At 61.6% G+C, this 56,022-nt stretch carries 54 protein-coding genes and 2 riboswitches (1 of these 56 only partly in view); of the genes, 18 read left to right on the top strand and 36 right to left on the bottom strand.

The features are described 5' to 3' along the window. The 6 genes from ACFOTD_RS10825 to rpiB all read right to left on the bottom strand — a co-directional run. Positions 1-195, bottom strand: partial view of a DUF350 domain-containing protein gene (locus tag ACFOTD_RS10825; RefSeq protein WP_378118514.1) — the start only. Its footprint begins 210 nt before the window's first position; 195 of the gene's 405 nt are visible here — the first part of the coding sequence; the start codon lies at positions 193-195; its stop codon lies beyond the left edge, outside the window. 168 nt (positions 196-363) lie between these two features. Further along, complete coding sequence (locus ACFOTD_RS10820) at positions 364-1,032, bottom strand: PspA/IM30 family protein (RefSeq protein WP_378118512.1); 669 nt, start codon at positions 1,030-1,032, stop codon at positions 364-366. Between the two features lie 172 nt (positions 1,033-1,204). Beyond that, the gene (locus tag ACFOTD_RS10815) at positions 1,205-2,278 is read right to left on the bottom strand and encodes a KamA family radical SAM protein (RefSeq protein WP_378118813.1); all 1,074 of its coding nucleotides are present in this window, start codon (positions 2,276-2,278) and stop codon (positions 1,205-1,207) included. 163 nt (positions 2,279-2,441) lie between these two features. Further along, positions 2,442-2,587: riboswitch (cyclic di-AMP (ydaO/yuaA leader) on the bottom strand. 107 nt (positions 2,588-2,694) lie between these two features. Beyond that, the gene (locus ACFOTD_RS10810; RefSeq protein WP_378118510.1) at positions 2,695-3,945 is read right to left on the bottom strand and encodes a serine hydroxymethyltransferase; all 1,251 of its coding nucleotides are present in this window, start codon (positions 3,943-3,945) and stop codon (positions 2,695-2,697) included. 398 nt (positions 3,946-4,343) lie between these two features. Then, a complete protein-coding gene (locus ACFOTD_RS10805; RefSeq protein WP_378118509.1) occupies positions 4,344-4,937 on the bottom strand; it encodes a TIGR01440 family protein in 594 nt (197 codons plus the stop codon). Positions 4,938-4,960: 23 nt separating this feature from the next. Then, positions 4,961-5,419: a ribose 5-phosphate isomerase B gene (gene rpiB, locus ACFOTD_RS10800; protein WP_378118507.1), complete on the bottom strand. Its 459-nt coding sequence runs from the start codon at positions 5,417-5,419 to the stop codon at positions 4,961-4,963. Positions 5,420-5,508: 89 nt separating this feature from the next. After that, a riboswitch (ZMP/ZTP riboswitch) is annotated at positions 5,509-5,590 on the bottom strand. A 102-nt stretch (positions 5,591-5,692) separates the two neighbouring features. Between rpiB and ACFOTD_RS10795 the strand changes: the two genes are divergently transcribed. Together ACFOTD_RS10795 and ACFOTD_RS10790 are read left to right on the top strand one after the other, a co-directional pair. Next, on the top strand, positions 5,693-6,307 hold the full coding sequence (locus tag ACFOTD_RS10795) for an SLOG family protein (protein ID WP_378118505.1): 615 nt from the start codon (positions 5,693-5,695) through the stop codon (positions 6,305-6,307). A 69-nt stretch (positions 6,308-6,376) separates the two neighbouring features. Beyond that, positions 6,377-6,580: a hypothetical protein gene (locus ACFOTD_RS10790; protein ID WP_378118503.1), complete on the top strand. Its 204-nt coding sequence runs from the start codon at positions 6,377-6,379 to the stop codon at positions 6,578-6,580. A gap of 89 nt (positions 6,581-6,669) precedes the next feature. On the opposite strand, the gene ACFOTD_RS10785 is transcribed toward ACFOTD_RS10790, so the two are convergent. From ACFOTD_RS10785 to ACFOTD_RS10760, 6 genes are all read right to left on the bottom strand, one after another. Further along, positions 6,670-7,251, bottom strand: a complete 582-nt coding sequence (locus ACFOTD_RS10785) for a low molecular weight protein arginine phosphatase (protein ID WP_378118501.1) — start codon at positions 7,249-7,251, stop codon at positions 6,670-6,672. Positions 7,252-7,307: 56 nt separating this feature from the next. Continuing rightward, on the bottom strand, positions 7,308-7,865 hold the full coding sequence (locus tag ACFOTD_RS10780) for a manganese efflux pump MntP (RefSeq protein ID WP_378118499.1): 558 nt from the start codon (positions 7,863-7,865) through the stop codon (positions 7,308-7,310). Positions 7,866-8,099: 234 nt separating this feature from the next. Beyond that, positions 8,100-9,242, bottom strand: coding sequence for an L-threonylcarbamoyladenylate synthase (locus tag ACFOTD_RS10775; RefSeq protein ID WP_378118497.1), 1,143 nt, complete (start codon positions 9,240-9,242; stop codon positions 8,100-8,102). 67 nt (positions 9,243-9,309) lie between these two features. After that, a complete protein-coding gene (locus ACFOTD_RS10770) occupies positions 9,310-10,038 on the bottom strand; it encodes a stage II sporulation protein R (protein ID WP_378118495.1) in 729 nt (242 codons plus the stop codon). A 114-nt stretch (positions 10,039-10,152) separates the two neighbouring features. After that, on the bottom strand, positions 10,153-11,097 hold the full coding sequence (prmC, locus tag ACFOTD_RS10765; RefSeq protein ID WP_378118493.1) for a peptide chain release factor N(5)-glutamine methyltransferase: 945 nt from the start codon (positions 11,095-11,097) through the stop codon (positions 10,153-10,155). Between the two features lie 400 nt (positions 11,098-11,497). Continuing rightward, on the bottom strand, positions 11,498-12,886 hold the full coding sequence (locus ACFOTD_RS10760; RefSeq protein WP_378118491.1) for an MFS transporter: 1,389 nt from the start codon (positions 12,884-12,886) through the stop codon (positions 11,498-11,500). A 153-nt stretch (positions 12,887-13,039) separates the two neighbouring features. On the opposite strand from ACFOTD_RS10760, the gene ACFOTD_RS10755 reads away from it, so the two are divergent. Further along, positions 13,040-13,909: a helix-turn-helix transcriptional regulator gene (locus tag ACFOTD_RS10755; protein ID WP_378118489.1), complete on the top strand. Its 870-nt coding sequence runs from the start codon at positions 13,040-13,042 to the stop codon at positions 13,907-13,909. A gap of 78 nt (positions 13,910-13,987) precedes the next feature. Here ACFOTD_RS10755 and ACFOTD_RS10750 read toward each other — a convergent pair whose 3' ends face one another. The 3 genes from ACFOTD_RS10750 to ACFOTD_RS10740 form a co-directional block, all read right to left on the bottom strand. Further along, complete coding sequence (locus ACFOTD_RS10750; RefSeq protein ID WP_378118487.1) at positions 13,988-14,452, bottom strand: hypothetical protein; 465 nt, start codon at positions 14,450-14,452, stop codon at positions 13,988-13,990. 217 nt (positions 14,453-14,669) lie between these two features. Beyond that, positions 14,670-15,752 carry a peptide chain release factor 1 gene (prfA, locus tag ACFOTD_RS10745; RefSeq protein WP_378118485.1) on the bottom strand — a complete coding sequence of 361 codons (1,083 nt, stop codon included), beginning with the start codon at positions 15,750-15,752 and terminating at the stop codon, positions 14,670-14,672. Between the two features lie 78 nt (positions 15,753-15,830). After that, entirely contained in the window at positions 15,831-16,715 is an 885-nt protein-coding gene (locus ACFOTD_RS10740) for a DMT family transporter (protein ID WP_378118483.1), read from the bottom strand. A 126-nt stretch (positions 16,716-16,841) separates the two neighbouring features. Between ACFOTD_RS10740 and ACFOTD_RS10735 the strand changes: the two genes are divergently transcribed. The 3 genes from ACFOTD_RS10735 to ACFOTD_RS10725 all read left to right on the top strand — a co-directional run bounded on the left by ACFOTD_RS10735 (position 16,842) and on the right by ACFOTD_RS10725 (position 19,378). Beyond that, positions 16,842-17,816, top strand: coding sequence for a LysR family transcriptional regulator (locus tag ACFOTD_RS10735; protein ID WP_378118481.1), 975 nt, complete (start codon positions 16,842-16,844; stop codon positions 17,814-17,816). After that, positions 17,813-18,796: a helix-turn-helix transcriptional regulator gene (locus ACFOTD_RS10730; RefSeq protein ID WP_378118479.1), complete on the top strand. Its 984-nt coding sequence runs from the start codon at positions 17,813-17,815 to the stop codon at positions 18,794-18,796. The genes ACFOTD_RS10735 and ACFOTD_RS10730 overlap by 4 nt, the downstream gene beginning before the upstream one ends. Positions 18,797-18,874: 78 nt before the next feature. Then, positions 18,875-19,378 carry a DinB family protein gene (locus ACFOTD_RS10725; protein WP_378118477.1) on the top strand — a complete coding sequence of 168 codons (504 nt, stop codon included), beginning with the start codon at positions 18,875-18,877 and terminating at the stop codon, positions 19,376-19,378. A 113-nt stretch (positions 19,379-19,491) separates the two neighbouring features. Here ACFOTD_RS10725 and ACFOTD_RS10720 read toward each other — a convergent pair whose 3' ends face one another. The 4 genes from ACFOTD_RS10720 to ACFOTD_RS10705 all read right to left on the bottom strand — a co-directional run bounded on the left by ACFOTD_RS10720 (position 19,492) and on the right by ACFOTD_RS10705 (position 24,503). Beyond that, the gene (locus ACFOTD_RS10720; protein ID WP_378118475.1) at positions 19,492-21,282 is read right to left on the bottom strand and encodes an ABC transporter ATP-binding protein; all 1,791 of its coding nucleotides are present in this window, start codon (positions 21,280-21,282) and stop codon (positions 19,492-19,494) included. 446 nt (positions 21,283-21,728) lie between these two features. Next, positions 21,729-22,571 (bottom strand): stalk domain-containing protein, encoded by an 843-nt coding sequence (locus ACFOTD_RS10715; RefSeq protein ID WP_378118473.1) that lies wholly within the window; start codon positions 22,569-22,571, stop codon positions 21,729-21,731. 181 nt (positions 22,572-22,752) lie between these two features. Next, positions 22,753-23,997: an MFS transporter gene (locus ACFOTD_RS10710; protein WP_378118471.1), complete on the bottom strand. Its 1,245-nt coding sequence runs from the start codon at positions 23,995-23,997 to the stop codon at positions 22,753-22,755. Between the two features lie 50 nt (positions 23,998-24,047). After that, positions 24,048-24,503, bottom strand: a complete 456-nt coding sequence (locus ACFOTD_RS10705) for a CBS domain-containing protein (RefSeq protein ID WP_378118469.1) — start codon at positions 24,501-24,503, stop codon at positions 24,048-24,050. A 158-nt stretch (positions 24,504-24,661) separates the two neighbouring features. Here ACFOTD_RS10705 and ACFOTD_RS10700 point away from each other — a divergent pair, with 158 nt between their 5' ends. Next, entirely contained in the window at positions 24,662-25,090 is a 429-nt protein-coding gene (locus tag ACFOTD_RS10700) for a MarR family winged helix-turn-helix transcriptional regulator (RefSeq protein ID WP_378118467.1), read from the top strand. A 646-nt stretch (positions 25,091-25,736) separates the two neighbouring features. Here the strand turns inward: ACFOTD_RS10700 and ychF are convergent. Continuing rightward, positions 25,737-26,837: a redox-regulated ATPase YchF gene (gene ychF, locus ACFOTD_RS10695; protein WP_378118465.1), complete on the bottom strand. Its 1,101-nt coding sequence runs from the start codon at positions 26,835-26,837 to the stop codon at positions 25,737-25,739. A 147-nt stretch (positions 26,838-26,984) separates the two neighbouring features. Beyond that, complete coding sequence (locus tag ACFOTD_RS10690) at positions 26,985-27,974, bottom strand: DUF6612 family protein (protein WP_378118463.1); 990 nt, start codon at positions 27,972-27,974, stop codon at positions 26,985-26,987. A 108-nt stretch (positions 27,975-28,082) separates the two neighbouring features. On the opposite strand from ACFOTD_RS10690, the gene ACFOTD_RS10685 reads away from it, so the two are divergent. The 4 genes from ACFOTD_RS10685 to ACFOTD_RS10670 all read left to right on the top strand — a co-directional run bounded on the left by ACFOTD_RS10685 (position 28,083) and on the right by ACFOTD_RS10670 (position 32,086). Next, a complete protein-coding gene (locus ACFOTD_RS10685) occupies positions 28,083-28,226 on the top strand; it encodes a hypothetical protein (protein ID WP_378118461.1) in 144 nt (47 codons plus the stop codon). Between the two features lie 268 nt (positions 28,227-28,494). Beyond that, positions 28,495-29,127, top strand: a complete 633-nt coding sequence (locus tag ACFOTD_RS10680) for an RNA polymerase sigma factor (RefSeq protein ID WP_378118459.1) — start codon at positions 28,495-28,497, stop codon at positions 29,125-29,127. After that, complete coding sequence (locus ACFOTD_RS10675) at positions 29,124-30,686, top strand: ABC transporter substrate-binding protein (RefSeq protein WP_378118457.1); 1,563 nt, start codon at positions 29,124-29,126, stop codon at positions 30,684-30,686. Before ACFOTD_RS10680 ends, ACFOTD_RS10675 begins: the two co-directional genes overlap by 4 nt. Continuing rightward, positions 30,683-32,086, top strand: coding sequence for an extracellular solute-binding protein (locus ACFOTD_RS10670; protein ID WP_378118456.1), 1,404 nt, complete (start codon positions 30,683-30,685; stop codon positions 32,084-32,086). The genes ACFOTD_RS10675 and ACFOTD_RS10670 overlap by 4 nt, the downstream gene beginning before the upstream one ends. Positions 32,087-32,114: 28 nt before the next feature. On the opposite strand, the gene ACFOTD_RS10665 is transcribed toward ACFOTD_RS10670, so the two are convergent. Further along, positions 32,115-33,386 carry a molybdopterin-dependent oxidoreductase gene (locus ACFOTD_RS10665; RefSeq protein ID WP_378118454.1) on the bottom strand — a complete coding sequence of 424 codons (1,272 nt, stop codon included), beginning with the start codon at positions 33,384-33,386 and terminating at the stop codon, positions 32,115-32,117. Between the two features lie 294 nt (positions 33,387-33,680). Here ACFOTD_RS10665 and ACFOTD_RS10660 point away from each other — a divergent pair, with 294 nt between their 5' ends. Further along, positions 33,681-34,367, top strand: a complete 687-nt coding sequence (locus ACFOTD_RS10660; protein WP_378118452.1) for a hypothetical protein — start codon at positions 33,681-33,683, stop codon at positions 34,365-34,367. Between the two features lie 529 nt (positions 34,368-34,896). Here the strand turns inward: ACFOTD_RS10660 and trxA are convergent. The 3 genes from trxA to ACFOTD_RS10645 form a co-directional block, all read right to left on the bottom strand. Next, positions 34,897-35,208: a thioredoxin gene (gene trxA, locus ACFOTD_RS10655; protein ID WP_090116128.1), complete on the bottom strand. Its 312-nt coding sequence runs from the start codon at positions 35,206-35,208 to the stop codon at positions 34,897-34,899. Between the two features lie 184 nt (positions 35,209-35,392). Next, positions 35,393-35,818 (bottom strand): RrF2 family transcriptional regulator, encoded by a 426-nt coding sequence (locus ACFOTD_RS10650; protein WP_378118450.1) that lies wholly within the window; start codon positions 35,816-35,818, stop codon positions 35,393-35,395. Between the two features lie 131 nt (positions 35,819-35,949). Beyond that, positions 35,950-36,780: an aldo/keto reductase gene (locus ACFOTD_RS10645; RefSeq protein WP_378118448.1), complete on the bottom strand. Its 831-nt coding sequence runs from the start codon at positions 36,778-36,780 to the stop codon at positions 35,950-35,952. A gap of 152 nt (positions 36,781-36,932) precedes the next feature. Between ACFOTD_RS10645 and ACFOTD_RS10640 the strand changes: the two genes are divergently transcribed. Continuing rightward, positions 36,933-37,574 carry a DsbA family oxidoreductase gene (locus ACFOTD_RS10640; protein WP_378118446.1) on the top strand — a complete coding sequence of 214 codons (642 nt, stop codon included), beginning with the start codon at positions 36,933-36,935 and terminating at the stop codon, positions 37,572-37,574. A gap of 85 nt (positions 37,575-37,659) precedes the next feature. On the opposite strand, the gene ACFOTD_RS10635 is transcribed toward ACFOTD_RS10640, so the two are convergent. Then, positions 37,660-38,583 carry a LysR family transcriptional regulator gene (locus tag ACFOTD_RS10635; RefSeq protein ID WP_378118444.1) on the bottom strand — a complete coding sequence of 308 codons (924 nt, stop codon included), beginning with the start codon at positions 38,581-38,583 and terminating at the stop codon, positions 37,660-37,662. Positions 38,584-38,716: 133 nt separating this feature from the next. Between ACFOTD_RS10635 and ACFOTD_RS10630 the strand changes: the two genes are divergently transcribed. After that, positions 38,717-39,793 carry a YeiH family protein gene (locus ACFOTD_RS10630; protein WP_378118442.1) on the top strand — a complete coding sequence of 359 codons (1,077 nt, stop codon included), beginning with the start codon at positions 38,717-38,719 and terminating at the stop codon, positions 39,791-39,793. An 18-nt stretch (positions 39,794-39,811) separates the two neighbouring features. Here ACFOTD_RS10630 and ACFOTD_RS10625 read toward each other — a convergent pair whose 3' ends face one another. From ACFOTD_RS10625 to ACFOTD_RS10595, 7 genes are all read right to left on the bottom strand, one after another. Beyond that, positions 39,812-40,939, bottom strand: coding sequence for a GerAB/ArcD/ProY family transporter (locus ACFOTD_RS10625; RefSeq protein WP_378118440.1), 1,128 nt, complete (start codon positions 40,937-40,939; stop codon positions 39,812-39,814). 18 nt (positions 40,940-40,957) lie between these two features. Next, the gene (locus tag ACFOTD_RS10620) at positions 40,958-41,200 is read right to left on the bottom strand and encodes a hypothetical protein (protein WP_378118438.1); all 243 of its coding nucleotides are present in this window, start codon (positions 41,198-41,200) and stop codon (positions 40,958-40,960) included. 7 nt (positions 41,201-41,207) lie between these two features. Continuing rightward, complete coding sequence (locus tag ACFOTD_RS10615) at positions 41,208-42,395, bottom strand: Ger(x)C family spore germination protein (protein WP_378118436.1); 1,188 nt, start codon at positions 42,393-42,395, stop codon at positions 41,208-41,210. 32 nt (positions 42,396-42,427) lie between these two features. Further along, positions 42,428-43,957: a spore germination protein gene (locus ACFOTD_RS10610; RefSeq protein ID WP_378118435.1), complete on the bottom strand. Its 1,530-nt coding sequence runs from the start codon at positions 43,955-43,957 to the stop codon at positions 42,428-42,430. Between the two features lie 302 nt (positions 43,958-44,259). Continuing rightward, positions 44,260-45,126, bottom strand: coding sequence for a transglutaminase family protein (locus ACFOTD_RS10605; protein ID WP_378118433.1), 867 nt, complete (start codon positions 45,124-45,126; stop codon positions 44,260-44,262). Further along, positions 45,123-46,076 (bottom strand): alpha-E domain-containing protein, encoded by a 954-nt coding sequence (locus ACFOTD_RS10600; RefSeq protein WP_378118431.1) that lies wholly within the window; start codon positions 46,074-46,076, stop codon positions 45,123-45,125. Before ACFOTD_RS10600 ends, ACFOTD_RS10605 begins: the two co-directional genes overlap by 4 nt. A gap of 21 nt (positions 46,077-46,097) precedes the next feature. Further along, on the bottom strand, positions 46,098-47,552 hold the full coding sequence (locus ACFOTD_RS10595; protein ID WP_378118429.1) for a circularly permuted type 2 ATP-grasp protein: 1,455 nt from the start codon (positions 47,550-47,552) through the stop codon (positions 46,098-46,100). A 442-nt stretch (positions 47,553-47,994) separates the two neighbouring features. On the opposite strand from ACFOTD_RS10595, the gene ACFOTD_RS10590 reads away from it, so the two are divergent. Continuing rightward, positions 47,995-49,857, top strand: a complete 1,863-nt coding sequence (locus ACFOTD_RS10590; RefSeq protein WP_378118427.1) for an ADP-ribosylglycohydrolase family protein — start codon at positions 47,995-47,997, stop codon at positions 49,855-49,857. A 21-nt stretch (positions 49,858-49,878) separates the two neighbouring features. Here ACFOTD_RS10590 and ACFOTD_RS10585 read toward each other — a convergent pair whose 3' ends face one another. Next, the gene (locus ACFOTD_RS10585; protein WP_378118425.1) at positions 49,879-50,781 is read right to left on the bottom strand and encodes a helix-turn-helix transcriptional regulator; all 903 of its coding nucleotides are present in this window, start codon (positions 50,779-50,781) and stop codon (positions 49,879-49,881) included. A 116-nt stretch (positions 50,782-50,897) separates the two neighbouring features. Continuing rightward, entirely contained in the window at positions 50,898-51,614 is a 717-nt protein-coding gene (locus ACFOTD_RS10580; RefSeq protein ID WP_378118423.1) for a DUF1861 family protein, read from the bottom strand. Here ACFOTD_RS10580 and ACFOTD_RS10575 point away from each other — a divergent pair. The 3 genes from ACFOTD_RS10575 to ACFOTD_RS10565 all read left to right on the top strand — a co-directional run bounded on the left by ACFOTD_RS10575 (position 51,546) and on the right by ACFOTD_RS10565 (position 54,912). After that, a complete protein-coding gene (locus tag ACFOTD_RS10575; RefSeq protein ID WP_378118421.1) occupies positions 51,546-52,799 on the top strand; it encodes a helix-turn-helix transcriptional regulator in 1,254 nt (417 codons plus the stop codon). The two genes, ACFOTD_RS10580 and ACFOTD_RS10575, sit on opposite strands and share 69 nt — an antisense overlap. 46 nt (positions 52,800-52,845) lie before the next feature. Beyond that, on the top strand, positions 52,846-53,844 hold the full coding sequence (locus ACFOTD_RS10570; protein WP_378118419.1) for a glycoside hydrolase family 130 protein: 999 nt from the start codon (positions 52,846-52,848) through the stop codon (positions 53,842-53,844). Between the two features lie 174 nt (positions 53,845-54,018). Continuing rightward, positions 54,019-54,912: a cation diffusion facilitator family transporter gene (locus tag ACFOTD_RS10565; RefSeq protein WP_378118417.1), complete on the top strand. Its 894-nt coding sequence runs from the start codon at positions 54,019-54,021 to the stop codon at positions 54,910-54,912. A 640-nt stretch (positions 54,913-55,552) separates the two neighbouring features. Here ACFOTD_RS10565 and ACFOTD_RS10560 read toward each other — a convergent pair. Next, positions 55,553-56,022: integrase core domain-containing protein (locus ACFOTD_RS10560; protein ID WP_378118415.1), on the bottom strand; the 470-nt coding region annotated here is incomplete at its 5' end.

The raw sequence follows: 56,022 nt of genomic DNA, 5'->3' as shown, positions 1-56,022 counted from the left end.
GATCGAGCGGGACAGAATGTAACCTTGTGCGACGAGCTTCAGCACGAACCGGACGGTGACCGCCGTATTGCCCCGCTTCATCTCTTCCATATCCTTGTACTTGGTGAAATAAGCGTCGATGCCCATGAGAATGAACAGAAGCACCGCGCCCGCCGCCGTCCACAGCAGCGTGCCGACCACGTTTTCAATCGTCAATGTTAACGTCTCTCCTCCCGCGGATAAAACCGGGCGATTCCGCATGAGCCTGCGGGAATGGGCCGCCCGAAGCGCCCCTTTTCGGACGCGCCATGAAATGCTTTCCTTATTTTAGCTTAGATGGGCGTTTGAAAAAAGGACCCCGCGGGGGAGTCCTCTTGGATCGCCTTAGCTCTCGTACTTTTTCATCAGGGCCGCCAGTTCGTCCTCGACGGCTTTGTCCTTGCCGAGCGTCGCGAACTCGTCGTCCAGCGACCTGCCTTTGGACTGGCTGAGCTCCTCGGTCGCCTCGGCGTGCGCTTCCATCTGCCGGACCTTCTCTTCCATCCGGCTAAGACCGGACATCGCGGTATCGGTGCCGAAGCCGGCCATCGCCTTGTTGATGCCGGCTTGCGCCTTGGCCGCGTTGGCACGGGCGACCAGCGTCTCGCGCCGGTTCTTGAGGTCGGTGAATTGCTTGCGCATCTCGTCGAGCTTCAGACGCAGATTGTCGGCGGCCTGCTTGTTCTGATCGTAGCTGGCTTTGTACTCGGCAACCTTCGTCTCTGCCGCTTTCTTCTCCTCGAGCGCGCGCCGCGCGAGGTCGATATTCTTCGCCTGCGCGGCGATGTTCGCCTGCTCTTCGCGCTTGGCGACGAGCGCCGACTGCTCCTCGTACAGCTGCTTGAATCGCTTTTCGATCGCGATCTGGGCGGCGACCGCCTTTTCCGCGTCCTCGAGATCCTCTGCCATGTCGCGCAGGTATTGATCGGTCATCTTGACCGGGTCTTCCGCCTTCTCAATTAAGGCATATACGTTAGACAGCGTGAGATCGCGCAATCGTTTGAAAATAGACATTTACACGAATCCTCCTCTTGTCCGCTTGTTCGCGGCTATGTATTGTAGTACGCGGATGCAGGCCGACCGTTTCAACATTTCCCCGTAGACGCCCAACTATCCGTCAAAATAAATATACATCCGGCCTGCCTCGAAAGGCAAAGCCGGATGTATGTCGAATAAGCGCGACAGATCAGTCTCCGATCTGATACGGCCGCTTGACGTAAGAAGTGCGGAGACCGTAATCCTCGGAGTCCGTATAGTCGATCGTCAGCGACCCGATCCTCGATTCGCTGCCCGGCAGCTCGGTCAGCCACATCGCGTCGTCGGGGCAGTCCGCCGTGATGAACTTGCCCGCGTCGTCGTCGGGCGAAGCGTGAAACTTCAGATAGGCCTTGCCGCCCTCGACGGCCAGCACTTCGACGAAGCCCGAGTCGTGGTTGACCGCAAGACGCGCCCGCCGCCCGAGTCCCGCCGTCGTCAGCTTGGCTTCTTCGACCAGACGGTACGCTCTGGATAGCGGTACCGAGAATTCCCCGTTCGCCTCGCTCGGACGGTCGACGAAAAAGTAATACGGCGTCACGCCGGCCAGCTCGAGGCGCTCCAGCAGCTCGCCCAGCAGCTCCGGCGCGTCGTTGATCCCGCCAAGGATCGGCGTCCGGTTCACGATGACGGCCCCGGCGTCGCGGAGCGAGCGGAACGCGCGAATCGCTTGGTCCGTCATCTCCCGCGGATGATGAATGTGCGCCATCAGATAAAGCGGCTTGGAAGGCGTTGAAAATTCGCGGATTAGGCGCAGCAAACCCAGGTCGTCCGAAATGCGCATCGGTTCCATGATCGGCATGCGCGTGCTGAGCCTGATAATTCCGACGTGCGGGATGGCCCGCAGGCTCTGGAGTAGATTCCGCAGCTTGAGCGTGGGAAGGCCGAAGCAGTCGCCGCCCGCCAGTATCACCTGGCGGATCTCAGGATGGGCCGCCACGTATGCGAGCGCCGGCGACACGCCCTCTTCAGCCTCCGTCTCAGGAAGCATCAGGAAAGCGGACGTCCGGAACTTATGGCGGTAACCTTGGGCCAGATATTCGGCTTCGTCGTCGGAGGCGCCCCAGATCCCTTGGCCGCCGGACGCCGGCAAAGATGGAGACAGCAGCTTGCGGAGCGGATCGTTAGCGTCGCCCCAGTCGATGAGGCTATGATAATACGTATTCGTGTTCATGCAGAAAGGAGCGGCAGCGTCTTGGTCCATGTTTCTGGCGAATTCCGGCATGGCCAACGTGAATTCCTCCTTCTCCCGGTCTAAAGTCGACACGCCTCGAAGGACAGAAAAGACCCTTCTGCAACAGGCGCGCGCAATACGCTTAGCCAGACAGAGGGGTCTTGTAGAGACGCCAAAAGACCCGGCGAGGGTCATTCAAGCTTCAATAAATTAGATGTGACCCATCCACTGCCTACGAGGTTAGCTGACGGACTCGGGTAAGATGGTACCCTATGAAGCCTGCAATGGCTTCAATTCGCCCCATAAAGACTTGGTTCCCCCGTTTCCCGGCCGATACCGGGAATTAAGCGTACACTTAGTTTATACCGAATGTCCCGAATCGTCAAACAAATGGCGCCCGATTCGGCCTCGAAAGGTCAAAATTGGGCGCCTGTACCTGTTTTTAGGATACGCCGGCGAGCCTGGTCTTAGTATTCAAGACCTTGATACAGCGGATATTGCGAGGAGAGCTCTCGCACCAGCTTGCGCGCTTCTTCAAGCTTGGTCTCGTCCTTGGCGTTCTTCAGCGTGATGGCGATGGCCTGGCCGACCTTCTTCATCGCCGCGGCGTCCATGCCGCGCGAAGTAACGGCCGGCGTGCCGATACGGATGCCGCTCGTGATGAACGGGCTCGTCGGATCGAACGGAATCGCGTTCTTGTTGACGGTGATGCCCACGGAGTCGAGCAGGTGCTCGGCATCCTTGCCCGTGATGTTCAGGCTGCGGGTGTCTACGAGCATCAAGTGGTTGTCCGTGCCGCCGGAGACGAGGTTGATGCCCTCTGCGGTCAGCGTCTCGGCAAGCGCCTTGGCGTTGGTCACGACGTTAGCCGCGTAGTCCTTGAAGGACGGCTGCAATGCTTCGCCGAGCGCAACGGCTTTGGCCGCGATCGTGTGCATGAGCGGGCCGCCCTGCGTGCCGGGGAATACCGCCTTGTCGATCGCCGCGGCCCAAGGCTTGGTGCACAGGATCAAGCCGCCGCGCGGTCCGCGCAGCGTCTTGTGCGTCGTCGTCGTAACGAAGTGCGCGTGCGGCACCGGGCTCGGGTGCTGGCCGCCAGCCACGAGACCGGCGATATGCGCCATGTCGACCATGAACAGCGCGCCCACGTCGCGAGCGATCTGGCCGAGCACTTCGAAGTCGATGATGCGCGGATACGCGCTTGCGCCGGCGACGATCATGCGCGGACGGTGCTTGAACGCGGCTTTGCGGACTTCGTCGTAGTTGATCGTGAACGTCTGCTCGTCGACGCCGTAAGCGACGAAGTTATACAGCAGGCCGGAAGCGTTGACCGGGCTGCCGTGCGTCAGGTGTCCGCCGTGCGCGAGGTTCATGCCGAGCACGGTGTCGCCCGGTTGCAGCGTCGCCAGGTAGACGGCGAGGTTCGCCTGCGCGCCGGAGTGCGGCTGCACGTTGGCATGGTCGGCGCCGAACAGTTCCTTGGCGCGGTTGCGGGCGATCTCTTCGGGAATGTCGACGTACTCGCAGCCGCCGTAGAACCGCTTGCCCGGGTAGCCTTCTGCATATTTGTTGGTCAGAACGGTGCCCATCGCTTCAAGGACGGCTTCGCTAACGATGTTTTCGGATGCGATCAGCTCGAGGTTGTCGCGTTGGCGGCCGAGCTCGAGGTTAAGGGCTTTGACGATCTCGGGATCTTGCTTGCGCAGATTGGCGGTCATGGGTGGTCCTCCTCAAGGTTATGGAAAGTTGATTTAAAAGCGACGACGAGAATAACTGCAATTTTGCAGTTCATTTCATTTATGTTCGCCGACGACGAGGGGATAGCTGCCTAAACGCAGGTATTTCTCAGCCTTCGGTTGTTTTGTTTACGGCTGAAGCGATTTAACTGTACATTTGCAGCTATCCGGCTTATCTGGCCGTCATCCCGCTACATAAGCTGCATATTTGCAGTTATTTCCGATCGGGCGGGACGAATCGGCGTCTTGCGCGCCTGATAGCTGCTTAGCTCAGGGTTAATAGAGGTTAATTGGGATTAATCGAGCGATTCCCGTCTTCCGCATGTCCGACGGCCGAGCGGTCCGGCTGCCGAGGCTGTCGCCGGCCGAGCGGCGGCTGCTCAGTCGCACGTGCCGGAAGGCGGCGCCTCCCGGCTTGTCTTTGCGTATACCGCGCGCTCGCCGCCGATCAGCTTGGGCCGCGCGTATGCCATCGTCACCCGCGCTTCCCCGATCCAGCGGCCGGATGGCCTTACCGGCACGGCAACCGGGCGCAGGTGCATGCCGATCAGCGTTTCCCCGATATCCAGGCCCGCATCGACGGCTACCGCCTCGACGAGGCATGGATCCGCCAACTGACTGAAAGCGTAAGCGGCCATGGAGCCGCCGGCCTTGGGCACGGGCACGGCCGATACGATCGTCCAGCCCCGGGCCAGGGCCAAGCTTCGCTCGGTCACGAGCGCGCGGTTCAGGTGCTCGCAGCATTGCCATACCGTCTCGAACCCCTGCCGCTCGCGGACGCGCCGCACCCCTTCGTAGATCTCCCGGGCGACGGCCGGCGCTCCGGACGTGCCGATGCGGCGTCCTTGCACCTCGCTCGTGCTGACGCCCAGCACGACGATCTGTCCGGCGCCCAGCGCAGCCGCTTCGGCCAGTTCAGCCAACGCTTGCTCGACTTGCCCCGAGACGGGCAAAGCTTGGTTACGGTCAGTCATTCGCTATGCGCCTCCGCTTCCGTTCAAGGGTGGAGTGCCTGCTGCTCTTCAAGGGCCTTGACCTTGTTCAGGCGTCCGACATGGCGAGGCCCTTCGGAGAAGGGCGTGTCCAGCCAGACGCGCACGATCTCCTCGGCTACGCCCGGTCCGACGACGCGCTCGCCCATCGCCAGTACATTGGTGTCGTTGTGCTCGCGCGTGGCCTTGGCCGAGAACAAATCGTGCACGAGCGCGCAGCGGATACCCGGCGTCTTGTTCGCCGCGATCGACATGCCGATCCCGGTGCCGCAGATCAGAATGCCTCTGTCCGCTTCCCCGCTGACGACCTTGCCGCATACGGGCACGGCATAATCCGGATAATCCACCGAATCCCCGCAATGGCATCCGAGATCGATAATCTGGTGACCCTGCGCTTCCAGGAACGGGACGATGACGTCCTTGAGACGATAGCCCGCGTGGTCGGCGCCGATGGCGATGATCATGACTGTACCTACCTCCCTTGATTGTCAGTTGTATTATACCGAATTTGCCGAAAAAAGACGAAAAAGAGCACGCATGCTTAAAGCACGCTGCTCTCTGCCCAGGCGACCGGCCGACATTCCGGTGCTCCACTGTGGTTAATCCCACTTGTGTCGCCAGTTACACCGGAACTGCAACTTGTAGCTACATCATAGCGAAGGAAAATGCCGAAGTCAATCGAAAATAGACTATAATCAACGTTATCAATGCTTATGACGGTTCAGTAAGGAGCTCGCATGAACAATCTGTTGATTACCGGATACCGGGCGCACGAGCTCGGCATTTTCGGACAAAAACACAAGGGCATTCCTTTTATACGCAAGGCAATCGAATCCAAGCTAATCCCGTTAGTCGAAGAGGGTCTCGAATGGGTCATCACGCCCGGCCAATACGGCGTCGATCTGTGGGCTTGCGAATCGGTCATCGCGCTGAAAAAGGAGTATCCGCAGCTGCGGCTGTCGATCCTGACGGCCTTCGAGGGCCAGGAGGAAAAGTGGAGCGAGGACAAGCAGGAATATTACCGCGGCATCCTGAAGGATGTAGACTTTTACGGTGCCGTGAGCAAGCAGCCTTACAATGGACCGTGGCAGTTCGCCGCGCGCGACGATTTGCTCCTCCGCAAAACGGAAGGCATCATTCTCGTTTACGATGAGGAAGCCGGGGATGCCAGCCCGAAGTTTATGAAGGAAAAGGCGCTGCGCAAAAACCGCGAGGACGGTTACCTCTATCTATCCGTCAGCTCGGAGGACATTCAGAGTGCCGCGAACGAGGAGCAGTACGAAATGGCGGACGGGATGGCCGAGGCGGAGAATTACGAGGACAGGGGTCCGGAATGGAACGAAGAGATTTGATGGAAGCCGGGCGTTGCGTCAATATCGCGCGAGCTGCAGGCTCGCAACCCGGAGGAGGCCGAACGCGTAATGGAATTGATGCCTGCATGGAAGCGCTGGGGTTATGAAGAAGGTCTCGTGGAAGGTCTGGAAAAGGGAAAAGAAAAAGGCATAGAAGCCGGCCGCGCCGAGAGCGTGCGCAAGCTGCTGGCCAAAGGCTTTACGCCCGGACAGATCGCCGACCTGCTCGATCTGCCGCAGGAAGAGGTCGCCAAGCTGCGGGATTCGCATTAAAATAGCGCCGCCCGCTCCACAGCCGGAGCAAGCGGCGCTTTGCCGTTCGACAAGGATGTGCAAGCATGCCGCCCTATCCCATCCATCCTTTATTCCGCAGCTTGCCCAGCGCCAAAGGCCCGCTCGATCGCCTCGCGAATCTCCCGCGCGCAAGCCTCGTATACCGCAAGCGGCCCGCCGTACGGATCCGCGATGTCAAGATCGGGCGCGCGCCGCGACAGCTCGGTCAGGCGCCGCCTGTCCTGTTCGGGAAACGGCTTGCCGAGCGCCAGCGCCATCTGAAATTCAGCATGGAGACGGTCCATCTCCTGCAAATCCGGCAGCAGCGCCTCGCTCTGGCGCGCGTATTCCTTCAAAGTATAGGTCTTGGAAGCCGCGTGCGGATACCGTTCCGCGATCGCGCGCTTGTGAGAAGCGGTCATCGTCAGGATGAGCTCCGCCCACTCCACGTCTCCCCGGTCGAGCCTCGTCGAAGAACCGGGCAGCGCGACATGGCTGCGCCTTAGCGTCTCCGCCGCGTTCGCGGAGATCGGCATGCCCGACTGGGCAGCCACCCCTGCGGATCGCACTTCCAGCTCGGTTCCCGTCCGTCTCGCCCAGTCGCGCAGCAGGGCTTCGGCCATCGGACTCCGGCATGTATTCCCGGTGCACACCATCAATATACGCCGCATGATCCTGGCCTCCTCGTTCGGACGGACCGTCACCCCGTCACTTTATAGTGAACTAGTTATATCAGAAACAGCAGGCCGAATGCAAACAAAATCACCCCGCCGAACGCTTCTCCGTAGCCGCCCAGCGACTGGCTTACCCGCGTCCCGAGCAGCAGCCCCAGCACGCTCATGGCGCCGCCCACGAATCCGAACATGAGCACCGTGAACATCATATGCGCCGAGAACATCCCCAGAGAGACGCCGACCGAAAAGGCATCGATGCTCACGCTGAGCGCGAAAACGAGCATTCCCCAAAACGTCCGATGGTTAAACGACGAGACCGAATCTCCGCGGATCGCGCTGTACACCATATGCCCGCCGAGAAGGATCAAAAGCGCGCCCGCCGCCGACGTAGCGACGCCGCCAAGCAGTTCGCTCACATAGTGGCCGGTCAGCATGCCGCCAAGCGGCATCAGTACGTGAAACAAAGCGATCAAGGCGCTCAGCTTGAGCACGTCCAATTTCCGGATTCCCTTCAGCCCGATCCCGATGCCGAGCGAGAAGGCATCCATCCCGAGCGCGACCGCCATAATGCCGATCGTAATCAAATGCCCTGCCGCCGCAGACCATTCCATGCTTTAGCCCCCTTGTCCAGCTAGCCCGATATAGGGAGCATATGCGGACAAGACGGCGAACATGACCCGACGAAGGCAGATGAAACGGTTTGCGCCAGAAGGAGAGCGGAGGCGTGTCGAAACCGAGAGCCCGGTACGAGCATACGCGGGGAGCGGAGCTGCGAGCGGGAGCCGGCAGGCGCGCGTCTAGCGGCGAGCCTGGAAGCCTTTATGGCGCCCGATAGGCAGCGCCTGTCAGACCGGCAGCGCGCGGCCGCCGGCCGCCTTGCGCATGCGGTTCATGAGCGCGGCCCCGATGCCTTCCTCCGGGAAGGCTTCGGCCGCGATAAACCGCAGGCCGCGCGCGTCGCACTCGCGCAGCGCCGCGTACAGCGCCTGCGCGGCCGCCGCCGGCGCCGCGCGCGGGCCCAGCGCGATGACGGCGTCCGCGCTATAAGACCCGGCGTGCTCGTCGCAGCACAGCACGCCGGCAGGCTCGCCCCGCCGCCGCGCCGCGTCGACGGCGGCCTGCACCGCGGCGCGCACGGCCTCCGGCGCGCCGGAGGCGATCGCCATTACGCCCTGCGGGGCGTAATGGGCGTACTTCACGCCGGGCGAGCGCGGCGCGCCCGCCGCATCAACCGCCGCCGCATCGGCTCCGGCGGCTTCAATCGCGCTCGCGGCGCCCGTGGAACCGGCGGCTGCGTCGCCATCGCTCCCGCCCGCCGCAACCTCCGCGCCCGAGACCACGATGCGCGCCGCGCCGCCCGCGGCCTCGCGCAGCTGCTCGGCCGTCACGCCGCCCGGCCGCAGGATATGCACGTCGCCGCCGAGCGCGCGGACGACGGTCGACTCCACGCCGACGCCGGTCGGGCCGCCGTCGAGCACGCCGTCGATGCGCCCGTCGAGATCGTCGCGCACATGGCTCGCGAGGGTCGGGCTCGGCCGTCCCGAGCGGTTCGCGCTGGGCGCCGCGACCGGGCAGCCGGCGGCCGCGATCAGCCGCCGGGCGGTCTCGTGCGCCGGCACGCGCACGGCGACCGTGTCGAGCCCCGCGGTGACGCGGGCCGCTACGGCCCCGGGACGCACGGGCAGTACCAGCGTGAGCGGCCCTGGCCAGAAGGCGGCCATGAGCGTCCGCTCCAGCGGCGACACCTCCGCGGCCAGCGCGTCCGCGTCCGCCGCGTCCGCGAGATGCACGATCAGCGGGTTGTCGGAAGGCCTCCCCTTGGCCGCAAAGATCCGCTCCGCGGCCGCTTCGCTGCGCGCGTCCGCCCCGAGCCCGTACACCGTCTCGGTCGGAAACGCCACGACGCCGCCTGCGGCAAGCGCCGCGGCGGCTTCGTTCAAGCCGGCATCCCCGTCCGCCGGCGTCCAATATTTCGTCTTCGTATGCATGTCCGTCCCTCGCGTTCCTTCAAGTTAGGACGATTATATCACAGCGTTCGGGAGAACAACGATCCGCTCAAGAGAACAACGATGCGATAAAGCTGAACAGCTTCTCGAGCAGCACGATCAGGAAGAACTCGGCCTTCGGCTTCTCCGCAGGCACCGCCGCGGCGATGACGCCGTCCTCTTGCGCTGCGTTCGCGGACGCTTTTTTGATCTTTGCAGCGTTGCTTTGATCGTCCTTTTGCGCAGCTGCCGTCTGCTTGGCAGACTGCTTCTCGCCGGATGCCGCCTGATCGTCCGCCTTGGCCGATGCGGCCAGGCACAGCGGCGGGAACAGCACGCACCACCAGTTGGCGCCGCCGCCCTTGCCGAGCGTAATTCGGAGCGCCTCGTACTGCCCCGCCGGATACGTTTTTCCCTCGAACGTTTTCGCCGGAAAGTCCACGACCGCAAGCTCCGTTTTTTCGCCGTAACCGGCCTTGGAGCCCTTCAGCGACTTGTCGGCCGCCGCTTCGACATCCGACAGCCGCGAACGGATGAGCGCACGCGCTTCTTCGATCGTCCCCGGCATTTCGCCCCAAGATTCAATTAACGCGGAGACGTCGCCCTGCACTTTGCGCTTGATCGCCTGATCGCGATCGCTGTCCGAATTGGCGATGATCCGGATGCGGATCGCCTGGTTCGGTATCGTATCGTCGCCTTCGGCATCCGCCGAGGCGCGGTTCACTGCCAATGTGGAAAAGCCCGACAGACCGATAAGAAGAAGAAAAAGAAAAGGACCATAATGACGAAGACCACGCATCGTTCTCGCTCCTTGTGCGCACCCGTCGGTGCGGCCGATGCGTTCCGGAACGGCTTAGTCCTCATTATGTCCTTCTCTCGAATCTGTAAACCTAGCAATCTATATTTTGTTATTTTAGAAACGAAGCGCGAGCACGTGGCGGTCGATGCCGGCGTAATCACGTACGATGCGGATCTCGTCCCACTCGGCCGTATCGCGGAGTAGCGACGACGCCTGCCCTGCCTGGTGGATGCCGACCTCCCAGGCGACCATCGCCGGCAATTCCGCCAGCCCGCTCAGTTGCTCCGCCATCCGGCGGTAAGGAGCCAGCCCGTCCGGCCCGCCGTCCAGCGCAAGATGCGGCTCGTGCTCCCGCACTTCCGCCTGCAGGCCCGGCAGGTCCGACGAAGGGATGTATGGCGGATTGGATACGAGGATATCGATCCGCTCGCCCGCATGCGCGCCGCCTGCCAGAAACGGCGCCAGCAGATCGCCTTGCACGAAGCGAACGTTCGCGCCGAGCGCGGCCGCGTTGCCCGCCGCCACTTCGAGCGCTTCCGGCGACAGATCGCTGGCCGTCACCTGCCAGCCGGGTTGCTCCAGCTTCAGCGTGACCGCCAGCGCGCCGCTGCCCGTGCCGACGTCCAGCACGCACAGCTCCGTCTCCGGCGCGACGCTTGGCGCTGTCTCCGCCTGCCCTTCGCCTCGCTTCGCCTTGCGCGCCGCCGCGATCTTGGCCGCGCCCTCGAGCACCGCTTCGGCCAGCAGCTCCGTCTCGGGCCTCGGGATCAGCACCGCCGGCGTCACGGCAAATCGCCGCCCGTAAAAATATTGCTCGCCGGTCACGTATTGCGCCGGCTCTCCCGCCGCCCGCCGTGCCAGCATCGTTTCCCAAGCCTCCCGCTTCGCCTCCGGAAACGGCTCCCGCAAATCCCGCAGCAGCTCGCCCTTCCCGATCCCGAGTGTGTGCAGGATCAGCAGCTCGGCACCCGCCTCGGCCTCCGCATCCTCGATGCCGGCCTCCGCCAACCGCCGGGCACCGGCCTTCCACGCTTCGCCGTAAGTTCGTCCTCTATCCATGCCGTCCTCCCTTTGCCGAAAATACCGCGCATTCCGGACTTCGATATACCGCCATGGTACCACATGCCGCTCTATTGGACGAGAACGGCGTCAGTTTGTGCTTATTATGCTTATCCGCAAGAAATTACACGGTTTTTCCGTGCAACTCCGCTACCCGGCGGCGGTTTCTGCGTCAGTTACACGGTTTTTCCGTGCAACTCCGCTTCCCGGCGGCGCTTCCGCGGCAGTTACACGGTTTTTCCGTGCATCTCCGCTTCCCGGCGGCGTTTCCCCGGCAGTTACACGGTTTTTCCGTGCATCTCCGCTTTCCGGTGGACGGGGCAGACAACTTGCCCGCAGCAGCGGCACTGATTGCCGTTATTCGCCCCCCTAACGCCCAAGCGTCGCCCCGCAAGCACGCCTATCGCCGACGCTCCCGCCCGATCCCCGACCAAGCCAGGACCGCACCCGCCGCCAGGACGAGCCCAAGCGCGACAAAGCCTTGTCGGACGCCCGCTTCCGTCGACTCGGCATGCCGCAGGAAGGCGCCCATAAGCACGACGCCGAGCGTGGCACCGAGCTGGCGCGAAGCGTTCAGGGCGCCGGAAGCCGCCCCCGTCCACTCGGGCGGCGAAGCGGCCATCACGGCGGCCATCAGGGACGGTATGGCTAAAGAGGTGCCCATGCCGACCAGCACCAGCCCGGCCAAATAATAGACGTAACCGAGCTCCCTCGCCGCCGACGCCATGATCAATATGCCGGCCGCGCATAAGGCGAAGCCGAAGGTCATGGGCAGTCTCGAGCCGACGCGGCCGACGATTCGCCCCGTCAATATCGGATTGAATGCCAGCGGGATCGTCATCGGCAGCAGCGCCAGGCCCGCCGCGTGCGCCTGATAACCCCGCACCTGCTGGAAATAGAGCGGCAGCACGAACAGCACGCCGGACAAACCGATATTGACGAGCAGACCCGACAGCATGCCTGCCGATACCGTCGGCACCGCGAGCAGGCGAAGCGGCAGGAGCGGCGCCTTGCCCTTGAACTCCGCGATCGCAAAGCCCGCGGACGCGAGCAGAAACAAGCCGAACGCCCCCAGCACGACCGGCGAAGTCCACCCGCGCGTCTGCCCTTCGGTCAGCGCGTAGGCAAGCGAAGCGATCGCCGCGATGCAGGTCGCTTGTCCGGCCGGGTCGAGGCCTCGCCGCCCGCCGCCCGCATCGGCGCCCGCAAGGCGGCCGACCGCGATCAAACTAACGGCGGCGAGCGGCACGTTGATCAGGAAGATGCTTCTCCAGCCCAAGCCGTCAGCGAGCAAGCCTCCGGCGACGGGACCGACCGCCATCGCGGCCCCTGTCGTCGCCGCCCAGATGCCGAGCGCTCTCGCTCTCGCGACCGGCTCCGGGTATGACTTGGCCAGCAGTGCGAGCGAAGCAGGCAGCAAGGCCGCCCCGCCGGCGCCCAGTACGGCACGAGACCCGATAAGCGTACCGAGCGAAGGCGAAGCCGCGCACAACGCCGATGCGGCGAGAAAAATGCCCAGCCCCGCTGCATAGACGCGCTTTGCGCCGAGCCGATCGGCCAGCGCGCCCATGGACATCAGCAAGCCTGCGAAAACAATCGTGTACGCATTGACCACCCACTGCAAGCCAGACAAGCCTCCGCCCAGATCGGCGCGGATCGCCGGCAGCGCGACGCCGAGCGCGGTAGTATCCATCAGCACCATAAAATAGCCAAGCGACAGACCGAGCAGCAGCGCGGCGCGGCCTTGCTTGGTCTCGCGCCAAACCTCCGTTCGTGCGACGGTTTCCATTGTTCGTCCCCTCCCGTTTGTCCGGTGGCTTCAGTCGCCATCCGCATCCCGGTCAGTTTATAATGATGCTGACGAAGGCGTAAGCGGAGGGTTTATCCGGGGAGCGGCGCTCCCCGGATCATGCGCCTCGCGGAAAAGGAAGTGAAGCATGCCATGGAAACTGCCAACGGCCAGCGGCAGCGAGAACTCGCGCTGTTTTTAAAGACTCGGCGAGCCAGACTTACTCCGGAGCAAGTGGGGTTGCCCGGCGGCGGCAGACGGCGCACGCCCGGACTGCGACGCGAGGAAGTGGCGCTGCTGGCCGGCGTCAGCGCGGATTGGTACACCTGGCTGGAGCAGGCGCGCGATATTCAGGCGTCCGCACAGGTGCTGGATAGCATCGCCGCAGCCCTGCGGCTCGACGCGACCGAGCGGAGACACCTATACCTGCTCGCGCTGCGACAGCTGCCGGCCGATCCGCAGCCGGAAGACGGCGCCGTGCCGCGGACGTTGTGGCGTTTTCTCGAGCTGCAGGAGCCCAGTCCGGCTATCGCGACCGATCAACGGATGGACGTCGTCGCCTGGAACCGGCCTGCCTGCCTGATCTACGGTGACTACGAGGCTATGCCGCAGCGGGAACGCAATACCGTCTGGCGGACATTTACCTCGCCATACGTACGCGAGCTTCTTCGCGAAGGCTGGGAGCCGCATGCTCGTCATCGGTTGGCCCAGTTTCGGGCGGGCTACGCCAGATTTGCCGGCGATCCGTGGTGGCTCGCGATGATCGAAGAGCTGACCCGCGCGAGCCCCGAATTCGGAGAGTGGTGGCCGACTCACGACGTGCTCAATGGGCCGGAGGGCACCAAGCGCAATTATCACCCTTCAGCCGGACTGCTTGTTTTCGAGCAAGCCGCCTTCACCGTGTCGAATGCACCTCACTTGACGGTTATCGTCAATATGCCCTCGCCCGAAGGCGACACGGCGTCCAGGCTTGAACGCCTGTCAAACGAATCGCGTCTCCAAAAAGCCGAACTCGCCGATTAAGCAAAAACGCCACAAAAAGGGCTCCTGCGCGGTTAAACGCAAGAGCCCTTTAGGTTCTTCTCCAGCTACTTCGGCAAGCTACAGCTCCGCCCAAGTCAACGTGAGCTCCACGGTGCCGTCTTCGGCCGCCAGCGGACCCCCGATCATCGACCACGCTTCTTTATCGCTTTTACCATTCCCCTGTATGATCAGGTTTTTGTCGTCGATCGTCTGAACGGCATTCTCGCCCAGCTCGCCATTGAAGTATTCCTTGTACAAGGCCGAGATTTCTTCCATGCTCTTCTTGGTTGAAAAGATGAGCAACACCGAGCGTTTGCCGTCCGACGTTTCCTGATGGGACGTGCGAATAACGGCATCGTCGGGCAGCGGGAACTCCCCGGGCAAGTACGACGGACGTTGGGTAGAATCCGACTGGTCCGTCGCCTCGGCCGCGGCGCCGCCAGCCGGCGAATTGACCGCAGCCTCTTCCTTGTCCGCGCACGCGACGAGCAGCGCTCCTCCCAGAAGCAGCACGGCCGCCCCGCGGGCTACACGAATGAACATGCTATCCACTCCTAGCACCTATACTGAATTGACCTTCCCTCCCGACCTCTCCTCAAGAGCGATCCGAGTATCCAAGAGTAGGCATTTCCAATTCCTACCCAATTCCTCTCTGCGAGAAACGGCACTCCAAACGGCGTTATCGGAGCGAATGGCGTACAAGCGAATCCAAAAAAGAAGACATCCGCCCTGGTAAGGGCTAGATGTCTGCTCGTTCATTTCAATGGCTTTGAGCCATGCCTTCCTTCTCCAACAGCTCTGCCTGCTCCGCGATCGACAGCGCGTGCACGATGTCGTTCATCTCGCCGTTCAGCACGGAATCGAGCTTGTGCAGCGTCAGGCCGATGCGATGGTCGGTAACGCGGCTTTGCGGAAAATTGTACGTGCGGATGCGCTCGCTGCGGTCGCCCGTGCCGACCTTCTCGCGACGTTCGCCCGCGTACTTGGCAGTCTCTTCCTGGATCTTGATGTCCATGATCCGGGTACGGAGCACCTGAAGCGCCTTCGCCTTGTTGTCGTTCTGGGACTTGCCGTCCTGACAGGTGGCGATGATGCCGGTCGGGATATGCGTCACGCGCACCGCGGACTTGGTCGTATTGACCGACTGGCCGCCCGCGCCGCTCGAGCAGAACGTGTCCACCCGAATGTCTTTGTCCAGAATTTCGATGTCCAGCTCTTCAGCCTCCGGCATGACGACGACGGTCGAGGTCGACGTATGAATCCGGCCGCCGGACTCGGTCTCGGGCACGCGCTGCACGCGGTGGGCGCCGCTCTCGAACTTCATCTTGCTGTAGGCGCCCTGTCCGTTGATGGTGAAAATGACTTCCTTGAAGCCGCCGAGGTCGCTCACGCTCGCTTCAAGCAGCTCCGTGCGCCAGCCCTGGCTATCGGCGTACTTGGCGTACATCCGGTACAGCTCCGCGGCGAACAAGTTCGCCTCTTCGCCGCCGGCCGCGCCGCGGATCTCGACGATCACATTCTTGTCGTCGTTGGGATCCTTGGGCAGCAGCAGGACGCGCACCAGTTCCTCCAGTTCCTCTTTGCGGGCGGCGAGCTCCTCGATCTCCATTTTGACCATGGATTTCATCTCGTCGTCCAGCTTTTCCTCAAGCATCGCCTTGGCGTCGGTCAGTTGCTCCGACACTTGCTTATATTCCACGTAAGCCTGAAAGGGCTCTTGCAGGTCCGATTGTTCCTTCGCATACGCGCGCAGACGGGCCGAATCGTTCATCACGTCCGGGTCGCACAATAACTCGCTCAGCTTCTCGTATCGGTCCGCCAGTGCCTGCAGACGATCCAGCACTTCAACCAACCTCCGGTAATTGTAATCGTAGTCTCTCCATTATATCATACCGATGCAAGTGCCGACGCGTTTATGGCTTTAAGCCCGCTCGACCGTCGCCGGGACGCTCCGGGACGCCGTGCCGCGCCAGTTGACAAGGAAGATGCCCGCGCAGATCATCGCGCCCCCCGCCGCCACGTAAGCATGGAGCGGCTCGCCGAGCAGCGCCGCCCCGCCGATGACGCCGAAGAACGGCGCGAGGAACAGGAAAGCGTTGGTTTTGGCCGGATCGCCCCGCTGAAGCAGGTAGGACCAACCCGAAAACTGCAGGATTGAATTAACGAGCACGAGCCAGACGAGCGAGAAATAAAAGCCGCTGCCGAACGCAATGCGAGGATGCTCGAATAACGCGCTCATGAGGCCAAGCACGATGCCGCCGAACAGCATCTGGTAGCCGCTCAGCACCCAAGTGTCGAACGCTTGCCCCCATCGCTTGGTCAGCAGCGACGATGCCGCGAAGCAGCAGGCGCCGAACAGCGAGATCAGCGTGCCGGGATTCATCGACAGATGCGCGCCCATCGTGCAGAAGACGCCGGCGAAGCCCAGCGCTACGCCCGCCCACTGCAGGATTCTGTATTTGGTCTTCATAAATAGCGCGCCGAACAAAATGACGAGCAGCGGATTCACGAAGATCAGAATCGCCGATTCGCCCGAGGTGACCCACCGCATGCTGTAATAGCTGCAGCCCATGACGCCTGCGGAGCCCAGCGTGCCGATCAGCGCGATGCGCAGCCAGGAGGAAAAGCCCTTCGGCTTGGGACGGCGCGCGGTGAACGCGGCCATGATCAGGCCCGCGATCACGAATCGTACGCTCATCAGCAGGAACGGCGGCGCGTAGTCCAGGCCGATCCGTCCGACCGGAAATGCAAGTCCCATCGCTAGCGTAGTGACGAGAATCAGCACAGCGTAGGCTTTAGGATTCATCGGGTATTCTCTCCTTCGGGAATTCGTTTGATAAAAATGATTGTATTCTTCGTTCGCATTCAAATAAAATAGAAATAAATCATGGTCGCCATCACAATGAGTGATAGCCAACAGGAGGATGACGGAATGGAGAGCGGAGACTTGCGCGTGTTTCGGGCGGTGGCGCTCGAGGGAACGGTGACGGCCGCCGCGGCCAAGCTCAGGTATGTGCAATCGAACGTGACCGCGCGCATCCGCCAGTTGGAGACCGATCTGGGCAAGCCTTTGTTCCATCGCCACAACCGGGGCATGACGCTGACCGCCGACGGCAAACTGCTGCTGGACTACGCAGGACGAATCGTCGGCCTGTTGGACGAGGCGGCCAAAGCCGTATCTTCGCTGGAAGGACCGCTCGGGCCGCTCGCGATCGCCTCCACGCAGAGCTGCGCGGCCGTGCGGCTTCCGGCGCTGCTCGCAGGCTACCACCGCTTGTATCCTGACGTCGAGCTGTCGCTCTCGACGGGACATTCGGCTTCCGTGCTGGAAAAAGTACTGCGGTATGAAGCGGACGGCGGATTTCTGGCGGGACCGTGGCCGGAGGACGAGATTAGTGCCGTGCCCGCGTACGACGAAGAGATCGTCCTGGTGTCCGCCGCGGACGATACGGAGACGGACGGCCTTGCAGGCGCCCCGATGCTCGTGTTTACGGACGGCTGCTACTACCGGTCCGTGCTGGAGCGCTGGACCAAGGATCGCGCCTGGTCGCAGCCCCGAATCATGGAATTCGGCACGCTGGAGGCGATTATCGGCGGCGTATCCGCCGGGCTCGGCATTTCGCTGCTACCGCTCAGCGTCGTCGCCAAGGCCGCCGCGGAGGGCGCGCTGCGCGTGCACCCGCTGCCGGAGCCGTACAACCGGATACGGACATACTTCGTCATGCGCAGGGATGCTTACGTGAGTCGACCGTTGGCTTTGTTTCTGGAGGAGCTGGCAGACGCGCGGGAAGGCGCCGGGGGTATTCGGACCGTAGATGCCTTGATGCAGGATCTCGGGCAATCGACTGACCCGTGGCAAGCCAAATCTTCCCGCCGCGGAGGGCGCAAAGGAGAGATAATCGCATGAAGCTGGACCGGTTGCTGGCCATCACGATGTTGATGCTGGGAAGACGGCGGATCGGCGCCAAGGAGCTGGCCGATCGGTTCGAAGTATCGCTTCGGACCGTTTACCGCGATATGGAGACGCTCTGTCAGGCGGGCATCCCCATCGTTTCGTACGCGGGCGAAGGCGGCGGCTACGAGATTATGGAGCGATACCGGCTGGAGCGACAGTTTCTAACGCTCGAGGAGCTGCAGGCGATGGTCATCGCGCTGAAGGGCATCAGGCCGACGCTGGAGGAGCGGGAGATCGGCAGGCTGCTGGACAAGGTCGGCGCGATGCTGTCGGGGACGGAGCAAGAGCGCCTGTCGGACGCTTCGGAGCAAATGGTCATCGACATCAATCCCTGGAGCGGCGGCACGCGGGACAAGGCGAAGGTCGCCCTGCTCCGGGAAGCGATCCGCGACCGGCATATCGTGCGGTTCGCCTACACGGATATGGCCGGAGAGCGCTCGGAGCGACGCTGCGAGCCGGTACGCCTGGTGCTCAAGGGCCTGGTCTGGTATGTATACGGTTATTGTCTGGTCCGGGAGGACTTCCGGTTGTTTCGGCTGTCGCGATTAAAAGATCTGGCAAGGACGGACGAGACGTTCGAGCGCCGGGAGGAGCCGGAGACGCAGCCGCTCACATGGAGCAGCATGTCCAACGGGGCATGCGCCCGCGTCAAGGACATCGTCGTTCGGTTTGCGCCTGTTGCGCGAACGCGGGCGGAGGATTATTTCGGATCGCTCGACGGCACGCAGAGCATGGAGGATCTGCCCGACGGCTCGCTGCTCGTACGTGCGACGCAGCCGGACGAGCCTTGGCTGCACCTGTGGCTGCTCGGATTCGGCACGAGCGCCTACGTCGTATCGCCGCCCGAGTTGGCCGCCGCCGTCCGCGAGCGCGCCGAGGAAGTGCTGCAGCTCTACCCGGCCGCTGACACGCTGTTGTCAGGAGTGCAGTGATAAGCTGGCTGGGCAAGGTACGGAGCGGCCGTCTTAACTGACAGGCCTCTGCGGATGAATGCAGAGAGGATGATCGTCATGTTCACGAGTATCGAGAATTTCATTCAGGAATGGGACACAGTATCTGCCGGCACGCGCCAGCTGCTGGAGGAGCTGACCGATGCGTCGCTCTCCCAGAGCGTAGGCGATGGCTTCCGGACGCTGGGCCGACTCGCCTGGCATTTGACCTGCAGTCCGCAGGAAATGCTGGTGCGCACGGGACTCTCGCTGCCGGCGCCTGGCGACGAGCATGCCGTGCCTGCGTCGGCCGCGGAGATCGCGGCCGCATACGCGCGGACCGCGCGCGAGGTCGCCGAGGCCGTACGCGGGCAGTGGACGGACGCGAATCTGGCGCAGTCGAGCGACATGTACGGCGAGCAATGGCCGAACGGCCTGACGCTGCGCGCCGTGATTCAGCACGAGGTGCATCACCGCGGCCAGATGACCGTGCTCATGCGGCAGGCGGGCCTGCGCGTGCCAGGTTTGTACGGACCTTCGCGCGAGGAGTGGACCGCCATCGGCATGGAGCCTCCGGTTGTCTGAGAGGGTGCCGAGATAGCCGGTTTTTCCGGCTATCTCGCCCCGCTTACCTCGTATCCGACCTCTCCTTCATCCCGCTCCCCTCATGCCTCTTAACCTGTCCACTTCGCATCCATCTACTCCGCAGCCGGCGTCTCCGCGAATTGCGTACGGTACAGCTTGGCATAGAGACCGTCCCGCGCCAGCAGTTCCTCATGGGCGCCCAACTCGACGATGCGTCCGCGGTCCATAACCGCGATGGCGTCGGCAGCGCGAACGGTGGAAAGCCGATGCGCGATGGCGATCGTCGTGCGGCCGGCCATCAGGCTGTCGAGCGCCTCCTGCACGTACGCCTCAGAGCGCGAGTCCAAATGCGAGGTCGCTTCGTCGAGCACGAGAATGCGCGGATTTTTCAGAATCGCCCTCGCGATCGCGATCCGCTGGCGTTCGCCGCCCGAGAGCCGGTGGCCGCGCTCCCCCACCTTCGTGTCGTAGCCCTGCGGCAATCCTGCGATCACGTCGTGGATATAGGCCTGTCTGCAGGCCGATTCCATTTCCGCCTTTGTTGCGTCCTCTTTTGCAAACCGAAGATTGTCTGCGATCGTGCCGTAAAATAAAAAGGGCTCCTGTGTCACGTAACCGATCTGCTCGCGCAGCGACGCAAGCGTTACGCCGCGAATATCCCGTCCGTCGATTCGCACGGAACCCTGCGTCGGATCGTACAGCCGGCCGACAAGTCCGGCCAGCGTCGTCTTGCCCGCGCCGCTCGGTCCGACCAACGCGAGCAATTGCCCCGGCCGCGCAGTCAGCTTGATCTCCTTCAGCACGGCCGCTCCGCCCGACGCATACGCGAACGATACGCCGTCGAATTCGACCAGGCCGCCTCCGCGCCGGAGCGGCTCGGCATTCGGCGCATCCGCGACCTCGGGCTCCAGATCGAGATATTCGAAGATGCGCTGGAAAATCCCCATCGCCGCAGACAAATCTAGATGCATGCCGAGCAAGCCGGACACCGGCTCGTACATACGACCGGTCAGCGCGGCAAACGCGATAACCGAACCGATGGACAAGCCGCCATGGATCACGAGCCAGCCGCCGTACAAATAGACGATCGCCGTCGCCACCGGATTGGACACGCCCGCCGCCATCCCGTACCATCGGCCGATGAGGCCGAGCCGCAGCTCCATGCTTTTCACCGTGTCGTTCATCTCGCCGAACTTGCGGACCTGGGCCTCCTCCCGGCCATAAATGCGGGTCAGCAGCGCCCCCGACACGCCGAACGTCTCCGAGAGGTGGGAAGACATCTCGCCTCGCAGCGTTTGCACGCGCAGCCGGAGGGACTTGCGCAATGCCCCGATTCGTCTGGCGGGCAGCAGCAGCACCGGGATGACGATCATCGACACGAGCGCCAGCCGCCAATCGAGCCGAAGCAGGATGACGACGGTCGCAATCAAGGTGACCGCCTGCGTAATCGCGTTGACGATCGTTCCCGTGATGGCGCCCTGTACGGCCTGCACGTCGCCCGAGATGCGCTGGACGATCTCGCCTGTCCGGGATCTCGTGAAGAACGACATCGACTGCCGCTGCAAATTGCGGAAGAGCCGGTCGTTCAAATCCCGCATGACGCTTTGGCCGACTTTGTTGTTCAGATGAGTCTGCCAGACGTTCAGGACGCCTTTGGCGAGCGGACTTGCAGCCATCAGGCCCGCGAATAGCAGCAGAAGGCCGGCGTCCTTCTGCGGAATCGCCTGGTCGACGAGTTCCTTGGTCGCGAGCGGGGCCGCCAACCCGGCCAGCGTCGCCGCAAGAGAGAGCAGCAGGATAAACGTCAATTGGCCGACATACGGCTTGAACAACAGCAAGACCCGGGACAGCTTGACGTCCGACAGCTTTGCGCCTGCCTGGTGATTTTCGCTTAGTCTTCGCATTTTCGCATAGCTTCTTTCCGATGATCCATAGTAAAAGTCCGATAGCTCGATTATAACAAGATCGGCACGGCCTCACACCCGCCTGCTCCAATGCCGAGTCACGCGTTGTTCCTGCGCCGTAAAGCCTGCAGATATACATCTTATTTCTTCGATGTCTATCCTTCCGGGAAGAAAAGATGCATATGCGCAGGTATTTCACGACAACAGCCCGATTTCCGGCTTTCACTTTGCATTTGCCTGCATATTTGCAGGCATTTTGCCAGTTACCGTTGGTAGGCAGAAAATTCATGTAAAAATGCAGGCTTTGGGGCACACAAGCGACCGAAAAGCGCTTCATGCCGAATGTACGCTTACTTCCACTCAAATCGCCGCCAAATTTAATAAAAAGAACGGCCCCATCGGGACCGTTCCGGCTCAAACTATTGTACAAATGCTTCCTACTGTAATTATTGCGCGTCCGCCGGCAGCACGACGATCGTGTCCGCCGCGCTCTGCGGGGGAATGCTGCGCGTCGTCGCCGGGCCGTAGTACGCCTGTACTTTGTCGCCGACCTTAATATCCTGGACCTTGACCGGTTCGCCCATCGACGTCACGATCAGCGTGTCGTCGCTGACGTTCAGCACAAGATTAGAAACAGCCGCATCCCCCGTGCCCGAGCCGAGTTGGACCTGCCAGCCGCTGTCCGTCTTGTTGACGGCGCCGACTTTATCCTCCTTGATCGACCGTTCGCCGAGCACCGTGACCTTGGCCGCGTGCGATTGGGCCGGGAAGCTCAGCGCGACAATCGGGCCGTATTCGACGGAGATGCGCGAGCCTGCCTTGAGATCGGCAGCCGTCTTGACCGCGCCGGACTCGTCCACGATGACCGTGTCCTTGTCTACCTTGGCGATGATCCAGTTAAAGGTTCCCGCGGCGCCCTTGCCCATGACATTCAAGCTCGTCAGGCCGTTCGCCGTCTGCGCGTCCGTCACGACGCCCGTACTTACGATATAAGCGTCCACCGGCGCCTGCTCCTCCTTCTTCGGCGTCAGGTCGAACTGCTTGGCTTGCTGATTCCAGGTCAGTTCGTATCCCAGCGCGCCAGCCGTATCGCGCAGCGGCACATAGGCCTTGCCGTCGATATAGACCGGCTCGATCGAGCCGTATGCGGCTCCGTTCACGGAAACATGAATGTCTGCACGCAGAAGGCCGCTGACCTTCTGGGTGAGGCCGGCAGCGCCGGCGACCGCGGAAGCGCCGAGAATGCCGGCGGCGGTGAGCAAAATAACGGATTTCTTTTTAAGTTTCATGTGTAATGCTCCTCTCTAGGTTGCGTTGTCTTGTTCCGAAGCCGCCCGATTGGCGGTGGCTTTACAGGCAAGCCAGGTAAGTCTTGCACATCCCCCAGACGAGCATCCGACACGAAAGGTTGCAGAGAAGCCCAAACGGCCGTCTCCCGAAAAGCGGGAAAAGGCCGATATCGATGACGGATCAGTGCGCACCGGCTTTGTCGACGTGCAGCAAGTGGCGCTGGTTCAGCATGATGACGATGACCGCCGCCAGAACGAAGGCGCCTCCGACGACAAACGGTACGTGCGGGTTGTACCACTCGGCGAGCTTGCCGGCGAAATAAGGCGCGATCGCGCCGCCGATGAAGCGCAGGAAGCTGTACGCGGCGGACGCCGTCGAACGCTCGACCGGCGCCGCATTCATGACTGCCGTCGTAATGAGCGTGTTGTTGTTGCCCAGCAGGGCGCCTGCGAACACGATCGCCCCTACGACCACCCACTCGGTCGTCGTCCAGATGCCCATCGCGAACAGCACGAGGCCGAACAGCGTCAGCATGGCGTACATCGATTTAAGCGTGCCGAACTTGCGCTGGAGCACCGGCGCCATAAATACGGACGTAATGGCGAGCAGGACGCCCCAGCCGAGGAAGATGTAGCCGAGGCCGTGAGCGTCGTAGCCGAAGTAGTGGTCCAGCACGAGCGGCGCGTACGCCAGCAAAGTAAAGAAGCCGAAATTGTACAGGCATGCGCCGAGGCCGAAGACGAGCAGCGAGCGGTGCTTCAACGCGCGGAAAGGATCGGCGAGGGATGCCTTCGGCCGGCCGGCCGAGGCGGCGGGCTTCTTCGCCTTGGGCATCGTGAGCGCAAGCGAGATAAAGGCGATGACCATGAGCACGGCCACCCCGAAGAACGGGCCCCGCCAGGAGATCGATCCAAGCTCTCCGCCGATGAGCGGTCCGACCGAGATGCCGAGACCGATGGCGGCCTCGTACAGGATAATCGCGCGGGCGACGCTGCCCGTCGAGAGCGAGACGATCGCCGTCAGCGAGGTGGCGACGAACAGCGAGTTGCCGAGGCCCCAGCCGCCGCGCAGTCCGATCAGCGGCCAAATGCCGCTGGATGCGCCGCCTAGCGCAGCGAATATCGCGATGATGACGATACCAGTCAACAGCGTCCCCTTCATGCCGAGACGGGATTGGATGACGCCCGTGATGAGCATCATGACAGCCATAACGGCGTTATAGCTGGTGAAAAGCAAGGAAACCTCGCTTGGCGAGGCTTCCAGCTGTTTGGCGATGGCGGGCAGGATCGGGTCGACGAGTCCGATGCCCATAAACGCGATGACGCAGGCGAAGCCGACCGCCCATACGGCGCGCGGCTGCTTGAGCAAGCTTCCTTCCGGCGCCAGCGGAGACGCGGGATCGGAAGCCTTGGATGTGGATGACATATGAGATTAGCTCCTTTAGATATGAAATGTGAACATTGCTGCGATCGGTGCTATATTAAATTTTTGAACGCGTGACGAACGACGTTGCCGCGGCTGATGATGCCGACCAGCACGCCGTCCCGCTCGACCGGCACCTTCTTAATCTGCTTTTTGCCCAGCATCGCCGCGATATTCTCGACCTCGTCGTCCCATATCGCCTTAACCACCTTGGTCTTGGCGATGGACATGACGTTCAGGTCCAGCAGTCTGCGAGCTCGCTCCTCGAACTGCTCGTTATCCCCTTGAATCAGAATGGAAGCGTAAAAGAAGTCCACGTAACGGTCCTCGTGCTTGCCGATGTACCGCATGACGTCGCCGTCGCTGACGTACCCGACGATCTCGTTGCGGTCGTTGACGACGGGCAGTCCGCTGATGCCGTGCTCGATGAACTTCTCGATCACGCGGCGCACCGTATCGCTCTCTTTGACCTTGTACACCTGCCTGATCATAATTTCTTGAGCTATCATGCGAAGCCCCTCCATTTAGTTGTATTGCGAAACTAAACATTTAAGTGTATTATACAACTACTTTGCGAAATGTCAATCCTCCCGTTGCGACTGCCGCTTGAATTGAGCGCGGCTTGTGGTACGATGGGGAACAGAAAAGCAGCAAGGTGGTGAGATCCGTGAGTCACGAAACGAATACAAGCATCGAGCTCGAGATCGCCCTTTTAATTCGCCGCCTCACTTCGATCTCGACCAGCCGCAAGTTCGGAACGCTCGACCGCTCCGCTTATTTGCTGCTCGGCCAGATCGAATCGCACGGCTCTGCCGGCGTCAAGGCGCTCGCGGAGGAGTTTCGCCTCGACATCTCCACGGTCAGCAGGCAGACGTCCGCGCTCGAGCAAAAAGGTTACGTCTACAAAATGCCCGATCCGGAGGACGGAAGGGCCTACTTTTACCAGCTCACCGACGAAGGGCGCCGCATGCTGTTGGAGACGCGGGCGCAGCGCACCGAACGGATCGACGAGCTGCTGAAGGACTGGTCCGAGGACGAGCGGACCCGATTCGGCGAGCTGCTCGCCAAGTTCAATCGGACCTATTTGGACGATTAGCGCCGCTCTTGCCGCTCTTTATTGTATTCAAAAGCTTCAGAAGTTATTGGGCGGCGCACCCAACGCGAGGTTTCGCGCGTAAAGGACGACTGGTCAGGTGAGATAGCGAGGAGCGAGTTGTGCGGCAGAATCGCACAACTTGCGGCATTGGCCGGCTTCGGGGCGGAGTTGTGCGGTAAAACCGTGTAACTCGCGGTGTTGTCGAGGCTACGAGGAGGAATTGTACGGTAAAACCGTGTAACTCACGATCTTATCGGAGCCTGGGGCGGAGTTGTACGGTAAAACCGTGTAACTCGCGGCGTTGTCGGAGCCAGGGGCGAAGTTGTGCGGCGAAATCGCATAACTCGCGGCATTGCCCGGCTTCGGTGCGGAGTTGGGCGGTAAAACCGTGTAACTAACAGCGCTAGCGGGACGAAATACCGCTTTACACTTACATCGCGCTCCACCGCGCCGCTCCATGGACCATTAGCGGCACCAAATGCCGCTACCGCGCTCCACCGCGCCGCTCCAAGAGACATTAGCGGCTCGATTGTGCGATAAAACCGTGCAGACCCACTATGCCCGCCGCACCAGCCGCTCCATATCACGCAGAAGAGCCCCGGGCATTCGCCCGGGGCTCTTCTATGCGCTATTCGGCGCCAACCGTTTATACGTTAAACCGGAAATGCATAACGTCGCCGTCGGCGACGACGTATTCCTTGCCTTCGAGGCGGAGCTGGCCTTTTTCCTTGGCGGCGTTCATGGAACCCGCGCCCACCAGATCCTCGTACGACACGACCTCGGCGCGGATAAAGCCGCGTTCGAAGTCGGTATGGATGACGGCGGCCGCCTGCGGCGCCTTGGTGCCCTTGCGGATCGTCCAGGCACGCACTTCCTGTACGCCGGCCGTGAAGTACGTGTACAGGCCGAGCAGCTTGTAGGCCGCCCGGATGAGCCGGTCGAGGCCGGACTCGGTAAGCCCGAGCTCCTCGAGGAACATCTCGCGGTCCTCGCCCTCGAGCTCGGCGATCTCGGACTCGACGCGCGCGCTGATCGGCACGACCTCGGAGCCTTCGGCCGCCGCGAATTCGCGGACGCGCTGGACGTACTCGTTGCCGTCGGCGTTCGCCGCCTCGCCCTCGCTCACGTTGGCCGCGTACAGCACCGGCTTGATCGTCAGCAAGTGAAGGTCGCGCACGAGCAGACGCTCTTCGTCCGACAGCTCGACGCTGCGGACGGGCTTCTCTTCGAGCAGCGCGGCATGGATACGCTCCAGCACTTCGACCTCTTGGGCGTACTTCTTGTCTCCGCCCTTCATGTTCTTGCGGGAGCGGTCCATGCGCTTCTCGACGGAGTCGATGTCCGACAGGATCAGCTCCAGGTTGATGACCTCGATATCGTTGATCGGATCGATCTTGCCCGATACGTGGGTAATATTCTCGTCGACGAAGCAGCGCACGACGTGCACGATGGCGTCGACTTCGCGGATGTTGGCGAGGAACTTGTTGCCTAGGCCCTCGCCGCGGCTCGCGCCCTTGACCAGGCCGGCGATATCTACGAATTCGAAGGCGGTCGGCACGATCCGGTTGGGCGTGACGATATCGGCGAGCTTCTGCAGGCGCTCGTCCGGCACCTCGACGACGCCGACGTTCGGATCGATCGTGCAGAACGGATAGTTGGCCATCTCGGCACCCGCTTGGGTGATGGCATTGAATAAAGTCGACTTGCCGACGTTGGGCAGGCCGACGATACCACAGGACAGTGGCATTCGCTAAACACTCCTGACTTCGCGCGGCCTTCACGGAGTAGCGCCGGACGGCCGTTCACGGTTCAATTATACTTCAGACATTATAACGGAAGGCCGGGACCTGCGTCCACCTAACCGGCAACCGCAGCATTCAATCCCCGCCAAATCTCAATACGAATCCAGTCCCTCCAGCCCATCCAGCCCATCCAGCCCGTCCAGCGTCCCCAAGTCGCCCTCGGTCGCCTCCGGGTCGTCGATCGGCGGATCGAGCTCCGGCGCTTCAAGCGCCGCCTTTGGCACGGCAATCGCCTCGGTGGCCCCGTGCTTCGCATAGGTGCCTTCGAACGTCTGGCTCAGCTCGGACGGCGAGCCCGGCTCGTATTCGATCGTCATCTTCGACTCAACGCGGTAGGCGAGCGGCAAGTGCGTGGCGGCGTCCAGCGTAAAGCTGGCTGACAGCGACTCCAACGCAATGGTGCGCTGCACCGCTTCGTCAAGGCTGCCGAGGTCGAGCGTCCCCTCCAGAATGTGCTTGAGAAACGCCAGCGCCTCCGGCCCCTTCCCTTCATACCGGACGACGTCGCGCCCTTCCTCTCTTGCGGACGAGAGCCCGGCGCCGAGCGAAGCGGCCGAAGCCAGCGCGGCAGCCGGGTCGATCTGATAATCGGACAGCGTCCGCGCGATATCCGCGGCCTGCTCGCTGGACAATTTGCCCCACTCTTCAAAAGAAGGATCGTACACATAATAGGCGTCCGGCACGAGGATCGCGCGCAGCGAGGACGTCTCCCCGTCCTGGACGCTGTCGATCGTCTGGTCAAGCTTGAGCGGCGAACGTTCGGCCTTGCCGGTATTGGTCACTTCGAAGACCGAGTCGGCCGCCGCGCCTCCGCTCAGTTTCTGAACGAGATGGAGCGTGAATGCGTAACGTCCGACATCCGCCATGGCCGCGCGGGCTTGACCGATCAGCGCTGCCGCCTCGCTGCCGGCCTCCGAGCCGGATGGCGACGCGATCGCAGTCTCACGCCGCTCCGCGGCCGGAGACGAAGTGGCGTTCGGCTCCGCAGGCGAATCGTTGCCGCTGCACGCCGTAAGCGCCAGCGCTGCCGCGAAGATGAAGACAAATACAAAAGACGAGTATCGCTTGGATGTGCGTGACATGATGGATAACAGCCCCTTCAATTCGGTTAACCTATGCTGCGCGAGGCGCTGCGGCCGCTGCCGGCAGTCGTCCTACGCTACATTCGCACGAGCCTAAGGAGGATCCGCATGGAAAACGAAAGCCACAAAGGCAATTACAAAGGAACGAAGGCGATGGCTGCCAAAAACCAGGATATGGCGTTCGTAAACGACACGCTGGAGAATACGAAGTCCGTCGCCCCGACGCCGCAAAAAAAGAAAAAGACCGACTGACGCGGCGCGGTCCATTCGATAGAAATCCCCGCAGGGCGGCGCTTATGCCGCTCTGTTTTCCATCCCCGTCAAAAGTCTCTCTACCCTACCATACCCCCGACGCCTCCACAACGATCAAACGGACAAAAAAATGTAACGGCATTTAATTAGCGACATAGATTAGGGAACTTTTGGCTGCGCCCGTCGTTCCTTAGATGTGCCGGCCGCACGATCATCGGACAAAGGAGAATGCGAAGCGGTCTTCCCCGGACGGCGCCGGAGGGCTACTATGAAAAAAAGAAAGCACGGAAGCTCCGGAACGGCTGCGGCCGTCGGCGGAGGAGAGGTGGCAGCGTTGGATCACGATTATTTGAAGCATATGACCGAAGGCGTCGACCGCGACGCCGTGCTGGAGGAGCTTATGCTCACTTACGGCCGCGACGTGTGGAATTACGCCTATTTTATGACAGGCAAACGGGAGACGGCCGAGGATATCGCGCAGGACGTGTTCGTCAAGGCCTACCAGAGCCTGCATACGCTCCGCGGCGAATCGGGGGAGCGCGCCTGGCTGCTGAAGATCACGCGCAATACGGCGCTGGATTACTTCAAATCGGCCTGGTACCGGCGCATCCGGCTGCCTGCGGTGCTGCCGTCGCGCGAGTCGCAAATGTCCGCGGAAAACGAATGGCTTGGCTCCTACCGGCAGCGGGAGATCTGGCGAACGGTGATGGAGCTGCCGCGCAAGCTCCGGGAGAGCTTGCTGCTTCAGGCGCATCACGGGCTGAGCATGGCCGAGATCGCCGAGCTGCTCCAAGTGTCGGAGGGTACGGTCAAGTCGCGCATTCACCGGGCCCGGACCGCCATGAACAAAAAGTTCGAGCATGGGCGCGAAGACGACGAGGAAGGGAGCGGGCGAGCATGAAAGACGATCGCGATCGCTGGGAACGCACGCTGTCGGACCTGCCGCTCGGCTCCGGCGGCTTCGGCACCCCGACGATAAAAAAAGTGAAGGAGCGCATCAAGATGCTGGAACGACGCGCCAGGCGCAGAAGACGCGTCGCGGCGGCCTCCGTCTTCGCGCTGCTGATCGCGGGAGCGGTAATCTTCCGGGGCGAGCTCTCGGGGCTGCTGACGCGCGAAGAGACGGCGAAGCCGGTGATCGGCGAGACGGAGACGACGACGCTTAACATTATGTATTGGGACAACAGCGGCTTTATGTCCATGTACGGACAACCTTTTATCATCCGGCATCCGTCCGTACGATTCGAATATTCGGAATACCCGGGCAAGAGCGCCAATTTGTACAACCTGACGCCAGGCATCGACGCATTTAAGGCGCAGCTGCAAAAAGGCCATGCCGATCTGGTGCAGGTCCCGCTTGCCTACGTACCCGAGCTGTCGGCAGCCGGACTGCTGAAGCCGCTGGATACGTGGATGAAGCGGGATAAAGTATCCGACGACAGCTGGCAGACGGCAGTCAAGCAGACGGTGCGCGAAGCCGGCGGCGGCGAATTGTATGGATTCGCGCCCGAATTCACGGGTCATGCGCTGTATTACAATCGCAAGCTGTTCCGGGAAAACGGCATTGCCGAACCGACGGACGGCATGACGTGGGACGAGGTCATGAACCTGGCGGCAAGATTCCAAGGCATGCAAAAAAACGGCAAGCCGGTCTACGGCCTCAGCTTCGGCTATAACTCGACGATCTGGTTCGAGGCCCATTCGATCGCGAGCAGCCAGGGGCTCCGCCTCGCCGGCGCCAAGCTCGAAGAAGCGACGGTCGACACCCCCGCGTGGACGACGCTGTGGACGAAGCTGGCCGCAGGCCATCGGGAAGGCTGGATCAGCAACGAACCGGCGCTCAAGTGGGAAGGCAGCGTCGAAATGAAGCAGCTGTACGCTCACGATCCGTTCCTGAACGGCCGTTCGGCGCTGGCGTACGCCTCCAGCGCCTACCTCAACAATATCTCCCAGGCCGGAACCGGAATGGGACTTGGCGACGAAGACTGGGGCGTCTTGGCTCCGCCGACCGACGAGGGATCTCGGGGCACGGACGGCGCGTTCGAGATTCCGTTCGTGTTCGCCATTCCAGAAAAGGCCGCCAACGCGGATGTCGCTTGGGAGCTGCTGAAATACATCATGAGCCCGTCGCAGGCAAACCGGTCGGTCCGGCTCCCGCACGGCGACGTCTTGCCGACCGTAGCTGCGGACGCGGCGGCTGACGATGCCCGGTCCTCCGTTTTCTACCGTGCAGCCGTCGATCCTGCGCGCGTGCTTGACGCGGCCGCGCGCAATTCGGACCCGGCTTACCAAAAAGTCGTCAACGCCGTCTGGACGGCAGCGAGCAACAAGACGCAGGATGCAGGCGACGATCGCGAGCTCGACGTGCCCGCGCTCCTCAAGGCGCTGCAGGCCGAGGCCGAGCAGGCGATTCGCGCCTCCGCCGCAGACGGCCAAGCGAAGACGGAGGCGAGGCCATGAGGCGGCTCGCGGCGCTGATGGCGCTCGTCCTGCTGCTGGCGGCTGCGGCCGGGTGCGCAAAAAGCACGCAGACCTTAGACGGGCCGAAGACGCTTACCGTAGCCTGCTGCCAGACCTATACGTACGACATGCAGTACAGGGACTTTATCGAAGCCGGTTTTCCCGACTGGGACGTCCGCTTCGTCCCCATGCAGCCGGACAACGATTATAAAGCTTACGACGAGAAGACTCTCGCCGCTTTCATGGAAAAAGAAAAGCCGGACCTGCTCATATTGAACGTCCCGGACTATCGCCTGCTGCGCAAAGCGGGCAAGCTCCAAAACCTGGAGGAATGGGCCGCGCGGAAAAAGGCGAACTTGACCGCTAACGTGACGCCGGGCGTGCTGGATTTTTTGCGGGGCGAGGATGGCGGCCCGCTCTATGGGATCGGTCCCGGCTTTCACGCGAGCGCCATGTACTACAACAAAAATATGTTTGATCGGCTCGGCGTTCCTTACCCCACCGACGGCATGAACTGGGAGCAAACGATCGCGCTGGCCGACCGCGTCATGCAGGACAAGCGTCTGGAAAAGGGCGAGGTCGGACTGCATATCCCCTGGCTGCGAGGCCCCTTCGACCTGCTGCAGCGCATCGCCGGCACCGAAGGGCTGACCTATGCGAATGCGAAGACGGGAGCGGTCACCTTCGATTCGCCCGGCTGGGATCGCCTGTTCAAGCAGGTCGCCGCCGCCTACAAGCGCGGTACGTTCGTCGCCACTTGGCCGAAGGCGCGGGAGTCGGACGGCCAGACCTACTACGACCAAGCCGCAATGGAAGCGGTCGATCTGTTCAAGCAAGGCAAAGCGGCCATCACGATAGACGACGACAACCTGCTGATGAACCTCAAGGCGCAGGCGAAGCCCAAGTTCGAGTGGGGCGTCGTCACGACGCCGGCCCGCAGCACCGATCTTACCGTCGGCGGAGAGCTTCAATTGTACGAGATGTTCGCTATTCCCGCCGCCGCCGGCCACGCCGAAGAAGCCTGGGAGGTTCTGTCCTACTTTATGTCGGCGCACGTCGGCCAAGCCAAAGCTGCGCTGGGCGGAACGCTCGGCGGCATGGACCTGTCCGTCCAGGCGGACTATCCCGAGTGGAAACAGGACGCGCGCTTTAAGCCCTTCTATGCGCTGCGGCCCACCAATACGATCGATCACTATTATTTTGGCGAACCGCAAGGTCCCGGCAGCTTCGACGAAGCTTTTGCCGAGCTGGTGAACGGTCATATCCGAGACGTATTGGAAAACAAAGAGACGGCGGACGCAGCGTTCGGCGCGATTCAGCCCCAGGCGGAGGCGCTCATGAAAAAAGCGCTGTCGGAGGCGCAAGCCGATAGCGCGGATGAGGAAGGTAAGTCCGAATAAACAAGTGAAATGCGCAGGGTGAGGGCGATCAGGCCTTCACCCATGCGTCGTTGTCATAACCCCGCTCTTCCCAATAGCCGATATGGGGACGATCGATCAGCTCGATGCGGTCCAGCCACTTCACCGACTTGTACGCGTACATGCCAGGGACGATCAGACGGACGGGACCGCCGTAATCGCGGTGGATCGGCTTGCCGTCGTGGAGCACGGCGACCAGGACGTCCTTCATCCGCGCTTGCTCGAGAGACAGCGCATCCGTATATTCGCCGTCTCCGGAGTAGAACTTCACGTACTGCGCGCCCGCCTGCACGCCTGCGGCGTCCAGCAGCTGCGCCAGCGGGATTCCCTCCCATGTGTTGCCGTACACCGACCATCCCGTGACGCAGTGAAAGTCGCTGACCTGCACCTTGCGCTTGATTTCAAGAAACTGTTCCCACGTCAACGTCGCTGGTTGGTCGACCAGCCCGCCGATCGTAAAGCGCCAAGTGTCCGAATCGAAATGAGGGAGCGGCGTCACCGTGTAGAGACGGAAGCTGCCTTTGGCTCCGCCGCCGATCACGTTCGCCGAGTCCGGCAGCGGCTGCGGAGCCGGAAGCATGCGGTTCGCGTCCGTCTCGTCCGCGGCGATGTTGCCCGAGCCGGAGGTCGAGACCAGACTGCCGCCCATCCAGCGGAAGAAGGAAGGCAGCACCGCCGCGGCCAACGCCACGCCGACGGCGCTCCGGATGAATTGCCGGCGCGTCATCCAGGGCTGCGGGCTCGCGGCCGGGTGCAGACCGCCGGCATACGGACGCTTGGCGTCCGGTCCGCCCGCCGCCGCAGCGCCCTCGTCCGTGCGAACGGCTCGGCGCGCCGGCTTTTTGGCCCAACGCATCCGGGTAATCGAGTGATACGCCGCGTACGGCAGGCCCACCCACGTCAACAGATCGTGAACGACGAGCGCGTTGGTCGCCCAGCGCGGCGGCAGATGGCGGAGCTGCCAGAGCACGATGCCCGAAGCCAGCCAGCCGAGCAGCAGCAAGACGACGAACGCCAGGTTGCCGCGCTGCCCGTGCCTGCCGCGCAGCTGCTTCAAATGCCTCTTCAACAGGGGCGCATACAGGACGAGCACGATGCCCGTGATGAGACCGATATAGATGTGCAGCTGCTTGATCCAAACTCGCCCCTCGCCGAGCCATCCCCTTGCAGCGCCCCAGGACAGAACCAACCCGCTTACCGCAAGTACGACGACGAGCCATGCATTCCAGCGGTGAAGCTCCGCCAGCTGTTTGCCGAAGCCCGGCCGTTTACGATCCTTCATCTTCGCCCCTCCTCCGTCCGAGCGCTCGCCCGGCCGATGCCGCCGCGCCAGAGTCCTCGCCCTTATCCGATTACCCAGATTATAGCATAGCGCCCGGATCGGATTGTGAACGCTTCCTGAATGCCTCCTGAACGGCTCTCCTCCTGCTCCCGTTTTGAAGTTCCAGATTCCACCGCATTTTTTATACTAATAATCGTTCCGCCGCACCGGAACATCCGGCGACATTTTGCGTCTAAGATATACGAAATTTAAAAAAAAGCTAAATTCCGTATCTCTTCTAGGAGGTTATACATCATGAAACGCAGGATGTTCCCATATTTGGCCTTACTGCTCGCCGTGGCGCTGCTGGCCGGATGCGGAGGAGGCAACGACGACGGAAATGCCGCTCCGACAGCGTCTTCCGGCACCGCGGCCGCCCCATCCCAATCCGAGGGCAGCGCTTCGCCGGCAGCTTCGGCGTCGGCTTCCGCCGCTCCGTCCGATTCCGAAGGGGCGTTGACCGACGCGGCCAAGGACGTGGTCGAGGCGCTCCGCGACCGCGACTTGAAGCGCCTCGCCTCGTGGACCGATCCCAAGCTCGGGCTTCGCTTCTCGCCCTATGCGGCGATGACCGACGCGGATCAAATATTCAAGCCCGAGGCTTTGCCTTCCTTCAAGAGCCCGGACAAGATCAAATGGGGCGCGGCGGACGGCAGCGGCGATCCGATCGAGCTGTCCTTCCGCGACTACTTCGATCAGTTCGTGTACGACAAGGACTTCGATACCGCCCCGTCGGTCTCGGCGAACAAGCTCGTCGGCCAAGGCAATACCGTGTACAACGGACAGGATACGTATCCCGGCTCGGCCTTTGTGGAATTCCACTTCCCGGGCTTCGACGCCTCAGCCGACGGCATGGATTGGGAGAGCCTGATCCTCACGTTCGTCCAGGACGGCAGCGAATGGCGGCTCGTCGCCCTCACGCACGCGCAGTGGACGATCTAGTGCGAGAAGCGTAGAAGCATGGATATGAGCGGCAAGAAAACCGGCCAAGATCGTACAGAGCTCACGCTGACGGGCTATTTGGAATCGCGGATTTCCGTATCGGAAACTTGATTGTGCCGATCACCTGTCGACGCCTCGTCCGCCGGCCGTTTCGATGGACGGGGCTAGAACAGTCGATTCGTCTCAGGTTAGCACGCTTTCGACATGCAGATGTTTTTCGACGTTTTCGGGTAGAAAAGCCTGCATTTTTACATGTATTTCTGTCCACCAAATGACACCTTGATCAAATACCTGCAAATGTGCAGGCAAATTCAAAGTAAACGCCGGAAATGGGGCTGATTAAGGAAAATAAATGCGTTTTTGCATCTATTTTTCTAAAAGGGCCGACATCGGCGGAAATAGCTGCATATTTGCAGGAATTACGAAAATGAGCGACGCGCGTGACGACACGGCTTAATACGGCTCCAGGCCTATAAAAAAACAAGCACCGCGTCCGGGGACGCGGTGCTTGTTCGCTTGGCAAGCTCGATTAGAGCTGGTTTTGAATCTTGGCCTTCAGGGAATCCTTGCTTTGCAGACCGACCAGCTTGTCGACCGGTTGGCCGTCCTTGAACAGGATCAGGGTCGGGATGCTCATGACGCCGAATTGGGAAGCCAGTTCAGGCTGCTCGTCGACGTTGACCTTGGCGATCGTCGCCGTTCCTTGAAGCTCGGACGACAGCTCTTCGACGATCGGGAGCTGCATCTTGCAAGGTCCGCACCACGGTGCCCAGAAATCAAGCAGAGACACGCCTTCGCTAACGGTCTCGTTAAAGTTGTCCTTCGTTACGACTACGGCCATCGTAATCCACTCCTTCAGAGGTTTAATGAATCGTGTAGATCGTTCCTATATGATGATCGGTTGACGGAGCGCGAAGCTCCGGCCCGCTCCATCCTGCGGCTGCACCCTTTGCCGTGCGCGGAGCGCACAACGAACCTTACCCTTGCCAACGTCTTCTGACACGACCTACGTCTTCTGACACGGCCTACGTCTTCTGACACGCCTTGATGCGCGACAGCATCTGGCCGATGGTGATCCCCTGGAAGTAGCTCTCGAGCTGCTTCTCGGCGCCGCAGAAAACGGAATTCATCACTTCCTGCATATTGGATCCGACCATGCAGTCCATGTCCGGATTGCCGCTGCACCAGTTCGGCGTGATCGCGCCGGCCGCCATCGTCCGGTAAATATCCGCAAGCGTCATGTCCGAAGGATCGATGCAGAGCCTGTAGCCGCCGCCCGAGCCTTCGCGCGTCGTCACGTAGCCGCTTTTTCGCAAGAAACCGAGCACCTTCCGCACCCGCGCCGGATGCGTGCATACATTGGCCGCGATCTCTTCGCTCGACGCCATGCCGTCCGGCTTGTGAGCGAGCAGAACCAGACTGTGTACGGCAATAATAAATTCGCTGTTCAATGCGGCGCCCCCTTTCCCGGCGGGTTACTGTAATACTAACAGTTACAGTTGAGTCTGTCAAGGGGAGCATCATCTGCGGACAAGGCTTAGCATGTCGCCCGCAGTCCCGCCCTATTCCGCCGCCGGGACCTTCAGACGCCCCCGACCAGATCCGGGTCCATGCCGAAGCGGCGATCCTCGTTCAAGCCGTCGATCCGGACCATGTCCTCCTCGGAGAGCGCAAAGTCGAATAGGTCCGCATTCTCCTCGATGCGCCGCGTCTGCACGGACTTGGGAATCACGACGATCTCCTGCTGCAGATGCCAACGGAGCACGACCTGCGCCGGCGTCTTCCCGTACTTGCCTCCCAGCTCGGCCAGCAAAGGGAGATCCAGCCGCCCCTGCATCAGCGGCCGCCAAGCCTCCGGCTGGATGCCTTCGCGCCGCAGGAATTGAAGCAGCGGCTTCTGCGTCAGCAGCGGATGCAGCTCCACCTGATTGACCATCGGCTTGATCCGGCAAGCGCCCATCAAGTCCTCCAGGTGGCGGATCTTGAAGTTGCTGACGCCGATAGCGCGCACTTCGCCTTCGTCGTAAAGGCGCTCCAGCGCCCTGTATGTATCCTTGTACTTGCCCGGCACCGGCCAATGCACCAGGTAAAGATCGATCGCGCCGATGCCAAGACGCTCCTTGCTCCTGTAAAAAGCGCGCAGCGTCTCGTCGTAGCCCTGCTCGTCGTTCCATACCTTCGAAGTGACGAACAGCCTGTCCCTCGCGATGCCCGATTCGCGGATCGCGCGGCCTACGTCCGCTTCGTTGCCGTACAGCGATGCGGTGTCGATCGCCCGGTACCCCGCCGACAGAGCGGCCCTCACCGCACCTTCCGTTTCCGCGCCGGACTTGGCTCTCCATACGCCGAGACCCAGCCGGGGCATCCGCTCTCCATTAAGCAGCTCTACGGCGGAAGCTTTCGTCCACCCCATCCCGTCCACTCCTTTTCCCGGTGATCTTAGGCCATGTTACCATGGAAACGCGAGGTCCGCACGTTGATCGCAACCGTCCGTTCTGGCATACTCAAGGTGTCGGCGACGCCTTGCGCCCGCCCCAACTTCATAGAGACGAGGAGCTTACGCTCATGCATATCGACATTTACTCCGACATGGTCTGCCCTTGGTGCAGAATCGGCAAAAAGAACGTGGTCGACGCGATTGAACAGTGGGTCACAGAATCCGGAGAGGAAGTCACCGTGAGCTATCATGCCTTTTTGCTGGATCATTCGCTGCCGCCCGAGGGGCTGCCTTTCCGCGCTTCGATGGCGCACAAGATGGGCGGCGAGCACCGCATCGAGGAGATGCTGCAGCGCGTGACCGATGCCGGCGCGGCCGTCGGCGTGCCGTTCCGGTTCGACAGGGTGACCCGGATGCCCAATACGGTGCTGGCGCATCGCCTGACCGCGATCCTGCCCGCAGACCGGCAGGAAGCCTGGATCGACGCCGTCATGATGGCATATTTCGAGTACGGCAGAGATATCGCGAAGCGCGACGTGCTGCTCGAGATCGCTGCGGATCTGGGACTTGAGACTTTTCCTCTCGAGACGGCGCTGGACGAAGGCCGCGGAGCCGAAGAGGTCCAAGAGGATCTGGAGCGCGCTTCGGCCATGGGGATCTCGGGCGTGCCCTTCTTCGTGCTGGACGGCAAGTACGGCCTGTCCGGCGCCTATCCGGCAGCAGAATTCGTCAAGGCGTTCGGGAAGATCGCGGAGCAGAGCGGGAGCTAGGCCCGGATTCAGGTCAAGCAAGTGAGCGGGAGGGCCACACGCGGGCGGCGGTAAAAGGAAGCTTGCATCAGACTCCAACCGCCGTTCAGCCGAGGTCGCTCGAATCGATTCCGGCACGCTCCATGAGCTGCCGGGTCGTCTTCTCCAACTGCTCGAGAAAAGCCTCCAGCGTGCGCGTCCGGACATCTCCTTTTCGCAGCAGCATATAAAAGCTCCTTTTAAAAGGCAATCCCGGCGCCAGGACCGTCCTCAGCGCGCCACTCTCCAACTCCTTCCGCAGCGACCAGCGGGACTGAAGCGTAAGGCCAAGCCCGGCCTCCGCCATTTCCTTGACCAACTGCGTACTGCCCAGCTCCATCATACGAGGCGGGCGGATGCCCCACGTCTCGAACATCCGCTCGGTCGCCGCGCGCGTACCGGAGCCCCGCTCTCTTACCAGCCAAGCTTCCTCTTGCAGCCTGGCCCCCTCGACTTCGGATGCCCCTGCCAACGCATGCTCCGCGCCTGCGACAATCACCATTTCGTCACCCGCGATTCGCCGGCTCTCCAAGCCAGGTCCGATCTCTTCGCCTTCGACGATGCCGACGTCGAGCTCCCGCTTGCGCAGCCGCTCCGCGATCTCTGCGGTATTCGCGATTGCAATGGAAGGCCTGATATCAGGGTAGACGCGCATTAAATCGGCTAACGTACGCGGCAGCACGTATTCGCCGAACGTATAGCTCGCACCGATGGCCAACGGGCCGCGCACGCTGCCCGACAGCTCGTCCACCATCTCTTGCATCCGATCGTATAAAGCTCCGATCTCCTTGGCATGCGCCAGCACGATCTCGCCCGCGCGCGTCAGCGCGACCGCCTTGCTGCTGCGATCCAGCAGGCGGGCGCCGAGCGCGGTTTCGAGCGCGCGGACATGCTGGCTGACGGCAGGCTGGGTCATATGAAGCCGTTCGGCCGCGCGGGAAAAGTTCCTCATCTCGGCAGCGACGACGAATACTTGCAGCGCGATATCCAAGCTTCCCACCCCTCCATTCATAAGTAAATACTTATCATTAATATAACAATAATTCATTTCTCTTATGGAATAAAGCCAGCTATGCTTTCACTATCAAGATCTCACGCAAGCAAGCGATAAGGAGATGGATAAAATGAATGGCGCTCCCCAAGGCCGATTACAGCCCGATCTCCTGCCGCGCACGCGCCTGATGCGCCGCACCGGCCACGCGCGCAGCTTGGTGCCCGGATTGGCGCTCGCAGCCGCGTTGGCCTTGCTCGGTTGGCAACTAGCCCGCATTCCCGGATTCGGCCTGTTCGGACCGATGGCCTGCACGCTGTTGGCTGCCGTCGCTTACCGCCAGTTGTTCGGCTACTCGGAGACATTGGCGCCGGGCGTACGCTTCGGCACGACCAAGCTGCTTCGCGCAGCCATTATTTTGTTCGGTCTGAAGCTGCCGCTCGGCGCCGTTCTTCAGCAGGGCCTGCCGCTCTTGGCGAGAAGCGTCGGCACGCTCGCCTTCTCGCTGGCAGCCGGACTTGCGTTGGGCCGCCTGCTGAAGGCCGACAGGCAGCTGACGCTGCTGCTGGCCGTAGGCACGGGCATTTGCGGCGCGGCCGCGATCGCCGCCGTATCTCCGCTGATCGCGGCCAGGGAAGATCGTACCGCGACCGCGGCGGGATTGATCGCGGTCGTCGGCACGGCGGCGGCGGTCGCCTCGATGCTGCTGGCGGATGTCCTGCCGCTAAACGGGACAGCTTACGGCCTGTGGACCGGCTTGACGCTGCACGAGATCGCGCATGTCGCCATGGCTGCTTCGGCAGGCGGACCCGATGCGCTTGCGAGCGGCATGCTGGCCAAGCTCGCCCGCGTGTTCCTGCTGGTGCCGCTCTGTCTGGCGCTTCACTGGCGCAGCAATCGCCTGGCCCGGCGCCACACGACAAGCGAAAAAGAAGTCGCAGCAAGCGCCGCAGCCTCATTCCCCTGGTTCTTGATCGGCTTCCTGGCCATAAGCCTGATCGGCTCGGGCTTGACCGCCGCCGGATGGCCGCTCCCTTCCCGCGTGACCGACGGCGCCTCGACGCTGACGACCGTCCTGCTGACCGTTGCGATGGCCGGCATGGGCCTTAACGTGAATATCCGCACGCTCCGGCAAGCGATGCGCCCCATCGCCGTCCTGCTGATCGTATCCGCGCTTTTATCGGGATTGACGCTCGTCACCCTACTCTAAACGTGTTAAGAACGAACATTAAGCATTGTCGCCTTCACTTGCCGGATGGACGGAATCCCGCCCGTCCGCTCTGCCTCGCAGCAAAGAAACGGCGAGCAGCAGCATCGGCAGCACGATCAAAAACAAAGAAGAAAACGGCAGCCAGCATGTCGATAGAAATTGAATAACGAAAAACATATCCGGATAGCAGGCGAGAGAAAGACCGATCATGCCGATAGCCAGCGGCCATAAAATCGCCCGGATATCAGAAATGCGGAACGCCTGCCGGAAGCCGATCAGCGACGCATGAAAGGACAGCGTGATCTTCAGAAATATCGAGCAGATCCAAATAAAAATCATGATGCCCTCGATCCGCTCGAGAAAGCGCCCGATCTTGATGTTTTTGGCGAGCGTATAGGCCGGATAAAGATTGTTGGCGGTTAAGGGCGCTTCCAGTACCCCGATGCAGCCGGTCGTCATGATCACCAGCACCGCGCCGCCTAACGCAACGCCGAGCAGAAATCCTCGTTTCCTTGCACCGCCGGTTTCTACGCGCGGGTACAGCATAAACAGCACGACAAGCTCCTGAAGCCCGAAAAAGTTGAGACCGCCCTTGAAAACAGGAAAGATGCCCTGTTCGAGTACAGGCTTCAGCCGATCAACGTCAAACAAGGGAAGCAGCGGCAGAACGAAAAGGACGAGCAGCAGCACGATCCAGGGGAAAAAGATTTCCGCCGCATAAGCGTAGCTGCGAAACCCGGAACGGACGGCGGACACGACAGCCGCCACGAACAAAATTTCAAGCGCCTCGATCGGCGTTTCGGTCAATATCTGCGAGGACATAAAGAACCCCATATCGCCTACCATCAACGCGGCCAGCAAATAAAAGAACAGACTGAAAAGAAAGCCGACGACCCGGCCCGCCCAGACACCTAGCAAGGTCTCCGCGATCTGCGTCAGATTCTGCCCCTCGTGACGCTCTGCAAGAACCAGGTACAAGCAGGCTATGCCTAAATTCAGACCGAATCCGAAGGCGGCCGCGATCCATGCATCCTGCTCCGCCGCTTGAGCCAGTCCCGCCGGCGCAATCAAGATGGAGGTGCCGAGCATGAAGAAAAAAGTCACCACCATGTACGTCCGGGCGCTGACGGCGGAGATTGCTCCCATGCGGCGCCTCCTCTCTCTTTAAGGCTTAATCTGCAGACCCGCCGCCCTGACCGCCGCCTCAATCCAGGAGAGCGGATTGGGCAGCGGGACATGAAGCGAGAACGCCGCATACCATCCTGATGTCAGCAAAAGCAGCGACAGAAATACCGCGATATTTTTTATTTTTTCTTTCTTTTCCTTTACCGCGGCCAAATTTCGAACCTCGTAGACCGCGATCGCAGCAGCGCTTGCCGCGATGCCGATTACGCCGACCAACGCCATACCGCATTCACTTCCTCACGTTTTCTTCAACCGTCAGGTTAATGCTGCCCAGCTTGCGGATATGCAGCACAGGGTCGATTTCCACGTCCAAATTACGAAAGTAGTTGTTCCAATCCGGTATTTCTCGCCATAAGGACGGCCGCTGTCGATGAACTTCGCGACCGAAGCCAAAAATATCGGTCCCCATCTTCTGGGCCTCCTCGATTCCGTCCTGCATCAATTGGGAAATTTGGTTGCGCCCCGCTTTCTTGATGCGTTCGACGGTCGCGGGATCAGATAAGTCCGCCCTGCATTCCACATCGGAAATGTTGGCCTCAACGCGAAGATCGACATGAATGGCCGGACGCCCCCTCTTCGCAACCACCCGGATTTTTGAAGCCGATTCGGTCACCGCAAGCGATATATAACCCGCTTCGTCGTCGCATCGCTGTACGCCAAGCGTCTGCTTAATCGCGTCCTGCAGGTAATTGAGCGCCTTGGTCCCGTTCGGGCTCAGCCAGCCCACCATACGATCTTGCCGGAAAGCCGCCATGCCGTCGTAAACCAGCAAAGCTGCAGGTTCGATGGTCTGATTCAGCCTACGCGTACGGCCGGCCGCCTGGTCTCCGTCGATTCGGACAACCGTCAGCGCGGGAGACTTGCCCGGCGAAGCCAGATCCATGAGCAGGCGGTCTAGCGTAATCTTGCCTGTCGCCGCCCAGAGCGCGTCCGAGTTGAATAGCTTGGTGTACATGTTGTTCGCCGGAATTGGATCCATCGCGCTGTAGGTGGCGAGAACATTCTCCGGCGAAGTGCCTCTGGCGACGATAAGAAAAAAGTCGTTGCGCATCTCGGTATCGCGAGATAAATAGTCCAGCGGCTTCGACAGTCCCTCCCGGGCCAGACGCTCGCCGAAAATAACGATCCGCAGGTGGGAGAACATCAGACGCTTGGAGGATTTGACCGTCATCTTCCGGACTGCCTCCGGAACGGTTTTGCCCGTTTCGCTGAACGTGACGACGCTCTGCAGATTGGCGTTCGTGCCATTTCGCGTGGACACCTGGCTTGGATTGACCAACTGCACGGATACCCGGTAGCCTTGCTCAGACACTTCGATCCCCATCCCTACGACGATCGCCAACTCATTGAGCTCGTGACGGCTCCAGCACCCCGTCGTCGAGGGCACTAGGATCATCAGCAGAATCGTCGCCGCCACAAGGCGCGTGCCCCTCTTTGGGACAGGCTTCATCACGGCCGATCGCGCCCCCTCTCAGGCGCCGGAACACGCAGACGCCGACCGGACACGGCCGAAGACGGCCGTCGCGTCATCCAGCGAAACGGAACGCGCACGAATCCGTCCCTCAGCTCGCGCCACCGAAGCGGAGCGAACGGCGTCATGTACGGAACGCCGAAGGACTCCAACTTGCACAGCTTTACGATAATGACGATGACGCCAAGAAATACGCCGTAGAGTCCGAACGCTCCGGCCAGCGCCATCAATATAAAACGCAAAATCCGTGCTGCTATGCCCATATTAAAAGCCGGCATAACGAAGTTGGATATAGCCGTGATCGATACGACGATGACCATTCCCGCAGTCACGAGGCCCGCTTCCACAGCTGCCTGGCCGATGACCAGCGTCCCCACGATCGAGATCGACTGCCCGATCGTCTTGGGCATCCGCACGCTCGCCTCGCGCAAAATCTCGAACGTCACTTCCATCAGCAGCCCCTCCATAAAAGCCGGAAACGGTACGCCTTCCCGCTGGCTCGCGAGATTATAGAGAAGTGTCGTCGGAATCAGCTCCTGATGGAAGGTCGTCACCGCGATATAGAGCGAGGGGGTCATCGTCGCCAGAAAGAACGAAATAAAGCGCAGGACGCGCACCAGCGATGCAAAATCCGGCCGCTGGTAATAATCTTCGCTCGATTGGAAGAACTGGACGAACAACGCAGGCACGACAAGCACGAACGGCGTGCCATCCACCAGAATGCAAACCTTGCCTTCCAGCAGATCCGCAGCTACGACGTCCGGCCGCTCCGTATTGAACATAGTCGGAAAAGGTGAGTATTGTTTTTCCTGGATGCACTCCTCGATATAGTTGCTCTCCAGCACCGCATCGATATCGATGCCGTCGAGCCGCCTGCGCACCTCTTGCAGCACGCTCTCCTTTACGACACCGTTTAAATAAGCCACAACAACCCGGGTCCGGCTCTGCCTGCCGATCACCCTCGTCTCCATCCAGAGGTCCGGCGTGCGGAGCTTGCGTCTAAGCATGGACGTATTCCAATCCAGCACTTCCGTAAACCCTTCTCGCGGGCCCCGGACGACAGACTGGACGTTCGGCTCTTCGACCTGGCGGGCCTTTGGATCGGCCGCATCTACGGCCAGGCCCCGGTTGATGCCATCCAGAAGAATCAAGGCGCAACCATTGAGCAAGCAGCCGAGGAGCCCGTCCCGCTCCGATGCGTCGAGGACGATGCGCTCAATCAGGACATGGTCCCTCAGAACGTCAAGCCAATCGACCGGCTCTCCGCCGTCCTGCGGCACGGTAGGAGGCGGGCTCAGCAGCTTGCTCGTCACCGGCTGGATATTGGACAGCCCCTCTGCATACAGCACGGCCCCGCGAAGTCCGCTCCCGTCAGGCAGCGACAATTGAAAAGGTTGGATCTTGATGTCCGAGCTGCCGCCCAGCGCGCTCATCAGCAGTTCAAGATTATCGTCCAGCGCGTCGAGAAGCACGATATCGCTCGGCGTAGCAGCGGCACTAGCGGTCATCGGCATCCCTCCATCCCGCGAATACCTTCAGGGTGACCGAAGCGGAACCAGATTATTCCGATATTGCCAGGTGATTGGGCGTCAAGATCGTCTCACTAGAGCCATCTATAGAGCTGGCCGGGCGCTGTAGCACCAATATTTGAGCTTGGAGAGGGAAAAGGCATATTCACCTCGGACATCAGCAAAAAGGTACAGCTTCCCCGCTTCTCGGGAGACTGCACCTATCTCAGCGCTTATTTGGCTGTCTTCTTTGCATCCTGGTCTCATTGCCAATCCCGGCCAGGGCCGGCGGCGTCGTCCGTCTATCCCGCCAACTGCACGTCCACGCTCACCGTCAGCGTCTGCTCTCCGGTGCCACGGTAGACGCCCTTGACCGGCACGATGTCCAGGTAATCCCGGCCATGCGCCAGCTTGACGTAACGCCAATCCACGAGTCCGTTGTTGGTCGGATCGAAGCCCTGCCAGCCCATGCCGGGCACATAGACCTCGACCCATGCGTGGGACGCCTGCTCGAAGTCCGCGTTGCGCCCCTGCAGATCGCCGACGAAGTGATACCCGCTCACGTACCGCGCAGGTACGCCGCGCATGCGGCAGATCGAGAGCAGCAGATGCGCGAAGTCCTGGCAGACGCCCGAGCCGATGGCGATCATCTCGTCGGCCGTCGTGTGGACCGCCGTCGACAGCGGCTTGTACTCGAAGTCGCCGAAGATGCGGCCGGACGCGCATTGGACGAAGTCGAACACGCCGACCTGCCCGGCTCCGCAGACCGCGTCCTCCGCGTATCCCGCGACCGTCGGATGAAAAGTCGCGAACGGCGTAGGCAGCAGATATTCCGCATTGGCATCGCGGAACGCGTCGGTGCGCAGCCTCGCCCACGACTCGGACGGCTCGGTCTCCGGCTTGCGCTTCATCTCCGAATCGCGGGTGACGACCGTCGACTGGGAGGTGATGACGAGCTCGCGGTGCGAATGGTTGGCCGTGAAGGCATGCACCCGATTGCCGAAGTAATCTTCGTAAGACATCAAGGACACGTTGGGCTCGATGATCAGGCGATGCTGATAGCAGGCCTGGCGCTCGTCCGTCCGCGGCGCAAGCCGCAGCTCATTGACACTGTCCGTCACCGGCGCGCCGTACCGGTAGGTCGTGACGTGGGTAATATCCAGCTTCATGCCGTGACCTCCCGTCCGGGGGAAAAAAACGCCTTCGCAATCGCTTCGCCGATCTGCCTGTTCGTGGCCAGCAGCTGCTGCAGAACGGCGTTAAGCGAATCGGCATTGATGTCCGGGCGCTCCAGCCATCCCAGCTCGGAACGGGCCTTGTCGGCGGTCCGGATGATCCGGTCGAGCCCGGAGCCCGATCGGCTCGCGCCGGCCCGCAGCGTCTGGAGATGATCCGCGAAGCTCGCGAGCGCATAGTGAACGGAGCGCGGGAACCGCTCTTGCGCCAGCAAAAACGCCCCCACCTCCTCCGTGCTCAGCTCCTCGATGCCAAGCCTGCGGAAGGCTTCGTACCCGCCAACAGACTTGAGCACGGCCATCAGGTAGGCGTAAGAGGTGGTTCCCGTCTCGGCGGTATATCGCAGCACGGATTGGAGCAGCCGCACGATATTTTCGGAACGCTCGAGATAGCGCCCGCTCTCCATCATGCTGTAAGCATCGTCGCGCAGCGCGATCGACACGGCCGTCCCCTGGAATGCCGCCAGCCCCTCCTTGATGCGCTGGTAGAACCGATGGGGCGAATCTCCGAGCACTTCGGCCGTATCGCAGCTTTTTAACCACAGGTAGAAGCCGTTCAGCAAATTCCACAGCTCGGAAGGAAGCCGATCCCGGATCTTCCTCAGATTGTCCCGCGCCTGGGCGACGCAGACGACCAGCGAGTTGGCCTGCGTCGCGTCGAGCGTCAGGAAATGGATGACGTCTCGCTCGCCGTAGGCGGCATGCTTCTCTTCATAGGCGGAGATGTCGCCGATCGCGCCCACGATGCGGCGCCACACCTGCTCATCCGGCCCCTGCTCATCCTCCCGAAGATGATAGTACACGTCGATGAGCCGCGCGTGGTTCTCCGCCCTCTCCGTGTAGCGTCCGATCCAGAACAACGATTCCGCGATGCGGTCCAGCATAGCATTCCCTCCTCGTCACGATCAGGCTAATACCCATGTATCCTTGCAGCCGCCCCCTTGGGACGAATTGACGACCAGCGAGCCTTCCTTCATGGCGACGCGGGTGAGCCCGCCGGGCAGCACGTGCACTTGCCGGCCGTTCATGAGCGCGAACACGCGTAGATCGATATGCCGCGATACGAGGCGTCCGTCCATGCACACGGGCGCGGTGGACAGCTTGATCGTCGGCTGCGCGATATAGTTGTCGGGATCGGCCATAATCTTCTGCGCGAAGGCAGCGCGCTCCCCCTCGGTCGACGACGGACCGATCAGCATGCCGTAGCCGCCCGACAGCGAGGTCTCCTTGACGACCATCTCGTCCAGCCGCTGCAGCACGTATTCCCTTTCCTCCGGACGGCTCATGAGATAAGTAGGTACGTTGGAAAGGATCGGCGTCTCGTTCAGATAGTAGCGGATCATGTCCGGCACGAAGGTATAGATCGCCTTGTCGTCGGCGACGCCCGTGCCCGGCGCGTTGGCGATCGCGATATTGCCGAAGCGGTAGGCGTTCATAAGTCCGGCGACGCCGAGCATCGAATCCGGCCGGAAGGCCAGCGGGTCGAGGAAATCGTCGTCGATCCGTCTGTACAGCACGTCGATCCGCCGTTTGCCGCGGGTGCCGCGCATGTAGATCTTGTGGTCCTCGCAGACGAGATCTCGCCCTTCGACCAATTCGATCCCCATCTGCTGCGCCAGAAACGCATGCTCGAAGTACGCCGAATTGAAGCTGCCGGGCGTCAGCAGCGCGATGACGGGATCGCTCTTGTCCGTCTGGGCCATGGCGCGGAGGGAGGACCGGAAGGCGTCCAGCGTACGGTCGATGCCGCGGATCGCGTGGGAGAAGTATAGCTCGGGAAAATCGTGTGTCATGATCGAACGGCTTTTGAAAATGTACGAAAACCCCGAAGGAGATCTCAAATTGTCCTCCAGCACGAAGTAATCGCCCTTTTCATCCCGGATCAGGTCGATGCCCGAGGCCGTCACGTAAGCGCCGCCCGGCACGGAGAGACGCATCATCTCGCCTCTGAAGTAGCGGTTGCCGAGCACCATGCGCCTGGGAATCAGTCCGTCCTGGAAAATATGCTGCTCGTGGTACACGTCCTTGAGGAACGCATTCAGTGCGCGCACGCGCTGCGAGACGCCGCGCTCGATCTTCTCCCACTCGGCCCCCGGAATGATGCGCGGCACGAGGTCGAACGGTATCGTGCGCTCCAGCGCCTCGGACTGGCCGGGCTGGGACAAGGTGAAGGTGATCCCCTCCTCCAGCAGCCGCCTGTTCATCTGACGCTGCCTGGCGGCGCGCTCGTCTAGGCTAAGACGGGAGAGAATGGCTTGGACTTTCTCGTAATGCCCCCTGACCTGCGTCCCCTCGAACATCTCGTCGTAAAACTTGGAGGCGGGAGGCGACAGCGAGGTGATCGCGTTCCATAATTCCATGACTGCGGCTCCTCTCCGCGCGGATAAACGAAGGAGAAGAGCCATTCCTCCCTTCGGGCGGGGATCCGGCGATGAGCGTCTGCCTGTCGGCATCCGCTGTTACAAGAATCATATTCTCCCGCGTTTGCGGTGTCAATGTATTTTACATAAAAGAAACAATTTTTACGTATAATCTAACTCATATATACCATTAAGCGTCACAAATGAGTGGAATGTTTACAAGCGGCACGCCAAAATCACAATAAAATGACCTTAAATCCGAACTTTCCAATTGAAAACCCCTATACATAACAAATACATTACACAAAAAAGCAAAAGAAATGGCTGGATGTCTTTCTTCTTCCGCCCGTCAATCGGCGAATCTCATCCATTCCAGCGCGATTGCCGCCGAGCTATGTTTAAGCGGTAACCGAATATATAGCGATGCGAGGCGAATGGCCTAATGGAAAAGTTCGTGTTAAACGAAAAGGACTACTATGAAAAGGTGTACGGCGGTTGGCTCGGCAAAAATATCGGAGGAACGCTCGGCGTCCCGGTGGAAGGGGTCAAGGAGCTGCTTACGCTGGATTTTTACCCGGTGCTGCCCGACGAGCCGCTGGAGAACGACGATCTGGACATGCAGCTCGTCTGGCTGCACGCGCTGGAGCAGTACGGGCCGCATCTGACCGCGCGGCACCTGGGCCAGGAGTGGCTGGACCATATTTTTTTCCCGTTCGACGAGTACGGGTACGCGCTGGCCAATCTGCGCAGAGGGCTGCTGCCGTCGGTCGCCGGCTGGCACAACAACCCGTTCGCAGACTGCATGGGCTCGCCGATCCGATCGGAGATCTGGGCGATGGTATCGCCGGGCGCGCCGGAACGGGCAGCCGCGTACGCGCGCGAGGACGCGATCGTGGATCATGCGGGCGGCGAGGGCGTGTACGGGGAAATGTTTTTCGCGGCGATCGAGAGCGCCGCGTTCGTGGAGTCGGACCGCGATACGCTGATCGGCATCGGACTATCCTATATCCCGGAGAGCTGCCGTACAGCGCGGGCGGTGAACGACCTCCTCCGCTGGCACGCGGAAGGCATCGGCTGGCAGGAAGCCCGCGCGCTCGTGCTGGAGCGTCACGGCAGCGACAACTTTACGGACGCGCCGCAAAATATCGCCTTTACGATACTCGGCTGGCTCTACGGAGAGGACTTCGGGGACGCCATTCTTAAAGCGGTCAACTGCGGCTACGACACGGACTGCACGGGCGCCACGCTCGGCGCGATCCTCGGCATCGTCGGGGGAAGGAACGCCTTGCCCGACCGATGGATCGAGCCGGTCGGCCATCGCGTCGTCGTCAGCCCGCCGGTGAACGGATTTCCGGCGCCTGCCGACCTGGACGAGCTGACGCGCCGCACGATGCGCATCGGACGGCAGGTGCTGTCCGCATGGGAGCTGCCCGTGCGTCTGTCGGCCGCCGAGCCGACTTCCGGACGGCTCGATCTGTCGCAGCGCGGGCTGCCGCAGCATGAGCAGGTGCCGAGCTCCAACCAATACCTGCTGCCGCCGGGCTCGGTCGCCGAAGCCGCTCGCCGGCTGACGATCGAATACGGCGCCGCAGGCCCGTCGATCGGGACCGGCTGCCGCCGCACGATCGCGTTCAGCCTGTCGAACGACGCGCGAACGGCGTGGACGGGCACGGCCGAGCTCCGTCTACCCGAGGACTGGTCCGGCGGAGAGGCTAGCGCGCCGTTCGTCGTCGAACCTGGCGCGAGCGTCTCCTGGACCTGCGAGCTCGCGCACGGCGGGGCGGCGTTGCCTAACTACTCGCTCGCGCTGGTCCTGCGCAGGCAGCACAACGGCCGCGTCTGGAGCGAGGAGACCGTCCCCTTCGCGCTGGTCGCCGCGCCCGGCTGGTCGTTGACGGGGCCGGACGGCCGAACGGCCACCGCTTTTTTCCAAGACAACCGGCTGGCATTCGCGGAGGCGCTCGGCACGGAGGCGCCGGGTGCCTATACGGCGACGACGACCGCTTATATTCCCACGCGCCGCAAGGTACGCTGGATCGCCGCCACCGAGGCGCCCGTCACGGTGCGGATCGACGGCATGACGGTCATCGATTGCGAGGCGCGCACCGAATACATGCCCGCGCTGCACCGTGCGGTCCGGAGCAAGCTCGTCGAGCTTGCGATGGAGCCGGGCGAGCATCGGATCGAGCTCAGCGTTATTAAGGGAGCGGAGCCGCTTCGAGTGACATTCGTGCCCGCCGCGGCCGAGGGAACGTCCGATCCGGGTCCGCACGACCTGATGATCGACATCGCGTTCAATCTTTAGGCGGCTCGCCGGCCAGGCGGGTCATGGCGTCTCCCGGCTCGCGTTGTTCCGGCAAACGGTCGGCGTCTCTCCCGTCAGCTTTTTGAACAGCCTGGCAAAATGGTACGGATCGTCCAGCCCGACATCGGCGGCGATGCGGTGGATCGGCTCCTGCGTCGCCTGCAGCAGATGCTTGGCCTGCTGGATGCGCAGGCGCTGGACGTAATCGAAGATCGTCATGCCGCCATACTTTTTGAAGATCGCGCAAAGATAGCGATAGTTGAGTCCAAGCTCCGCCTCCAGCATGTCGCCCGTGAGCGGACGCCGATAATTGTTATCGAGGTGGGAAACGAGGCCCCGGTATGCAATATAGGCCGGCGGGAGCGGACTCTCTTTCCGCTCGCGGCCCAGCAGCTCGCTGGCTAGCTGCTCGAGCATCGCCTCCAGCAGCATGCCTGCGCGGAAGCGGTAGTAGCCCTGCCCCCGTTCGAGCTCCTCGACGAGCCGCTCGAACAAGCCGAGCAAGGCGTACCGCCCGACGGCCAGCGCCTGCTTCGGCAGCAAGAGCGGCTCCTCGGGCGCCAGCGCTTCAGGGACGCGAAGATCGAACCGCCCCGGCGGCGAAGACTCTCGCGGAGGCGCCGCGGACGTCAGATCGATGGGCGCGAGCGGCGGATCCGCGGAAAATTGCACCCAAAAAAAGCCGCCCTCGGACGCCTCCGGCTTCCAGCCCCGGTGAGACTCCCATGGCGACAGCAGCATGATCTCGCCCGCGCGCAGCACGATGCGCTCCTGCCCGGCCTGCAGATAGATCGGCGCATCCGCGGCGGCGATCAGTTCAAAGTAAGGGTTGGCATGCTGCGTCGAGGCGAATTCGGCCGTCTGCCGGTGATAACGCGCCCACTTGACGTCCAGCCTGGTCATACGGGACATAGCGTAATACATGATCGGCGCTCCTCCGGCTCCGCCGCAGCCGAGCGCCTCCCGGCCTTGCGCATCCGCGCAAGGCCTCTCCTGTCGGATCGGGGAGCCGCTCGGCCCGGACGAATCAGTTAGGCCTATTATAAAGGAGCCCGCGCAGGTGCAAAAGAGGGAAGTACGCAAGCGGTGACGATCCTGCCGTGCGCCGCGAACGGATCGTCGATGAGAAGCCGCCCCGTCTCGGTGTCGCCGATGCCGCTGTACAGATCGACCTTGCCGTCGGCCCGCGGCTCGATGCCCGCCGCGAACGCGCAGTCGGCCAGCCGCGGACGCTTGGCCGGTCCGTCCGGATAGCAAGGCCTGGTGCCGATGACGCGGTAATCCGACCATTCGCCCGTGGACGGGTCCAGCACGAAGGATACGCACATGTACGACAGAAGGTCCTCGCCGTTCTCCGACACATTTTTATAGCCATGATGGCCGATCACGCCGATCAGACCGCCGTCCAGCAGGTAGGCCTGATTGCAGCCGCCCCACTCGCCGGGGCCGAACAACCCGTGCAGCAAAGGCGCCTGCCCGACGGCCTCGGGCGTCAGTCGGTCCAGGCTGTCGACGACCGTGAAGCCGATCATGGACAGCGAGCCGTACCGCGCCAGAATATCCATCCCCTTGGGACGGGAAAAAACGCCGATCCGGCCATCCGCCAGCTCGACCAGTCGGATGTCCTTCATGCCTTCCGGGCCCGTCGTAGCTACATCACGAGCCGCTACCGCCGGGCGATCCAGGAAATGAACCGTTCCAAGCTGGAGCGGCGCGACATCGTCCGCACCTTCTACTTGCGCAAGCTGCTGACGCAAAGCGGCTCGCTGAGACAGGACGAATGGGAACTCGCGCTCGCCGACAATCGTTCGCCGCTCGACCTGGGCAAGCCGCTGACGATCGTGCTTGTCCGCCTGGACCGCTACGAGGAGCTCGTCCGCAGCAAGAGCGAGGCGGAGCTGCGGGTTTACCCGTTCGCCGTGGCCAACATCGCGGAGGAGATTCTGTCGCGTCATTATGCTTGCGATCATGTCGAGCTGAAGGAAGGTCTGCTGGCGCTGCTCGTGAACGGCGCCGAAGCGCATTCGGATTCCGATTCGGACCCGCAGGCGGACGAGGCGCGGCTGCTCGGCTGCCTCCGCGAGATTCGCGATACCGTGCACGGCTATTACCACTTCTCGTTCACCTGCGCGGTCAGCGAAACCATTATGCACGGCGAGCCGCTGTCCGACCGCTACGCAGCCGTATCCGCGCAGCTCGACGGCCGCCTGATGTACGGACACGGCGCCGTCGTCACGCCGGGCATGCGTCTTGCGCAGCGCAGCGACTATGACCTGCCGCTGCTCGAAGAGCTTCACCGCCGAATCGAACGTGCCCTGATCGAAGCCAAGCTCCCCCAGCTGGCGGAAGCGCTCGACGCATTCATGAACGAGCTCGCCCGATACGATTACGACGGCGTCGTTCAGCATCTGCTCCAGCTGCTGCCCGTCATCCGCCATACGGTGCAGCAGATGGACCAGCATCGCGTTCAGACATTCTCGCTGAACTACGGAGAGCTGTTCAAGACTGTCATGTCCAGAGAGACGCTGGACGACGCTAAAACAGTATTGCTCGCCGCGCTCGCGGACTTGATCGAGGAACAGAAGCCGCGTACCGATGTACGCCGCGGTCTGCTCGTCGAAGCGATCAAGGAGATCGTGCAGGAAAGCTACATGGACCCCGGGCTGAATCTGTCGGGAATCGCCGGCATGATCCGCATGTCCGAGAGCTACGCCGGCAAGCTTTTCAGAGACCACGAGAAAATGTCCGTCGGCGATTACGTGAACGCCGTCCGGCTGGAACACGCCAAACGCCTGCTCGTCGAGACGAACAGCAGCGTGAACAGCGTCATGGAGCAGACGGGCTTCAGCAACCAAAGCAATTTCTTCAGGCTGTTCAAGCGGCACTTCGGCGCGACGCCCAAGGAGCTGCGCCTGACCGCCTCCGGACAGCTTGGCAAATGACTGCGTCCGGGCGACCCGGCCCGGCGCATGGCGAAGGAGAAACGATATGACGGTTGGAACGATCGGCAGCCTGCGATCACACGAAGCGCTGGTCCGCCATCCCGCGAATCCGGTGCTGAGCGCATCGAACGTGCCCTATCCGACGGCGTTGGTGTTCAACGCGGGCGTCGCCAAGTACGAGGGCAAATACGTGATGGTTTTTCGAAACGACTACGGCTCGCTCGCCGAGCAAACGCTGGCGCCGCCCGATACGACGGATCTCGGCCTGGCATTCAGCGACGACGGCGTTAACTGGCAGGTCATGCCCGCTCCCTGCTTCAAGCTGAGCGACGGCGAGATCGTGCGCGCTTACGATCCGCGGCTCACCGTGCTGGACGGCCGCTGCTATATGTGCTTTGCCGTCGATACGCATCACGGCATCCGGGGCGGCGTAGCGGTTACGGACGATTTCGAGCGGTTCGAGATTTTGTCGCTGTCGACGCCGGACCTGCGCAATATGGTGCTTTTCCCCGAGCGCATCGGCGGACAGTACGTCCGGCTCGAGCGTCCGTTTACCGTATACAGCCGCGGCAGGGACCGGTTCGACACCTGGCTCTCCCGCTCTCCGGATCTTGTGCATTGGGGACGCTCCAGCCTGCTGCTGACCGTGGAGGACGTGCCCTATGCCAACGACAAAATCGGCCCTGGCGCGCCGCCCGTCCGTACGGACCGCGGCTGGCTCACGACCTTCCACGCCGTCGACGTGGATCCGTCGCGCGGCCGCAACGGCTGGGAGCCGGCTTGGAAAAAGCGGTATACCGCCGGCATCATGCTGCTCGACCTGGACGATCCGTCGCGCATCGTCGGCATGTGCCGCCGGCCCTTGCTCGTACCCGAAGCCCCGTACGAAACGGACGGCGGCTATCGCAATCACGTCGTCTTCCCCGGCGGGATGATCCTTGAGCCGGACGGCGAGGTCAAGATCTATTATGGCGCCGCCGATACCGTCGAATGTCTGGCGACCGCGCATGTCGACGAGCTGGTCAAGGCTTGTCTGGAGCCTTAAAAATCATTCGAGAGCCGTTCCGAGCCGCCTCCGGCCCGGGGCGGCTTCTTTCTTTTCGCATCAAAAATCGTACAGGTTTCCCCTGCCGCCAAGGCTTCATTTTCCGAATTAGGAATCCTGCGCGGCGCTATGATAGAATATCGGAACAAAGATTGGCAAAAGGAGCCACCGCCGTTGACCTCTAAAGCAAACGCAGGGCTGCTGTCCATCTGGATCAGCCTTGTCAGCAACATCGCGCTCACCATTCTCAAGATCGTCGTCGGCCTGCTGTTCGCGAGTCCGGTGCTCGTGGCCGACGGCATTCACAACGCCGGCGACATTATCGCCACCGTGGCGGCGTTAACGTCGTCCATGGTATCCAAGAAGCCGGCGGACGAAGAGCACCCGTACGGCCACGGCAAAGCCGAGGTCGTCGCTTCCGCGCTCGTCGCCATCATCCTGGCGATCGCCGCGCTATGGATCGGCTACCATGCCATCCTGACGCTCCGGGAACCGCCCGAGAGCGAGAGCCTGCTGCCGCTGGCCGCCGCCGTCGTATCCCTCGTCTGGAAGCAGGCCCTGTACGTGTACACGATCCGGGTCGGCCGGGCCATTAAGAGCAAGAGCGTGCTCGCCACCGCCTACGACCATCTGGCCGACGTGTACGCTTCGCTAGCTGCGGTAATCGGGATCGGTCTGGCCTATATCGGCGAGCGGCTCGACTGGTCCTGGGCCGCATACGGCGATCCCGTAGCCGGCATCGTCGTGTCGCTGCTCGTGCTGAAGCTCGCCTACGAGATGGGCACCGACGCCATCGATATCCTGATGGAGCGCAACGTATCGCCCGCCAAGCTCGCACAGTACGAGAAGGTGATCGCCGGCGAGCCTGAGATCAAGCGGATCGACCGCGTTCGCGCCCGCGAGCACGGACACTATATCATCGTCGACGTCCGCGTCGGCATCCCGAGCCACTATACGATCCAGCAAGGCCACGACATCGGCCGGGCGCTCAAACGCTGCATCATGGACAGCGATCCCGACGTCGTCGAGGTGCTCGTCCATATGAACCCCTGGAACGAAGGCGAATAAACGCAAACGAGCTGGCATTAAGCCGGTAAAAGCGAAAGGTACGGCCCCGTAGAATGCGCAGGAGGCTGTACCTTTTTTCATGCGCCGCTCCACGCTCACTTTTTTAGCGCGTACAGCCCCCAAGCCTGGCACTTCCGCCGCTTCAAGCTCATCTATCGCCTACAGCACGCTCCTGCGCCCTCGTCACCTATGTAACGTTGTTTTATCGCTTGCAGCGCAGGTTTGCTCCCGCAAACGCGCTTTTCCTGCCTCGCCCTTCAGTTCGCCGTCGCCGTATTGGTTTAAGAAAGACCGTCATAGTGATCAATGACACCCGGACGGCGCCCTTAGCGTTGGAGGATATTCCATACCCAATCGCGCATAACGCCTGTCGACAGCTCATCCGCCAATCGTTCCGATGGACCCGCCTATCGTCGCCCGCGTCACTCTTTTAACCGTAACGCCTGCAAATCCGCATCTATTTCCGCCGATGTCGGCCTTTTTAAACAAGATAACTGCAAAAACGCAGTTATTTTCCTTCACCAGCCCCTTTTCCGGCTTGTGATTTGAATTTACCTGCACATTCGGCTAGGCCCCCTAAAACTGGAGTCATGGCCTACAATGATTCGATCTTTACAGCGTAGGTCTTTATTTCGCGCGATTACACCGATCTGTAATAGTCTGAAGCGTCTTCCAATGTCTTGACCCATGCCGCAAATTCTGTTGGAGCCATGTTCTTTAAACTGCCGTGCATCTTGCGGTTGTTATAAAAGTCCATGAATTGGTCGAGCGCTTCATAAGCTTCCTCAAGCGTTAGGAATGTACGATTACTGAACAAACATTGCTCAAGAATGCTGTGGAACGATTCGATGTAGGCATTCATATTCGGTGTCCGCGGCGGGATCCGTTCATGGACCATCTCCCAGCACTCGCACATGTCTTGGAACAGCTTACTGACGAACTGAGGGCCGTTGTCCGTGCGGATCACGGGCATCGCTTCACCCGGCTGAAGGCGCTGCTGCAGCGCGGTCCCGAGGGTCTGCACAGCGTGCTTGGCCTCGCAAGCAGTGCCCCGGTACTGGCCTACCACGACGCGGTCGAACACGTCGATGATGCTGAGTACGAAAAAGA

Origin of the sequence: Cohnella sp. GCM10012308 (assembly GCF_042649185.1) — a bacterium.
GTDB lineage: Bacteria > Bacillota > Bacilli > Paenibacillales > Paenibacillaceae > Cohnella.
The sequence above is the reverse complement of the archived record's forward strand: the minus strand, read 5'-3'. Positions and strand labels throughout refer to the sequence as shown.

Excerpts from the sequence above, each read along its gene's own strand:
- ACFOTD_RS10710 (WP_378118471.1), bottom strand. The coding sequence starts at position 23,997 with ATGTCATCCACATCCAAGGCTTCCGATCCCGCGTCTCCGCTGGCGCCG.
- prmC (WP_378118493.1), bottom strand. The coding sequence starts at position 11,097 with ATGGATAGAGGACGAACTTACGGCGAAGCGTGGAAGGCCGGTGCCCGG.
- ACFOTD_RS10795 (WP_378118505.1), top strand. The coding sequence starts at position 5,693 with ATGAACAATCTGTTGATTACCGGATACCGGGCGCACGAGCTCGGCATT.
- ACFOTD_RS10730 (WP_378118479.1), top strand. The coding sequence starts at position 17,813 with ATGAAGCTGGACCGGTTGCTGGCCATCACGATGTTGATGCTGGGAAGA.
- ACFOTD_RS10645 (WP_378118448.1), bottom strand. The coding sequence starts at position 36,780 with ATGGGGTGGACGAAAGCTTCCGCCGTAGAGCTGCTTAATGGAGAGCGG.
- ACFOTD_RS10660 (WP_378118452.1), top strand. The coding sequence starts at position 33,681 with ATGAAACGCAGGATGTTCCCATATTTGGCCTTACTGCTCGCCGTGGCG.
- ACFOTD_RS10670 (WP_378118456.1), top strand. The coding sequence starts at position 30,683 with ATGAGGCGGCTCGCGGCGCTGATGGCGCTCGTCCTGCTGCTGGCGGCT.
- ACFOTD_RS10575 (WP_378118421.1), top strand. The coding sequence starts at position 51,546 with ATGAACCGTTCCAAGCTGGAGCGGCGCGACATCGTCCGCACCTTCTAC.
- ACFOTD_RS10640 (WP_378118446.1), top strand. The coding sequence starts at position 36,933 with ATGCATATCGACATTTACTCCGACATGGTCTGCCCTTGGTGCAGAATC.
- ACFOTD_RS10775 (WP_378118497.1), bottom strand. The coding sequence starts at position 9,242 with ATGCATACGAAGACGAAATATTGGACGCCGGCGGACGGGGATGCCGGC.
- ACFOTD_RS10685 (WP_378118461.1), top strand. The coding sequence starts at position 28,083 with ATGGAAAACGAAAGCCACAAAGGCAATTACAAAGGAACGAAGGCGATG.
- rpiB (WP_378118507.1), bottom strand. The coding sequence starts at position 5,419 with ATGATCATCGCCATCGGCGCCGACCACGCGGGCTATCGTCTCAAGGAC.
- ACFOTD_RS10585 (WP_378118425.1), bottom strand. The coding sequence starts at position 50,781 with ATGTATTACGCTATGTCCCGTATGACCAGGCTGGACGTCAAGTGGGCG.
- ACFOTD_RS10595 (WP_378118429.1), bottom strand. The coding sequence starts at position 47,552 with ATGGAATTATGGAACGCGATCACCTCGCTGTCGCCTCCCGCCTCCAAG.
- ACFOTD_RS10760 (WP_378118491.1), bottom strand. The coding sequence starts at position 12,886 with ATGGAAACCGTCGCACGAACGGAGGTTTGGCGCGAGACCAAGCAAGGC.
- ACFOTD_RS10690 (WP_378118463.1), bottom strand. The coding sequence starts at position 27,974 with ATGTCACGCACATCCAAGCGATACTCGTCTTTTGTATTTGTCTTCATC.
- ACFOTD_RS10770 (WP_378118495.1), bottom strand. The coding sequence starts at position 10,038 with ATGCGTGGTCTTCGTCATTATGGTCCTTTTCTTTTTCTTCTTCTTATC.
- ACFOTD_RS10810 (WP_378118510.1), bottom strand. The coding sequence starts at position 3,945 with ATGACCGCCAATCTGCGCAAGCAAGATCCCGAGATCGTCAAAGCCCTT.
- ACFOTD_RS10740 (WP_378118483.1), bottom strand. The coding sequence starts at position 16,715 with ATGAATCCTAAAGCCTACGCTGTGCTGATTCTCGTCACTACGCTAGCG.
- ychF (WP_378118465.1), bottom strand. The coding sequence starts at position 26,837 with ATGCCACTGTCCTGTGGTATCGTCGGCCTGCCCAACGTCGGCAAGTCG.
- ACFOTD_RS10750 (WP_378118487.1), bottom strand. The coding sequence starts at position 14,452 with ATGTTCATTCGTGTAGCCCGCGGGGCGGCCGTGCTGCTTCTGGGAGGA.
- ACFOTD_RS10680 (WP_378118459.1), top strand. The coding sequence starts at position 28,495 with ATGAAAAAAAGAAAGCACGGAAGCTCCGGAACGGCTGCGGCCGTCGGC.
- ACFOTD_RS10665 (WP_378118454.1), bottom strand. The coding sequence starts at position 33,386 with ATGAAGGATCGTAAACGGCCGGGCTTCGGCAAACAGCTGGCGGAGCTT.
- ACFOTD_RS10720 (WP_378118475.1), bottom strand. The coding sequence starts at position 21,282 with ATGCGAAGACTAAGCGAAAATCACCAGGCAGGCGCAAAGCTGTCGGAC.
- ACFOTD_RS10590 (WP_378118427.1), top strand. The coding sequence starts at position 47,995 with ATGGAAAAGTTCGTGTTAAACGAAAAGGACTACTATGAAAAGGTGTAC.
- ACFOTD_RS10815 (WP_378118813.1), bottom strand. The coding sequence starts at position 2,278 with ATGCCGGAATTCGCCAGAAACATGGACCAAGACGCTGCCGCTCCTTTC.
- ACFOTD_RS10715 (WP_378118473.1), bottom strand. The coding sequence starts at position 22,571 with ATGAAACTTAAAAAGAAATCCGTTATTTTGCTCACCGCCGCCGGCATT.
- ACFOTD_RS10780 (WP_378118499.1), bottom strand. The coding sequence starts at position 7,865 with ATGGAATGGTCTGCGGCGGCAGGGCATTTGATTACGATCGGCATTATG.
- ACFOTD_RS10705 (WP_378118469.1), bottom strand. The coding sequence starts at position 24,503 with ATGATAGCTCAAGAAATTATGATCAGGCAGGTGTACAAGGTCAAAGAG.
- ACFOTD_RS10630 (WP_378118442.1), top strand. The coding sequence starts at position 38,717 with ATGAATGGCGCTCCCCAAGGCCGATTACAGCCCGATCTCCTGCCGCGC.
- ACFOTD_RS10790 (WP_378118503.1), top strand. The coding sequence starts at position 6,377 with ATGGAATTGATGCCTGCATGGAAGCGCTGGGGTTATGAAGAAGGTCTC.
- ACFOTD_RS10675 (WP_378118457.1), top strand. The coding sequence starts at position 29,124 with ATGAAAGACGATCGCGATCGCTGGGAACGCACGCTGTCGGACCTGCCG.
- trxA (WP_090116128.1), bottom strand. The coding sequence starts at position 35,208 with ATGGCCGTAGTCGTAACGAAGGACAACTTTAACGAGACCGTTAGCGAA.
- ACFOTD_RS10620 (WP_378118438.1), bottom strand. The coding sequence starts at position 41,200 with ATGGCGTTGGTCGGCGTAATCGGCATCGCGGCAAGCGCTGCTGCGATC.
- ACFOTD_RS10820 (WP_378118512.1), bottom strand. The coding sequence starts at position 1,032 with ATGTCTATTTTCAAACGATTGCGCGATCTCACGCTGTCTAACGTATAT.
- ACFOTD_RS10735 (WP_378118481.1), top strand. The coding sequence starts at position 16,842 with ATGGAGAGCGGAGACTTGCGCGTGTTTCGGGCGGTGGCGCTCGAGGGA.
- ACFOTD_RS10600 (WP_378118431.1), bottom strand. The coding sequence starts at position 46,076 with ATGCTGGACCGCATCGCGGAATCGTTGTTCTGGATCGGACGCTACACG.
- ACFOTD_RS10610 (WP_378118435.1), bottom strand. The coding sequence starts at position 43,957 with ATGACCGCTAGTGCCGCTGCTACGCCGAGCGATATCGTGCTTCTCGAC.
- ACFOTD_RS10570 (WP_378118419.1), top strand. The coding sequence starts at position 52,846 with ATGACGGTTGGAACGATCGGCAGCCTGCGATCACACGAAGCGCTGGTC.
- ACFOTD_RS10725 (WP_378118477.1), top strand. The coding sequence starts at position 18,875 with ATGTTCACGAGTATCGAGAATTTCATTCAGGAATGGGACACAGTATCT.
- ACFOTD_RS10625 (WP_378118440.1), bottom strand. The coding sequence starts at position 40,939 with ATGGGAGCAATCTCCGCCGTCAGCGCCCGGACGTACATGGTGGTGACT.
- ACFOTD_RS10605 (WP_378118433.1), bottom strand. The coding sequence starts at position 45,126 with ATGAAGCTGGATATTACCCACGTCACGACCTACCGGTACGGCGCGCCG.
- ACFOTD_RS10755 (WP_378118489.1), top strand. The coding sequence starts at position 13,040 with ATGGAAACTGCCAACGGCCAGCGGCAGCGAGAACTCGCGCTGTTTTTA.
- ACFOTD_RS10785 (WP_378118501.1), bottom strand. The coding sequence starts at position 7,251 with ATGCGGCGTATATTGATGGTGTGCACCGGGAATACATGCCGGAGTCCG.
- ACFOTD_RS10805 (WP_378118509.1), bottom strand. The coding sequence starts at position 4,937 with ATGACTGACCGTAACCAAGCTTTGCCCGTCTCGGGGCAAGTCGAGCAA.